The organism is Bacteroides intestinalis (genome assembly GCF_003464595.1).
In the GTDB taxonomy this organism is placed as follows: Bacteria; Bacteroidota; Bacteroidia; order Bacteroidales; family Bacteroidaceae; genus Bacteroides; species Bacteroides intestinalis_A.
Genome location: NZ_QRZF01000004.1, coordinates 57672 through 115342, shown reverse-complemented (window position 1 = coordinate 115342; position 57671 = coordinate 57672). Strand labels below are relative to the sequence as shown.

Annotated in this window: 40 protein-coding genes and 2 pseudogenes (1 of these 42 only partly in view); 14 read left to right on the top strand and 28 right to left on the bottom strand. The window is 43.7% G+C overall.

Annotation, left to right across the window (positions count from 1 at the left end; translation table 11 throughout):
* Positions 1-159: 159 nt before the first annotated feature.
* The 11 genes and pseudogenes from DWW10_RS26590 to DWW10_RS07195 all read right to left on the bottom strand — a co-directional run.
* Positions 160-387: pseudogene (locus tag DWW10_RS26590) on the bottom strand (serine O-acetyltransferase); the annotation flags it as partial.
* A gap of 58 nt (positions 388-445) precedes the next feature.
* Positions 446-796: an acyltransferase gene (locus tag DWW10_RS26585; RefSeq protein ID WP_303793463.1), complete on the bottom strand. Its 351-nt coding sequence runs from the start codon at positions 794-796 to the stop codon at positions 446-448.
* Between the two features lie 77 nt (positions 797-873).
* The gene (locus tag DWW10_RS07240; protein ID WP_022392951.1) at positions 874-1926 is read right to left on the bottom strand and encodes a glycosyltransferase family 4 protein; all 1053 of its coding nucleotides are present in this window, start codon (positions 1924-1926) and stop codon (positions 874-876) included.
* 282 nt (positions 1927-2208) lie between these two features.
* A complete protein-coding gene (locus tag DWW10_RS07230; protein WP_022392952.1) occupies positions 2209-3354 on the bottom strand; it encodes a glycosyltransferase family protein in 1146 nt (381 codons plus the stop codon).
* 5 nt (positions 3355-3359) lie between these two features.
* The gene (locus tag DWW10_RS07225; RefSeq protein ID WP_022392953.1) at positions 3360-4670 is read right to left on the bottom strand and encodes an O-antigen ligase family protein; all 1311 of its coding nucleotides are present in this window, start codon (positions 4668-4670) and stop codon (positions 3360-3362) included.
* 20 nt (positions 4671-4690) lie between these two features.
* A complete protein-coding gene (locus DWW10_RS07220) occupies positions 4691-5878 on the bottom strand; it encodes an acyltransferase family protein (protein WP_022392954.1) in 1188 nt (395 codons plus the stop codon).
* Between the two features lie 3 nt (positions 5879-5881).
* Positions 5882-6820, bottom strand: a complete 939-nt coding sequence (locus DWW10_RS07215; protein WP_022392955.1) for a glycosyltransferase family 8 protein — start codon at positions 6818-6820, stop codon at positions 5882-5884.
* Positions 6817-8238, bottom strand: a complete 1422-nt coding sequence (locus DWW10_RS07210; RefSeq protein ID WP_022392956.1) for a lipopolysaccharide biosynthesis protein — start codon at positions 8236-8238, stop codon at positions 6817-6819. The genes DWW10_RS07215 and DWW10_RS07210 overlap by 4 nt, the downstream gene beginning before the upstream one ends.
* A gap of 22 nt (positions 8239-8260) precedes the next feature.
* The gene (locus DWW10_RS07205) at positions 8261-9268 is read right to left on the bottom strand and encodes a glycosyltransferase family 2 protein (protein WP_022392957.1); all 1008 of its coding nucleotides are present in this window, start codon (positions 9266-9268) and stop codon (positions 8261-8263) included.
* Entirely contained in the window at positions 9265-10398 is a 1134-nt protein-coding gene (locus DWW10_RS07200) for a glycosyltransferase (RefSeq protein ID WP_022392958.1), read from the bottom strand. Before DWW10_RS07200 ends, DWW10_RS07205 begins: the two co-directional genes overlap by 4 nt.
* A 361-nt stretch (positions 10399-10759) precedes the next feature.
* Positions 10760-11188, bottom strand: coding sequence for a hypothetical protein (locus DWW10_RS07195; protein ID WP_022392960.1), 429 nt, complete (start codon positions 11186-11188; stop codon positions 10760-10762).
* 160 nt (positions 11189-11348) lie between these two features.
* On the opposite strand from DWW10_RS07195, the gene DWW10_RS07190 reads away from it, so the two are divergent.
* The 6 genes from DWW10_RS07190 to DWW10_RS07170 all read left to right on the top strand — a co-directional run bounded on the left by DWW10_RS07190 (position 11349) and on the right by DWW10_RS07170 (position 15555).
* Complete coding sequence (locus DWW10_RS07190; RefSeq protein WP_118421260.1) at positions 11349-11912, top strand: BT4734/BF3469 family protein; 564 nt, start codon at positions 11349-11351, stop codon at positions 11910-11912.
* Positions 11913-11928: 16 nt separating this feature from the next.
* The gene (locus DWW10_RS07185) at positions 11929-13788 is read left to right on the top strand and encodes a DUF3987 domain-containing protein (RefSeq protein ID WP_022392962.1); all 1860 of its coding nucleotides are present in this window, start codon (positions 11929-11931) and stop codon (positions 13786-13788) included.
* 219 nt (positions 13789-14007) lie between these two features.
* Positions 14008-14202 (top strand): DUF4248 domain-containing protein, encoded by a 195-nt coding sequence (locus DWW10_RS07180; RefSeq protein ID WP_118221343.1) that lies wholly within the window; start codon positions 14008-14010, stop codon positions 14200-14202.
* A 146-nt stretch (positions 14203-14348) separates the two neighbouring features.
* A complete protein-coding gene (locus DWW10_RS07175) occupies positions 14349-14852 on the top strand; it encodes an HU family DNA-binding protein (RefSeq protein ID WP_022392963.1) in 504 nt (167 codons plus the stop codon).
* Between the two features lie 59 nt (positions 14853-14911).
* Positions 14912-15040, top strand: a complete 129-nt coding sequence (locus tag DWW10_RS26660; RefSeq protein WP_022392964.1) for a smalltalk protein — start codon at positions 14912-14914, stop codon at positions 15038-15040.
* Positions 15037-15555, top strand: a complete 519-nt coding sequence (locus DWW10_RS07170; RefSeq protein WP_022392965.1) for an N-acetylmuramoyl-L-alanine amidase — start codon at positions 15037-15039, stop codon at positions 15553-15555. The genes DWW10_RS26660 and DWW10_RS07170 overlap by 4 nt, the downstream gene beginning before the upstream one ends.
* Here the strand turns inward: DWW10_RS07170 and DWW10_RS07165 are convergent.
* The 6 genes from DWW10_RS07165 to DWW10_RS07140 form a co-directional block, all read right to left on the bottom strand.
* Entirely contained in the window at positions 15470-16219 is a 750-nt protein-coding gene (locus DWW10_RS07165) for a tyrosine-protein phosphatase (protein ID WP_022392966.1), read from the bottom strand. The two genes, DWW10_RS07170 and DWW10_RS07165, sit on opposite strands and share 86 nt — an antisense overlap.
* Before the next feature lie 5 nt (positions 16220-16224).
* Positions 16225-18612 carry a GumC family protein gene (locus DWW10_RS07160; protein WP_022392967.1) on the bottom strand — a complete coding sequence of 796 codons (2388 nt, stop codon included), beginning with the start codon at positions 18610-18612 and terminating at the stop codon, positions 16225-16227.
* 12 nt (positions 18613-18624) lie between these two features.
* Positions 18625-19419: a polysaccharide biosynthesis/export family protein gene (locus DWW10_RS07155; RefSeq protein ID WP_022392968.1), complete on the bottom strand. Its 795-nt coding sequence runs from the start codon at positions 19417-19419 to the stop codon at positions 18625-18627.
* A 49-nt stretch (positions 19420-19468) separates the two neighbouring features.
* Positions 19469-20572 (bottom strand): MraY family glycosyltransferase, encoded by a 1104-nt coding sequence (locus DWW10_RS07150; RefSeq protein ID WP_022392969.1) that lies wholly within the window; start codon positions 20570-20572, stop codon positions 19469-19471.
* 45 nt (positions 20573-20617) lie between these two features.
* Positions 20618-21154 carry a UpxY family transcription antiterminator gene (locus DWW10_RS07145; RefSeq protein WP_022392970.1) on the bottom strand — a complete coding sequence of 179 codons (537 nt, stop codon included), beginning with the start codon at positions 21152-21154 and terminating at the stop codon, positions 20618-20620.
* Positions 21155-21657: 503 nt separating this feature from the next.
* Positions 21658-22884: a site-specific integrase gene (locus tag DWW10_RS07140; protein ID WP_022392648.1), complete on the bottom strand. Its 1227-nt coding sequence runs from the start codon at positions 22882-22884 to the stop codon at positions 21658-21660.
* Between the two features lie 199 nt (positions 22885-23083).
* Here DWW10_RS07140 and DWW10_RS07135 point away from each other — a divergent pair, with 199 nt between their 5' ends.
* From DWW10_RS07135 to DWW10_RS07115, 5 genes are all read left to right on the top strand, one after another.
* A complete protein-coding gene (locus DWW10_RS07135; protein WP_022392649.1) occupies positions 23084-26995 on the top strand; it encodes a hybrid sensor histidine kinase/response regulator transcription factor in 3912 nt (1303 codons plus the stop codon).
* A 129-nt stretch (positions 26996-27124) separates the two neighbouring features.
* Positions 27125-28066 carry an ROK family protein gene (locus DWW10_RS07130; protein WP_022392650.1) on the top strand — a complete coding sequence of 314 codons (942 nt, stop codon included), beginning with the start codon at positions 27125-27127 and terminating at the stop codon, positions 28064-28066.
* Between the two features lie 50 nt (positions 28067-28116).
* Positions 28117-28851 carry a 6-phosphogluconolactonase gene (locus DWW10_RS07125; RefSeq protein WP_022392651.1) on the top strand — a complete coding sequence of 245 codons (735 nt, stop codon included), beginning with the start codon at positions 28117-28119 and terminating at the stop codon, positions 28849-28851.
* Positions 28852-28871: 20 nt separating this feature from the next.
* A complete protein-coding gene (locus tag DWW10_RS07120; protein WP_118421288.1) occupies positions 28872-30131 on the top strand; it encodes an MFS transporter in 1260 nt (419 codons plus the stop codon).
* Between the two features lie 16 nt (positions 30132-30147).
* Complete coding sequence (locus tag DWW10_RS07115) at positions 30148-31878, top strand: glycosyl hydrolase family 18 protein (protein WP_118421262.1); 1731 nt, start codon at positions 30148-30150, stop codon at positions 31876-31878.
* Between the two features lie 450 nt (positions 31879-32328).
* Here DWW10_RS07115 and DWW10_RS07110 read toward each other — a convergent pair whose 3' ends face one another.
* From DWW10_RS07110 to DWW10_RS07070, 9 genes and pseudogenes are all read right to left on the bottom strand, one after another.
* Positions 32329-33333 (bottom strand): IPT/TIG domain-containing protein, encoded by a 1005-nt coding sequence (locus DWW10_RS07110; protein ID WP_022392655.1) that lies wholly within the window; start codon positions 33331-33333, stop codon positions 32329-32331.
* Positions 33334-33368: 35 nt separating this feature from the next.
* Positions 33369-35063, bottom strand: a complete 1695-nt coding sequence (locus tag DWW10_RS07105) for a RagB/SusD family nutrient uptake outer membrane protein (RefSeq protein ID WP_022392656.1) — start codon at positions 35061-35063, stop codon at positions 33369-33371.
* Positions 35064-35077: 14 nt separating this feature from the next.
* A complete protein-coding gene (locus tag DWW10_RS07100) occupies positions 35078-37855 on the bottom strand; it encodes a SusC/RagA family TonB-linked outer membrane protein (RefSeq protein ID WP_022392657.1) in 2778 nt (925 codons plus the stop codon).
* Between the two features lie 34 nt (positions 37856-37889).
* Positions 37890-39854 (bottom strand): RagB/SusD family nutrient uptake outer membrane protein, encoded by a 1965-nt coding sequence (locus tag DWW10_RS07095; protein ID WP_022392658.1) that lies wholly within the window; start codon positions 39852-39854, stop codon positions 37890-37892.
* 11 nt (positions 39855-39865) lie between these two features.
* Positions 39866-43006 carry a SusC/RagA family TonB-linked outer membrane protein gene (locus DWW10_RS07090; RefSeq protein WP_259320438.1) on the bottom strand — a complete coding sequence of 1047 codons (3141 nt, stop codon included), beginning with the start codon at positions 43004-43006 and terminating at the stop codon, positions 39866-39868.
* Between the two features lie 528 nt (positions 43007-43534).
* Positions 43535-45583 (bottom strand): hypothetical protein, encoded by a 2049-nt coding sequence (locus tag DWW10_RS07085; RefSeq protein WP_022392660.1) that lies wholly within the window; start codon positions 45581-45583, stop codon positions 43535-43537.
* Positions 45584-45659: 76 nt separating this feature from the next.
* Positions 45660-45941 (bottom strand): annotated as a pseudogene (locus DWW10_RS26380) (DUF5009 domain-containing protein); the annotation flags it as partial.
* Between the two features lie 22 nt (positions 45942-45963).
* Positions 45964-46776 (bottom strand): ThuA domain-containing protein, encoded by an 813-nt coding sequence (locus DWW10_RS07075; RefSeq protein ID WP_022392661.1) that lies wholly within the window; start codon positions 46774-46776, stop codon positions 45964-45966.
* 32 nt (positions 46777-46808) lie between these two features.
* The gene (locus tag DWW10_RS07070) at positions 46809-49277 is read right to left on the bottom strand and encodes a glycoside hydrolase family 9 protein (protein ID WP_118487015.1); all 2469 of its coding nucleotides are present in this window, start codon (positions 49275-49277) and stop codon (positions 46809-46811) included.
* 527 nt (positions 49278-49804) lie between these two features.
* Here DWW10_RS07070 and DWW10_RS07065 point away from each other — a divergent pair.
* The 3 genes from DWW10_RS07065 (at position 49805) to DWW10_RS07055 (ending at position 54801) form a co-directional block, all read left to right on the top strand.
* Entirely contained in the window at positions 49805-51916 is a 2112-nt protein-coding gene (locus DWW10_RS07065; protein WP_118221440.1) for a prolyl oligopeptidase family serine peptidase, read from the top strand.
* 172 nt (positions 51917-52088) lie between these two features.
* Positions 52089-53426, top strand: a complete 1338-nt coding sequence (gene gdhA, locus DWW10_RS07060) for an NADP-specific glutamate dehydrogenase (RefSeq protein WP_022392664.1) — start codon at positions 52089-52091, stop codon at positions 53424-53426.
* 214 nt (positions 53427-53640) lie between these two features.
* A complete protein-coding gene (locus tag DWW10_RS07055; RefSeq protein WP_022392665.1) occupies positions 53641-54801 on the top strand; it encodes a M24 family metallopeptidase in 1161 nt (386 codons plus the stop codon).
* Positions 54802-54872: 71 nt separating this feature from the next.
* On the opposite strand, the gene DWW10_RS07050 is transcribed toward DWW10_RS07055, so the two are convergent.
* Positions 54873-55874, bottom strand: a complete 1002-nt coding sequence (locus DWW10_RS07050) for a DUF3843 family protein (RefSeq protein WP_118421264.1) — start codon at positions 55872-55874, stop codon at positions 54873-54875.
* 69 nt (positions 55875-55943) lie between these two features.
* Positions 55944-57671 carry the final stretch of a T9SS outer membrane translocon Sov/SprA gene (gene sov, locus DWW10_RS07045; RefSeq protein ID WP_118421265.1) on the bottom strand. The gene runs 5727 nt beyond the window's last position, so 1728 of the gene's 7455 nt are visible here — the last part of the coding sequence; its start codon lies off the right edge, out of view — the gene reads right to left on this strand; the stop codon is at positions 55944-55946.

The following is a 57671-nucleotide window of genomic DNA, read 5'->3' as shown; positions in this document are numbered from 1 at the left end:
AAAGAAAGTACGAAGCAATGCGTTAAATTTGGGGTTCTTGCCAAAAAGACGGTCAGGAACGTGATTGCATTCTATAAAACTGTAATTTTGTGATTGAAGCCAATTCTCCACTGCTGCAATCATTTCGTCTGTTTTTTCTATTATTGACATATGACTATTAAATACGTTGTTGCCTATTTTAGGTACATTTTTATATGGAAATTTTCGTACTGTGGAGAATCGTAGTCCCAACCTGCAATTATCACTAATTTCCGTTCTTGGAATCAAGACAGTGCTTATTCCTTTACATACAAAATAAATTCTTTTGCCGATTTTAGTGTCGGTTGTAATTTGGGAATTGTAAAGTACAAAAATAAGACCTTGTATTATTTTCGGTAAAAATGGTATGTGGTGTAAATAATATCACCGGGAAATTCTGTAGAAAAATATGGGTTTAGTATAATTATTATCTTTTTTTGATAAAACGAGCAGGATTTCCAGCCCATACTTCATTGGCCGGTATATCTTTAGTAACAACAGAACCTGCGCCAATGATGGCATTCTCACCAATCGTAACTGGCTTAACCACCATTGTACACATGCCCAGATAAGCGCCTTTACAAATATGTACCTTTCCACGGTCGTAACTACCTGTAGTAGGGTTCATAAAATGTGTTACTATCTTAACTCCGACAGTCAACCGGACACCTTTTTCAATGATAATATCTTGTGGATAATTGGTGTCAAATAAGACTTCTTCACCGATAAAAGTATTTTTATAATCAATAATTTTCACCCCTCCCAGTTTGCAGACCATTGGCCTCCACCCTCTTGACTTCATTGGCAAATGCTGCAAATGAAGAAAAAACAGTTTCTTAATCCTTGAAAATTTCATTACTTTATATATTCCTTTAATGTATTTTCTATCTGCTTAGCAACACTTGATGCCATAAAGTGGTCTTTTGCATATTTAGCATTATAGAGTGATACTGTTTTAGCTAAATCTTTATTCTCCAGATATGGTACCATGGCATCAGCAAAATCTTTTGGTTCTAAAGACTCTGAAATAAAGCCCATTTTTTCGTTCTCGAAAAAGTCAACAAGGCCACCAACCTTGCGTGTAAATATTGGCAGTCCAAATGCCATCGCTTCAAGAACAACAGTAGGCATGCCCTCGCCATGTGTTATTAATAATAATAATAATGCATTTTTGTATTCTTTTCTCAGTGCTTCTCCGTCTAATCTTCCGGTGAAGTGGATATCGGATAATCCTTTTGTTTTAGTATATTCTTTTAGTGCCTCCGATTCAGAGCCAGAACCAACGAAGGTGAGAGTGAGATCTTTGAATTTTGGTTTTAATAAAGCAAAAGTATCTACGGCTTCATATACACCTTTTGCTTTTTCTATTCTAGATAAGAATAATATATTTTTATTTCTAAACTCTCTGTCCTGATTCGGATTATATCTTTCAAGTAAAGCGTCATCAACCTTTGTTGTCGTTAGGCGAATTGGAGTTTTAACGCCCCAACTTTGCATCGTTTTCCTGAATGATTCTGCAAGCAAAAGGATTAATGAAGCTTTATTAAAATTTTTGACTACCCATCCTTTGTTTATTTGTGCAGCATAGTCTAAGTCGAAACCATGGACAAAAATTGTAACTTTAAATCCTAAGCCTCTTGAAATTTTGGAAAATATAAAATCTCTTTTCAGGGCACTTGATCCAAGAGAACTATTTAAAAGTACCACATCGGGGCAGAACGTAAGTAATCTGAAAATGAATTTCACAATATCCCAAGGCAGCCAGTATTTTCCGTTTCCTCTTTTGCTACTACGTCGGCCTACGGTATTATATTTCACATCTTCCGTCCAGAATTGACGTAACCCTAAATAATGATTGGCCACTCCACCTAATAATTTTAAGGAGGGGGTATTTATTAGAATTTTCATAATCAACAAATTATTTATGTTAATATATTTCTCTACTGTTAAAAGGCATCGTTGGAGTTACAACTGAATAGTGATTGATTGCTCCTCCAACCTTGAATTGCGTGAAGGGGATATGCGCCACCTTTGCAGTATTGCTGTCAACATATTCATGCGGTTTAGAAGACAACTTATTTTTATATATTTGGAGAACAAAGCTGTTCATAGTTGTCACTCCAACGTAAGCTGCTATTACCGGACAAAAGGAGAAAGAATTGAATATCATCTGCTACTATTTGAAAAAAATCAAAAGCCTAAACAGTTCAAATATGAAATTCCAATGGCTTCTACGCCAAATGCGGATTTGCCGGATTTGATACTTTCGACTCTGTTCAATAGTTTTACAGTATCAATAATTGATACTGATATGTCACCTGCATTTTTCACGATACAACCATTGTTTGAGAATTGTATATAATCCGTTGCAACTTGTACCGTACCGTTATGTATCACATATAATCCCATAGAGGCAAATTCACTGAATTTTGATGGAGATGCTGATTGATTGATAAAATCATCTTCTCTCCATAATACAGCGATATCGGCTGCTGACAACATATCAGGCATTTCTGCAAAGGGAACGGTAGTAGTTATACAATCGGAAATACCATAATCGTTACGAGAAAGATTAATGACCTTAATGCCCAAGTTTAACAAGTGTTTGATTACGCGAAAATCTTGTTGCCAAAGTGAATTTCCTCCAGTAGCACATATAGCCAATACTTCATTTTTGGCTATACCGTATTTTGCCCGAATTGAAACACGTTTTAATTCATCGTAAACGAAGTGTTTTCCTGCGATATTTGGGTGAAAATATAGCTTATATCTACAATTTGGATAATGGTTCTGGATATATTCATTAATCTTATTTGAAACAGAAGATATACAGATAGGCATATTATCCTCAGAAAAAAGGAATTGATAGCATCGGCGTAGATAGTTTTTCTGAATCATAAACAACCATTTTCTCAAGCCCATACTTCGCCCCATCTTATATTTTATTTCCTCGAATACGACACCTCTTATGTCAATTAAAAGAGGAATATTAAGATTATATTTGCAAAGTAACTTCTTAAATAAGAATCCGTTATATTCACTGCGAATGTGTATCGTAGATTCTTTGTAGTTGGGTATTTTTATTAAACCATGGTAGAATTGAACAATCGCTTGGCATTGAAAGATTGGATAAACGGAATAAGATTTTACCCAATACACAGGAATGGAGTATTTCGATAACTTGTACTCAATACTGTTTCTTTGATTATCATTCATGTACCCTTGTAACAGAAATACTTTTACTCCTTTCTTCTGGTAGTAAGCCAACAATTCTAATACTTGTGACTCATAAACCGAAACATCACCGGAAGCTACATATATAATTTGTTGTGCCATAAATATTAAAAATAAGAATCTTTATACTCAACTAAAAAAAACACTGCCGTCAGTAGTTCAACACTCTCAGTAAGATCAGAACTCATCATTGACTTAATGAACACAGCGCATATTAATGGGAGTACATAAAAATTTGCATTTGACATCAGACTAACACGCCTTACATTTAGGATGAGAGGAAGAAAAACGATATATAGAATCATGATGGTTCCTACAAATCCAGTTTCGCATAGCAACTCTAAAAACAGATTGTGTGGATATGCCCTCTTTCCGTTAGTACTAAATCCGCCTAATCCTTTGCCTAAGGCAAAATCATTCTTAATAATTTTGTAAGCATCATCGTAGTCTCTATTTAGACTTTTGCTGAAAGTGGCAGCCTCCATAGAACTGTTTACAGCATCCGACTTGGTAAAACTGATGATAGAAATTGATACTATGATTGCAAATAGAATATAATTAATCTTTCTCTGCAACTGAATTGTCGAGTCGATAAGAACGCGTATGATTACAATAATCACACTCCCAAAAATGGCTTGCCTTGCTTGTGCAAGTAGCAAGACAATCAGCAACGATATAAATAGAGAGAGATTTTGTTTTGATACGACATCCTTTAAATCTTTTGTACTAAATAACAGGGCAACCCCCATCATTGCCGGAATGCCTATTGAATGATAGGAAAATGGCATTGCTGTCTCTTTCTTGAGAAGGACAAAAGAATTCCGGAAAAAATTAAAATCCAGCAAGTTAGATGGCTGAGGGAAATGAAAGAAATCGAATGCTATAGCCAAATAAAATAGGCCTATAACGCATAAGTATTTGCTCAATTTGATCCGCTCGATGTATGGAGACTGTATGAATGCCCTCCAGTAAACCAAAGAAATCAAACCGATAATGATAATATTTATGATTTTGGATATACTATAGGGGTGTTGTGGTCCTAATAAGAAAAAGGCTATAAATACAATGATAAGAAAAAGATATTTATTCAAAACGCCAATGTCATCTCGCGTAAAATAGAATTCTTGTCTTAAAAAATAGATACCCATAACCAAACATATAAAATAAGCAGTGATGGGAATATGTAACACATAAAAAAGCGTACCCAGTGCTGGTGCCGTAAAAGATAGCAAAGCAAAACCTCTCGTTACTTCATTCATATCATAAAGAGATAGAAATAAAAGAGGAATAACCAGTATCGTTCGCAAAAAGACAGGAACTGGTAAATATACAAAGATAATTAATACCCATATACCAACAGATACCCATTTTTCCACAAATAGATTAGTATTCGATGTTTTTATATCAGTTGTGCTCATTTATTTGAATACGAATGTAGTTAATCTCTTCCTCCTGTTAGATAATACAATGCTTTAGGAAAAAAACGATTGAGAAAACTAAAACAGAATAAGCATATCACAACACCGATGATTGGTGCTATTAGGTATGTTAAAATACCCTCCCCTCCCGAATTGCAAAGACTGTTAAATGTTTTAGTTAGCAAATTAGTACCAAACCCTAAAGGAGAAGTAATAATTATGGGTAGCGTATGAAGAGCGTATATAAAAAAACTACGGTTCGATTTTTTGAGGAAGAAGTTTCTAAGAGATTTTTTATTTGACATTTTATAAGCCAATGCGACAACAGCAATTATGCCAACAGTACAGTAGATATGATTAAATGCCATTTCAAATTTCGTTCCGTTCATAAATAGAAGCATCGGCAATAGAATAATAAGAGCTATTATACCTTCAGACCTATATTTCAAGAAAGTATCTAAAAGATCTTTTTTATTAATAGACAGATATGCTCCAAAGCTAAAAAAGAACAGACCTATTATATTTATGCCTGCCAACGTTTCAATATTTAGAATATACGCTATCCATAAGACTATTAGAAAGGCATACTTTCCGCGCTTGATGGCAAAATAAATTAAAGGTGTAAGCACGGATAAGACTATTAAATCACGTAAAAACCATAATGGCAAATCAGCAGGGGCTGTAAAACTGCCGCTCAAGCCTAAAAGGTCTATTCCATTTGTATTTGAAATAGTGAAATGATTCCACATATATGATACCCAATTAGGTAAAGAGTAAATATCTTCAAGACTCAACGAATGTTTCTCTGTCAATGCTACATTCAAAATCTGACTTTGCCATAAGCCATGTAAATAGCGGCATAGGACTGCTATGATATTCCATAGAATATATGGAATCAATAGAGTCTTGGCCCTTTTCTTTATTTTCCGGACATATATTTCTTTGCTAAACTCTGTGCGGTAAAAGAAATAGTATCCCGAAGAGAAAAAGAAAAATGGCACAGCCACTGCTGCAATATTATTTATCGTTACTCCTAATATTGAGTAAATATTGTCAAAATTTAACCTTGTCCAGTCAATGCCTGAAATGGGAGTAAAGATGGGATTTTGTTGTGGTGTAAGATGAATATAAACTACCAAAACTGCCATTGGGAATCTTAGCCAACTGACAACTATAGAAGTGCTTACTTCGGTTATGTCGGTCTTCATGATTTATCTGTAGTATTTGTAGAATTCACTCCTCAGCATGGCAGGAGGAACTGTTTTCCTGATTTTCAAACTCGCTAATACTCGTTTGAGCTTCAGCTTTAAATATCCTCCTAACGAGTATGCTTTCAAGTTATTCTTCCCCCATGTTGTTTTGGAATAATATGACTTCCATATCTCTTTATAAGGATGAATACAATCTCGATGCCACGGCTTTATCTTATTGGTATAGTGTATAATCACTGGATTTTCAGCTGCGTCATGCATCTCATTCCAGCGATGTTTGGCTATAAAAGGCGTTTTATATAGAAAAGAGAATTGCATATTATATTTCATTGGAAGAAATATTTTTGAATTTTGCAGTACTCCATTTAATGCATCTTGATCATGGAATAACAAATCGCCCGTATGGGTATCTATGTATTCAAGTATTTTTGGGGACAATTTTTCTTTCTTCCAGAGGTTTAGGTTAATCAATAATAAACCTGCATTAAAATATCCTTTATCCGAATCTAAACCAAGCCTATTATAATGCCGAATGTCATCACAAGACTGGTCTATGACAGCACCAATTGCCGCATTTCCTAAATCTGTATTATACAAATCTATAATTGGCCCGTTTACAATCATATCTGCATCCAAATAGAGACATTTATCCAGATCGGCAGGCAAAATATCAGAAGCCAATATTCTGTTATAACTCGCAATGGAAATGTGTGCTGCAGTGGGACAGCCCTTTAGAGTTTCTTGACTTACTATTACAATCGACAACTTCTGTTGATAACGATTGGCTAATTCTTTCAGTTTGTTGACATTGCAAGGCAGTAGTCCTTGGGTAAGAATATAGAAAGTAATATCTATTCCTTTGTTGTTTTCAAAGATAGATGTCATCAATACACCACATGGCATGACAAATTTGTCATCAATTCCACAAACAATATTCATGATTTTAAATGTTTGATTTCATAAATAATATTGCATTCTCTGCATTTATACAATCTGCATATAAGCCAATATGTAACGACTCCCAATATTCCGACAACGAGCTGAGTCCAACAATTACTTACCATACTATTAATAAGCAATATCTCAACACCGGAAATAACAGAAGCTATAAGGTATGGATATATTTGTTTGAATTCATCCCAATATCCCCAAGGCAATACCTTTTTTACAAAATAAATGGTGATGACAATATCTATTATGGAATACAATAAAATGCTGTAGCATATGTAAATAACTCCGAATTGGAGAGCGATAATTAACAAAAATATAGCAATGGATTTCTTTATTACTTCAGAGCTCAAAGATAAATCAGAACGTCCTTTTACATTTAATATATACCAATTAAATCGCTGTATGGGCTCAAACATATAAGCGATACAAAGTATTTGCATGTAGGGAACCATATCAAGCCATCTCTCTGTCAATACCACGGAAATAAGTGGTTTGGAAATGGATGCAAGAATAACCATAGCCGGGAAAACCACAAAACAGTTCAAACGCAGATATTTATAGAACTGTTTTTTCAGCTTTTCATCATCGTTCTGCAAATCACATAAAGCCGGATAAGAGACTTGTGTTATGATAGTCGTAAATTGCACCGAAGGCAGTTTCGACAATGAATTGGCTTTTGTGAAAAAGCCCACATCAGCCACGGCATAGAACTTACCGATTATCAGCGAATATAAATTCGTGTAAATTCTATGCATCATTCCGCTAATCAATAGCTTAGAACCAAATGAAAAAAGTTGCTTGAATGAATCCGTAGAGAAAACTAAATCCGGTTTCCACTTTACTTTAAACCATAAGCCCATTGTGCATAGCAATTGCATGGATATGTTCTGACACAGCAAGGCGTAAACCCCCATACCATGCCATGCCAACGTAATTCCTAAAAAACCGCTTATGCAGACTGCTATTAGATTAATTTGAGTAAACTCTTTAAAGCGAAGTGAAATCATCAATTTTGTACGTTGTACGATAGCCAATCCTTGGATAATAACAATTAATGCATAAATCCTTGTAACTTCTATTAATTGAGGTTCATTATAAAAATGAGAGATTGGTATAGCCGCAAAAAATAAAATTAAATACAGAGTTGCGGATACCGTAACATTAAAGTAGAAAACGGTAGAAAAATCAACGTTTGTTCTATCCGATTTTTGCACCAATGCGTTTTCAAATCCACTATCCAATAAAGCTTCGGCTATGGCGATAAAAACAGTCAGGATGGCAATTAGACCATAGTCTGAAGGCAAAAGTAACCTTGCTACAATTAAGCTGACAACAATGCTTAATGCCTGAGAAGATAATTTGCCTATTGTATTCCAAAGTATCGCTTTCTTCTGGGATTGAGACATATAGAGGGTTGTTTAAAAGATGTTATTTTCGATGTTTTATAAGGTAAATTGCTAATGTGGACAATTTAAACACATTAAATCCACCAATTACAAATAGTATGGATTTCAGGATAGAATATTGGGCTTTCTTATTCAATGCCTGATAGGATTGCTTAAACATCGCCTCAATTTTCTTTCGCTGTTTTTTATCGAAACTGGATTTTTCTTGTAAATATTTAATTCTACGGTGAAACAGTAAATCCAAGAAACGTTTATCCATGCTATTCCGTATCGTCTTATCCGAAAATGAATTATATACCAACGATTTAAAATCTATGTCGGATAACAATTTATCGTATGATTTTACAGAAAGAACATGAGTTACACTTTCCTCATTTTTATGATAGTAATAAATAGCAGTCGATAATGCTACTGTTCTACTGGTTATGAATTCATATAATGCAAATACTTCATCTCTGTAAACTCCATGTTGCTTCCTGTTTATCTCTTCAACAAAGAAATCTGGTTCAAAGCTTTCCTTATTTATAAGTAAACCATTGGTCATCGGTATTAAAGAGCCTAATCCATTCTTGAAAGTCAATAAAGCAGCTTCTTTCCCTGTCATTGAAACAGGAAGAGGCTTTTGGTTATTGGGCACTTTTCGCAAGATGCTCTTTCCACTTATGTAATACATCTGAGGGCATACTATATCCGCCTGAAATCGCAGAGCTGTTTTTAGCATCTTATCCAAATAGTTTTCCTCAATATAATCGTCAGCATCAATGATACATACCCATTGGGAAGATACCTTGCATATACCGGTCAAACGAGGCACATGGGCTGAGCCTGTATTGGCTATAGTTGTGTAATGAATACGTGAATCTATTTGAGCATAATCATTCAAGATATGTACAGTATTATCTGTCGAACCATCATTCACAATAAGTAATGACCAATTAGTATATGTCTGCTTCTGCACACTATTTATCGTTGAAGCGATAAACTTTTCTGCATTGTACACTGGTATTACAATAGTTACAGCCTCCATCATAACTTCAATCCATTAAATACTTTCATCCACAACTGATAAATTGCATCAACGGTAAACTGTTCGCTTTTTGTGCTTGCGGCATGGGCCATTTCTGATATTTTCGCTTCATTAGCCATCAAAGTCTTCAATTCATTGGCCATTTCAATAGCTCTAAATCCATCTTTACAATATGGCACAATAATACCATCTTTACCAGAATCTATTATATCATATACACTCGGGAAACTTCCGTAAACAACTGGTATGCAATAATTTGTCATAGCTTCAAGAAGGACTAATGGGAAGCCCTCGTATTCGGATGTCAATAATAACAGAGAAGCTCTTTTATAATAATCCAAAGGATTGCAAAATCCTGTAAAACAAACCCTCTTTAAATCTAATCTGTGAACCTCTTTTTTTAAATCATCTAAAGCTGATCCGTCACCAACAATAGAGAATTTCCATTCAGGAAATGCTTTTTCCAATAAAGCCCATACTTTAATTAATCGTTTTGCTCTTTTTTGTTGAGTATCAACCCTCCCGACATAAATCACTTCTTTTTCCTTTTTCAAAGGCATGGATGATGTAGCTATTGTTATAGGATTGGGTATTACTCTTAATTTTGACAGTTCTTTGCATTTCGTATATGAAGAAAAGCGATTAACAAATGATTTTGATAAGAGACAAAACAAATCGCTATGCTTATATATATAGCGCATTCCATATCTTGATTTGAGTTGCTGGATAAGAAATCTGACATGTCCGATTGAAAGACTTGATTTAGTCGATTTAGAGGAGGGTAAATTGGGCATATTATGATAGATAGATATCGTTTTAATGCTTAACCCCTCTTTAGCCATTTCCAACAACCGCATTACAGACATCAAATGACCACTTTGATTAATTACAATATCAATATGTTTCTCTAATAGTATATATCTCAACTCTTTAATTACTTCCTTGTTCGATGTTTCCTGTGAAAATATCAAGGTGACATCTTTTCTTAAAGATGGGAAAATTGTATCTCTTGAATGAGATAAACAAAAGATAGTGCAATTATGATATTCAGACTGGAATTTATTGGCCAAGACGTGCGTAACGGTCTCAACACCACCAATCTTATAATATTTCAGTAAAAACAAAATGTTCATATATCTATATATTGATTACGCTATTATACCAGCATTCTCCCACATTTTGCTTTTCTTGTCAATGAAGTCAGCGCATAAGATAAGAATAATGTAATAAGCGTTGTTACCCATAGCAATGCATACTGGGATATAACAATGGAAAACGAGGTGTGGTAAAATAATATTCTGAGAATAAACTCTTGTAAAAGATAAATGCCAAAGCTACAAGCAGAGATATCATACATAAACAGAGGTGGTTTTTTGTGCATTGTTACATTTTTGGCGGTAATGTAATGCCTGATAAAATGATAGCCGTCATAGTTTTTTTTAACTTTTTCAGAGCTTCATCATGGGTCAATTTCATACTTTAAACCGATTTCTTTTATTTTCCTCCCCTTCCTCTCCTCATCAGCATATTATTAATCTGTTGCCTCACATTATCCACCTTTGCACCCGACGTCAGCCGGGAGGCAAAAGGAAGAAGAACCTCGATGAAGGCGCCTTTCACCACCGTGTCCTTGCCCACGAGGGATTCGCTGAGCATGATGCTTACCACACCCGCCAGATCATGGGCGGTGGTACATTCGCCCAGAAGCCGGGTGTACTCATGCACTTTTTTCACGTCGGGCACGTAGGTGAAGAGATGGCACTCGTCATCATTCAGGCTTTCAATGTCCTCGGTTCCTTCGGGACGGATGGCGACCTCGGCAAACTGATCGCCGTAAAAGTGCTGAACGGCGGCAGTAGCCGCGGGGGCTATCATGTTCGTGCCGCCGAATATCTTTATCTCTATTTCCGGTTTGTCGTTCATATTTGTATTATTTATCTCCATTTTCTTTAAACATTTTCAATGTATTATCAACGAGTATTCAATGAATGTAAACAGTTTATAAATGCCTTTTGATGTAGTGGAATGGATGGGTTATTCACCGTATCTTTGTTGACATAAATGTAATAAATATAATCGTGTTATGAAAGAATCTATTATGTCTTTTTTCAATGCTCCCATCACCAATAAAGTGCCTGCCGGAGTATGCAGCATAGCGGGGCTTCATGCCTACATCTCTTCCGATCCCCATCTGAAGGAACTGACACAAATAGTAAGGTCCACTACGGAAAATGATAAGGATTTCCGTAAAAAAAAGCAAACGTTACTGCCTTACGTCACACCTGCAGGCGTCTTTTCGTACTGTCGGGAGCAGTGCATCGTGGTGCCATCCGGAGCCTTTGTGATAGACATTGACCATCTTGCTTCTATCGAAGAAGCCATGATGTGGCGCGACCGCCTTTTTGCCGACGAAGTGCTGCAACCGGATCTTGCCTTTGTAAGCCCCGGCGCCAAAGGGGTGAAACTCTTTGTGCCCTACCGCCTCACCTTCACTGATACGCTCGAAAACTCGTTTGACAATGCCCTGCACACTGCCTGGGACTATCTGGAATGGCGACACGGACTAAAGGCCGACGCTGCCAACGCCGATATGTCGAGAGCCTGTTTCTTGGCATACGATGCGGAATGCAAATTAAAAAATAATTAAAATCACAACTTTTATCGTGAACGAACTTGACATTATCGAGCAATTGACCATTGCCGTAGAACAGGGCGGAGCCAATATTGCCCCCACTTATCAGGAATACATGCCACTGGCTTTTGCTGTGGCCAACAGTTGCGGAGAGGAAGGACGTAGTTTCTTCCATCGCCTTTGTCGCCTCTCCGATAAGTACCGGCATGACGAGGCCGACAAACTCTACGACCACGCTCTGCAGAACGGACGGGGAGGCAATTCCCTGGGAACAGTGTTCCATCTGGCCCAACTGGCAGGCATACGTTTCGATAAGAAACTTGCAAACTTGCAAAACTTGCAGGCCCCCTTCACACCCACACACACGTGCGCACGAGGGAAAGGCGGAAACACAGAACAGAAACAACCGCAAAGCACCGAAGATACCGTGATAACAGTTCCCGCAGAAACGTCTGTCTCACTGCCCTGTTTCGTGGAATACAGGTGGCCGCTCTTTCTGCAACGAGTGATAGACTGCGGAGACTCACCCGCCCAAAGGGACATTCTGCTGCTGGGAGCGCTGACCGTATTCGGAGCTACCCTCAACAAGCTGCTGAGCTTTACTTACGGGCGAAAAAGCAAATATCCGTGTCTGCAAACTTTTGTCATTGCCCCGCCCGCTTCCGGAAAAGGCGCGCTGACGTGGGTGCGCCGGCTGGCGGAACCCCTGCACGACTCGCTTATGGCAGCGTACAGCGAAAAGATGAAAATCTACCGGCGCGAGAAAGCGCAATGGGACGTGCTGGGCAAGGAGAAGGTAAATATCCCCGAACCCGAACAGCCTTGCATGAAGATGTTCCTCATTGCGGGAGACAACTCAGGAGCCGGTATGCTGGAGAACCTGATGGACGCCGATGGAGCGGGACTGATATGCGAGACCGAAGCCGATACCGTGAGTACAGCCATCGGCACGGATTACGGGCACTGGAGCGACACGTTGCGCAAGAGTTTCGATCATGAGCGGCTGGCCTACAATCGCCGTACCAACCACGAATATCGGGAATGTAATAAATCATATCTCAGCGTATTGATCAGTGGAACGCCAGCCCAGGTGAAGCCGCTCATCCCCTCGGCAGAGAATGGCCTCTTTTCGCGCCAAGTGTTCTACTGTATGCCTCCCATTCATGAGTGGGTGGATCAGTTCGATCAGTCCGGAACCGACTATGACCGTATGTTCACCCTCTGGGGGGAGCGTTGGAAACGACTGCTCGATGCCCTGACGGCTGCGGTAAGCGGTATAAGCCTGAAGCTCACCGAAGAACAGAAAGACGAGTTCAACGCTCACCTCTCAAGCGTATTCGGCCGTGCAGGCGTGGTTCATGGCGACCACATGAAAAGCGCAGTGGCACGTATTGCCATCAACATCTGCCGTATCATCGGCATCGTAGCATTGATGCGCTCGCTCGACGCCTTGCTGATGGCAACGGACGGCATCGACCCGACTGCTGCTGAAAAGCCTACGGATGACATGATAAAAGTCTTGCTGGCTTGTCCGGGGCTATCGCCTTCGCCTCATGTTCCGCAAGAGAACGTGCAGGATGGAGTGGTTTCGCAGTTCGAACTCACCGTGGGCGGCGATGACTTTCATGCCGTGCTGTCGCTCGCGGAGCCTCTCTATCTGCATTCGTGTCATATCCTTTCACTTCTTCCGTCGACGGACTCTGTACAGCCACAGAAAGTGTCACAGGAGACGTTTCTGGATGGACTGCCTCTCTGCTTCACTCGCAGCCAGGCCCTTCAGGCAAGTACCCGGTTTGGGATATCTCCCGGTACGCTCGACTCACTGCTGAAACGTATGACCGATAAAGGTCAGCTGCTGAAAGCCGGTCGGGGAGAATACAGGTTCAAGTGAAGAATCCTTCGGAATGTGAATTCCATTTGCCTCACGCACGTATATGCGTGTGTGTGGGTGTGAGGGCCCCCTGCAAGATTTGCAAGATTGCAAGATTTTTTTTCCCAACTGGGAAAAAAATATTCCCCACTTGGATACTAATTCCCCTCTATTTTTCTCTCATCAATCCTTTAATTTTTTAATTCTTTCATTTTGAATAACTCCTTTCACCCCGTCTCCATGAAGAAGAGCGAACTGGCCCTTCTCTATTTTCCGGATTCAACTGTCGCAGTGGCTACCAACCGTCTGATGCGCTGGGTTCACGATTGTCCACCCCTGATGGAGGAGCTGGAAGCAGTCGGTTATCATCGTTCGCAGAAGTTGCTTACTTCCCGTCAAGTATCGCTAATCATCCGGCACTTGGGCGACCCGTAATGGTGAAACCCATCGGAATCCATCGAAACCCATAAGTCGGTTTCCGGTCAGCCATATCTTTGCCCGGAGTTTTTGAAATAGTTAAGTAGTAATTGCTTACTACTTAACTACATTGAGAATCATTATTAATTAAATTTATTGAGATTATGGGAATCAAAGTAAAAGCCCGTCAGACCAAATTGACGGTGGGCCCCTCAAAAGGGCAGTATCGCTTCATCATGCAGGCAGAAATCTACAGCACGTTGAAACAGGAAAAAGTCATATCCGAAGCTGCTATCCGCTCGGGAATCCCGAAGGGAAGCATCAATGCCGCTTGGGAGGCTATCGGTGATGTAATCAGGGCATGGGCCACAGAGGGTCATTCCGTAGCCGTACCCGGACTGGGTACCATGCGCTTCGGCCTCCAAGCCGCCTCGGTGTCTAAAGTAGAAGACGTAGGTACGGGACTCATCACCACCCGCAAAGTCATCTTCACCCCCAGTACCACCATCAAACAGGAGTTGAAGGATACCTCCATCAACATCACCTGTTACGATAAGGACGGAAACGTCATCAAGCAAGTCACCTCCTCCGATCCGGGCGACGTGGACGAAGGCGAGGGAGGCGGAAACGGAGGCGATGGCGGAATTGAAGATGATCCGCTGGGATAATTTCTAAGGCCTGAGGCCTTAGAAATTAAAGAATTAATAATTAAATCATAAATCTCATCATGTCTGAAACAAAGAATAAAATTACTTGGGTGTCTTTGCTAAAAGCTATCATCCAGGCAGCCATTGCGGCACTCACAGCACTGGGTGTCACCAGTTGTTCAACTGCCATCGAATGTCTGCTGCCATGATACAGGAAACATTTCCTATGACTGTAGGTGAGGAGGAGGTGCGCGATGAGCGCGAACTCCTCACTCGGGTAGAGGGCGGGCTGATGATGGACGCTGTCGATTCGGTACGCTACATTATTCTGCACTGTTCTGCTACTCGCTGCAACTGTGACTATACTGTGGAACAACTCTTGCGTGACCATCGTACCCGTGGGTTTCGTACTATCGGTTATCATTTTTATGTCCGTCGCGATGGTACGGTCAGTCAGCATCGTCGATTGCTCGAGGTGGGGGCACATTGCCGTCCCTTCAACCGGTGTTCTATCGGAGTATGCTACGAAGGCGGACTGGACGCGGAAGGGCATCCCGCTAATACGTTCACTCAGGAGCAGTTTGAACATTTGGAACAGCTTCTGACGAAGTTACTGAAACTCTTTCCGGAGGCGCAGCTCAGAGGCCATCGTGATATGCCGGGAAGTGTGCCCAAAGCATGTCCCTGTCTCGACTGTCAATCCGTGTTCCGAGCCATTCTTTGAAATGCTTCGAAGCGTGCATATCGGTTCCTGTCAGGTCGTACATCCCTGCTTTGAGCAGGGATGCGGCCTTTTTTTGTGCATGCAGGCCGTACATTCCCGTAATTGCCGGAAGGTTCAGCTGAAAGGCGATTCCCTCGTGCTTTAATGCGCGGTAATCGGGCATGTTCATATACAGGTAACGTTCGGGGTGTGCCAGCAAGGGCCGGTAACCTTTCGCTTGAATGCGTTTCAGGACAGATAGCAAGTTCATGGGCGGATTGAAACAGGACGTTTCCACCAGCAGATACTGCCTGTAGCCTTCGCAGAGTAAAAGTAGATCGTCGGTCTCCAGACGCTCCTCAAAAAGGTTGTCCATCATGTATTCGGCGGCCAGGTTCAGTTCCACCGTGCCGCAATAAGCATCTTCCGGCTTCCGGAATTTTTCTTTCAATTCTTGGAATCTTTCTTTCAGTCCGGCGGTGGTATTGGGTATATCCTCCATGATATGGGGAGTAAGCCACACCTTGCGGACGCCTTGGCGTTTTATCTCCGCAAGAATCTGAAGCGACTCGTCCATTGTCTTCACGCCGTCATCCACCCCGGGCAATATGTGAGAGTGGGAGTCGGTCATTTCGCAAAGGATGCCGCTTTCCGCAATGGACTGGGATTTAGAAAATGGCCACATGAATCTTATTTTTCTTTATCTCCATAATAGGAAGCATAACCGTAATGGTACCCGTAGCGATATCCGTAACGTCCTCCGGCCCCTTCCGTTCCGTTCAGTATCATGGAGAGGTTTTTAAATCGTTTTTCGGTATACATATTTTCCAGTTCGGGAAGCATGGATCGGTCCAGCAAGCCGGAACGGACTATAAAGATGGTGCGGTCCGCCCATTTTTCGATGATTTGCGCGTCGGCCACGATGTCGACAGGGGGACAGTCTATGAAGATATAATCATATTCCGGTCTCAATGCCGCTATCAGCGTAGCCAACTTGTTGTTTTCCAACAGTTCTGTTGGGTTGGGAGGTACTGTCCCGATGGGTAGGATGTGCAGGTTTGCGTATTCCTTGTAGGGAACTATGATTTCCTTCCAATTCTCAACCTGATTGTTCAGGTAATTGCTTAATCCCTTGTCTGGAGAATCGACATAAGAAGAGGCGGTTCTGTGCCGGAGGTCTCCGTCAATGACCAAAACTTTCTTCTTTTTGATGGCGAAGCTCATGGCTATGTTTATGGCCAGAAAACTTTTTCCACTGCCGGGATTGAATGAGGTCAGTACGAAGACATGTTGGTTGCTGTCCTTGTTTATCATGAAATCCATGTTGGAACGCAGCACGCGGAATGCCTCGTTGATGATGTTGCGGTTGCCTTCATTCACCACTACGGTTTTCAGGTCTTGCCGCCTCCGGTGCTTGAGCTCCCACCATTTTTTCTTTGTGCCGGAGTATTGGGGAATCTCGCCAATGAACGGTATGCTCAGATTTTGCAGGTCCTTGCGACCGCGCACTTTGGTATTCATATTCTCCTTCATGAAAATGATTACTGCCGGAACCAGTAGCCCCACGGCAAATGCCACCAACAGGATATTCATCTTGCGGGGAGCAGTAGGAAACATACTGCCGCGCGGAGCGGTAATCAGACGGGTGTTGTAGGCGGTAAATGCTTGTGAGAGTTCGTTTTCCTCACGTTTTTGGAGCAGGTAGAGATAAAGCTCCTCCTTAACCTTTTGCTGACGTTCCACAGACAGCAGATACTTTGCCTGGTTCGGGTTGGATGCCAGTCGGGTGGTGGTGGCGTCTTCTACCCGGCGGAGGCTACGGATTTGGGTATTCAGCGAGACGATCAGATTGTCGACCGACTGGATGATGGTACGCTGCATACTTTGCAGGGAACTCGCCATGTTCTTTACCAACGGATTTTTTTCGCTACTGTTGGCTATCAATCGGTTGCGATCCAGCACCAGATTGTTATATTCGCTGATCTGCGTTTCTATGTTGGCGCTGACGATGCCTGAATTGGTGGGTAACGTTTGGTTCAACTGTTTCGTATTCAGTTCTCTGCGTATATATTGGGCGGTGGAGAGCTGGTTGTTCAGTGCCGACAGCTCTTTGTTATTCTCAGCGGACTGCGCCATGTAGAGGCTGGATGCCGCCTGCACATCGGGCAGTAAATGCTCGCTCTTGTATCCGGCGATATTTTCGTCCACATGACCCAGTTCGTTCTCTATCACTCCCAGACGGTCGCTGATGAACTGCGAGGTGCTGACGGCAATCTGGTTTTTGTCTTGAATCCAGTTCTCGTTATAGACTTCGATCAGGGTATTCAGTAGGTCTTCCGCTTTCCGGATGGAGGCGTCGCTGATGCTGAGGTTGATGATGGTGGCGTCGTCACTGCCCAATTCGGCAACCAGCGTGTTGGCATAGGTGTCGGCGGCGGCACTTACGCTTCCCCGGACATACTGGATAGGTGTGTCTATGAAAGCGTTGGCGTTTTTTTGCGCAGGATGCAGAATCATAGTTCCGGCAGAAGTCCGTATGGAGTCGCCCATTTGCGCGGAGAAAGTTTCTCCGGTACTTTCATCCGACACTTTAAGATCGGAAATGGTAAACGTGTCTTTAGAGGAGAATTCGATCGTGAAACTCAAGGGGGCCTCCGGTTGGTCGCGGAATGTGACGGTGAACGGGGCCGCTTTGTACAAATCGACCTTCTTCAATCCCCTGCGGACGGTAAAGGTTTCGTTCAATCCCAGACGGCTGACTACCTCGGTCATCAGTGTGGGCGATTTTAATGTCAGCAACTCGTTGTTGATGTTGGTATTGGACTTGAAGATGCCCAAATCGGAAAAGTCGCTCATTGAGCTGGTCGAAGAACTACTTTTGGAGTTGTCCTTGACGAGAATGGCAGCGGTACGGGTGTAAATGGGTGGGGTACTCAGCAGGTACAACACCGCTATAGCCAGGGTAATGAACAGGCAGACGGCAAACCAATACCACTTGGGAACAAACATGCTCCACAGGTCCTGTATCCGTATAAAGTCATCGGCGGGTTTGCCGGCAGGCGTTTTCTTTTCAACCATAATAATAAGTAATTATTTAAACAGCAATACACCTAAGGAAGTGAGGAATGATCCAATGCTAATCCATAATCCTACGCTCTTCACGCTGTTTTCATTCAGTGTGGATTGTCCGGCACGTACTTTGTTGGGCTGCACATATACCACATCGTTCTGCTTCAGGTAATAAACGGGAGATTTGAATAAATCGCAGGAGCGGAGATCCACCCAGTGCGTCACCCGTTCGCCTTTTTCTTCACGAATCACGAAGATGGCATCCCGCTTGCCGTAGATGGTTAGGTCACCGGCCATGCTGATAGCTTCCAGTAAGGTTATATAATCTTTCGAGATACTGTATTTCCCGGGAGTCTTCACTTCACCCAGGACGGAAAAGCTGAGGTTCATAAACTCCACGGTGACCACCGGGTCGTTCACCAGGTTCTCTTCTTTCAGTTTTTGTTTTACCAATGCGGCAATCTGGCTCCGGGTCATACCCGCCACAGTGAGGCTTCCCAATACGGGAAAGTCGATGGCGCCTTTGTCATCAAGCGTATATCCGGAAATTTCTCCGTTGTTGTTATTGTTGTTCAATCCTGTGGAACCTACTCTCTGCTGTACGCGCGTCAGATTGAACAAAGCCGCCAGTTCGGGGTCCTTGCTCGACACTATGATGGATATCTGATCCTTGGGTTGAACGGTGATATCCTGAGGTGGGGCCACTGCTTGGGGGCTGTTTACCTCCACGTCCTGAAAGTAGATTATCTCTTTCGATGTGTTGCACGATGAGAGCAACGCCAACGAAAATAGCAAGTATAAAAGATGATTTTTCATGTTTTGATTTTAGTATAAAATAGAAATATGAAATATAAGGTATGAAGTATTAATTTCTTGGGTGTTTTTTTGTAATTTTTGCTGTGATGTAGAAGTGCATCGCTGTCCATACCGCTACGTCCAGCAGAAACAGTACGGTGACGGACAGGTAAGAGGCTAAAAGTGTATTGGCAATAATAAAAAGACAGGCGATGCTCAGGATGAAGCAGAGTGCCTGATGTTGCGACATACCCAAGGCTATGAATTTATGGTGGATATGATTTTTGTCGGGGAGAAACGGAGGCTGATGGTTGCGCAGGCGGTGGAGCACTACCCGGACTACGTCCAGCATCGGTACCAGCAGGAAGGAGAAAGCCGTCACGATAGCACCGGGAAAAAGTTCTTCCTTGGCGGGATCGGACATACTGAGATGAATGGCCATTACAGCCAGCAACAGGCCGATGGTCAATGAGCCGGTATCTCCCATGAACACTTTCCGTCCGCGACGGGGCTTCCCGAACATATTATAATAGAAAAATGGTATCAGTGCACCCAAAGCCGCAAAGGCGATGAAAGCATATAACCACCAGCTCAGACAGACGAACATGCAACCGAAAGCGAAGAAGGCTATCATGCTCAATCCGGAAGCCAGACCATCGATGCCGTCTATAAGATTAATTGCATTCATGATATAGACAATGATAAAGACAGTGAACGGTATCCCCACATAATGGGGCAACTCGTGAATTCCAAACAGTCCGTAGAGGTTGTCGAAACAAAAGCCGGAGGCTACCAGTAAAAGGCTGCAAAGTGTCTGGATGATAAACTTGGCGCGGTAGCGCATCCCTATCAGGTCGTCTCTCATCCCCATCAGATAGAGCATGAAGAGGCAACTGAATAGGGTGAGCAGGCAGGTGGATTGTTTCCAAGTGAGCAAATTGCTGTCCGTACAGAGATTGTGGCAGGCGATGACGAGCGAAATAGGCATAATGATACACGGAAAAAAAGCGATTCCCCCTAAGCGGGGAATGTGCGTCGTATGCAACTTTCGGTCGCTCAATGGATCAAAGAGCCGCCGCCTGTAGGCTATCAGCGATATTTTGGGAATTATCATTGCACTGAGCAGGCAGCTGACGGCGAATGCCGCCAAAGTTTCAAAATAGCAGGTTGTCATTTCTGAAGGATTTGATTGGGTGAGAGCTTGTTAAAATGTATTGATTTATATCTTCCTGAGAAAGCATTGGGGAATATAGGCAGTTGCCACCGCGCACACACCTTGTATTGCCACTATCAGGCGACGGTTTCCTTTGATACGGTGTATGCAGCCTTCTGCTCCCTTAAATGGACCGTCCGTGACAAGTACCCGTTCGCCGGTGCTGTACTCCATGGGGACGTCACCGAAATAGTCCAGCCCTTTTTCTCCGGAGGAAGTGACAAGCATGAAAATTTTCATTTCCCGTTCAGGAATAGCTATTGGCAGCTTTTGCCAATTGACAAGACGGGTATATAGGAGAACCCGGTCTGTCAGCTTCTGCTGTAACGCCAGTGCTTGTTTCTCTGTGGAATAGAAGAACAGAAGAGAGGAAATGATCGGTTTACGCACGTACTTTTTCACTTCGCCACGTTCCACAAGGATTGTTTCACAAGGAATATAGGTCTCGATTTTGTCTTTATTCAGCGAGTCTTCTATCTCAAATACCTTATTGTAAAAGACTTTGAATGCATACCAATGCATAATTGAAGATACCTCTTCCATATTTGTCGTATCTCACCTAAAAGATATTCCTTCCATTCCTGCGTATCTGAGTGTTTTTGATCTTTAAAGCAACTCTGATGCGCAGCAAGCAAGGTTAATCCAATTCTTCGTTTTGTCTGTCGATTTTTGGAATTCGGAACTTCTCCTGACCCAGGAGAAGGTATCCGTAACCCTGTAATTGTACCGTTTCTAAGTAAGAAACGGCACGACGTTTTAAGGCGTTGAATTCCTGTAGGATAAAAAATATCTTTTTATCCTATTTTTTAGGTTTTGTAGATTCGGTACGATGTCTGGATAATTTTTTTAGAATATATCTATCGAGTTCTATATTAGCATCTGTTTTAAATATCTATTCATTTCTTCTTTTTATAAGTAGTTATTTATTGTGTTAGAAATCAGTATTTTATACTTGTTTTGAGAGTAAAATATAAACAAATATTTATAGCATTATGTTGTTTTATTCTTTTATTTGTTATATCTTTGCGCCGTAATTTTAAGGTTTCTTACTTAGAAACGTTACGACATAACGCCTCTAAAATTTCTTCATTAGCCTTGTCTATCAGTGAATTTTCTACAGAATCTAAGTATATGAGCGTGGTCTTCTCGGAAGTGTGTCCCATACCTGCACTTATGACAGACAACGGTATGTTGTGTTTACGTGCAACCGTCGCCCAGCTATGCCTTGCGGTATAAGAAGAGAGATGTAGATTTTCTCCTGTCAACTTTCCCAGTTTCTTCAATTTCCGGTTGTGATAGCCCAGCGCCGTCTGATATTGTCGGAAAGCCTCTTCCGGATCATTGGACGTAATGATTGGAAAAAGGTAGGGACTGTTGTGGACAAATGGCTTGTAGCGCTCGATAATATCCTCAATAAGAGGTTCTATTCGAACAGTGAGACGTTGTCCCGTTTTATGGCGGACATAACTAAGTATTCCTCCACTTATATCCTCCTTTTTCAGATAGGCAATATCTACAAAAGCCATTCCACGGGTGCAATAACTGAAAATAAACATGTCGCGAGAAAAGGCAAGCGGAGCAGAATGTGTCAGGTCCAGTTTTTGTAAACGAACCATAATAGCTTCGGGTACGGCACGTTTGCGGGTACGCTCCACACCGGTATAAACATTCCGAAAAGGAAATGTTTGTTCCATTTGATTCCGGCTTATCACCTTATTATAAGCAGAGCGCAAAGTCCGCATATAAAAAGAACTGCTGTTTTTGCTCACTTTTCGTGTCCGGAGCCATTGTTCATACTCCATGACAAGTCTTTCATCTACCAGTTTGAGTGGTCTGTCTAAGCCTCCCAGAAAGGCGGAGAAGCTATTCAATGCCCGTTGGAGATTGCGGGCATTTCCCCACCGACCATCGTTTTTAAGCTCATCGATCAGGGTTGCCAAACAAGACAGCACTGTGTCTCCGTTTTCATTCAAAGTACGAAAGCGGTCAATGACATCCGCTAAAGTGTAGTCTTTTCCTTCTCCGTCCCATTCGCATAGAATCCGACGGATACACAGCAAGTCTTTTTCTATTTGCTTTTGGTAGCGGGCCGACAACCCATTGTTGTCCGCTTCAGCTATGAATGTTTCTTTTTCTGCATCCCACCAATGGGGAAGTACATGCATTCGGGTGTTTATCTGCCTGTTGCTTTGCCTGTGGCATAGCTGATAATAGATGGTGCCGGCTTTGCCTTCCACCGATGATTTTCTGAATTTTACTTTTACAGTCGCCATAGTTTTCTTATCAATTTATAGAAATATATGCTATGTATGACAAAAAAGAAGGATATCTGTTCAAACTATTTTCTTCCGACCTCTGATAAAAATCAAAGAGCTTTATGTAATTCGGATAGAAAACAAACCTATTTGGATAGTTTATCAACCAATCTTAATATATTTGTCTGTATTATTGCAGCTGCTAAAAGTGAGTATTATGAAAGACATCTTTATTATGATAAAGCGCACATTTATTTTATTACTATTTATTTCGTTATATACCAGCTTGTTTGCGGGTTCTTTCCTCCATCTGAATGTAAGGGAGGGGTTGAGTAGCCGACAGGTTTATCAGATATGCAAGGATTCAACGGGATTTGTCTGGGCTTATACCCATATGGGAGTGGACCGTTATGACGGGAACGAGATAAGGCACTATAAGCTAAATGAGACGATAGACTCCAAGGATCATATATTGTCGTTCACGGTGATGGAGATAGATAAGGAGGGAAATCTCTGGATTGCCCTGCGGAATGGCAGAATATACAGGTATGACAAATTGAAGGATTGCTTTGAACTACAGGTGGATTTGTCGCAGTCCATATCCTTTCCGGTCTTGAATGGCATAGAGTTTGAAGAGAATGGGGGATTGTGGCTGTCTACATCCACAGGAGTGTATTATTGGAACAGAACCGATAACGTTTTGTCTCCGGCAGGCCTGATAGGTGAATGGACCAATTGCATTATTAAATCAGCGGAGAACACCTTTTTCGTAGGAACCAATACGGAAGTCTATAAAATGGAGAGAGCGGGAACGACCTGCCAATTATCAAAAGAGAAGGTGGATATTCCTGTGGAGGCTCGTATAGAGGCTTTATTCCTCTACGGTACTAAATTATATGTGGGAACTTTTTCTAACAGTGCATTTGTTATTGATTTGGCCACGAAACAGGTAAAATCTCTCGATTCCTTTATTCCGGGTATACCTGTCCGGGTTTTTGCCCATGATGGAGACCACTCTATTCTGATAGGAGCAGACGGTGCAGGTGTCTTCAGGATCGATGCTGCTAATGAAACATTGACGGAGCATTATATAACGGATGAAGACGATGAAAGAAGCCTGAATGGTAATACCGTTTCGGACATCTGCGTAGATGAATATGGAGGTATCTGGGTAAGTACCTGTACGAATGGTATCAGCTATCTGGACCCTAATGTACCCGATGTCCGTTGGATCAGGCACGAACGGAATAATCCTTCTTCATTGGTATCCGATCATGTAAATGTAATGCTACAAGACTCAGAAGGTGATTATTGGTATGGCACCAATGACGGAATCAGTGTGTACCGGGTGAAATCAAAGCAATGGATGCATTTTCTGAATGGGAAAGGTTTTGCTTATTCGTCTGTAGTGTTGGCTCTTTGTGAAGATAATGAGGGAAATATATGGGCAGGTGGTTATGGAATCGGATTATATCGTATTCAAAAGAAATCCGGTGAAGTCCGGAAAATGCCGAGACGGAATAAACAGGCTGATAGTGGCATCTCTACCGACTATATTTATGCTATTTACTCAGAGGGTGATTATATCTGGTTCGGAGGTATTGAAGGTCATTTCACGCGGTATAACAGGCGTACCGATGTTTATACCTATTATCCGATTGATTGTGTAGGGGATATAAAGTATGGTGACAAGAATACATTGCTGGTAGCCGGCTGTGACGGTCTGGGTTTCTTCGACAAATCTACGGGGGAAATCAAGTGGCAGCAGAAGTTTGGTGATATTACTTTGCATTATCCTGTCCGTTGCCTGCTGCGTTCATCCTCCGGTGACATCTGGTTGCTTACGGACGGAGAAGGGTTGATTCGTTTTAATCCGGAGAATGACCGTTCCCGTATTTATACAACTGCGGATGGGCTTGTCTCCAACTCTATTAATAGTGTGGCCGAAGATAGTAACGGACATATTTGGTTCAGTACGGAGAAGGAGTTATATTGTCTGAATCTGGTTGAAGATATGGTTATCAATGGCAATGATCTTTTAAATATCGGCTGGGGGTATTATAATTCGAATGCTTCCTTGAAGACAAAAGACGGACATCTGGCATTTGGTACAGCGGAAGGAGCTCTTTTCTTTACACCCTCTTTTGACTTTTCCAAAAGTGCACCGGTCGAATTGATATTCACAGACTTTAAATTACCTTATGAGTCGGTAAAAGCAGGAGCAGCCGGTTCGCCATTGACGGCGGGTATCAATGATACCAAGTCTCTGAAACTGAAATACAATCAGAATTCTTTCTCTATCTCTTTTTCGGCTATCAATTTTGTTTCTCCACATAAAATCAGGTATGAATACAGGCTGAAAGACCATGAGCGGCAGTGGCATCACAGGGATGTGGCTCAAAGTGTGGGCTATATGGATCTTCCTCCCGGAAAATATACTTTTGAATTGCGTGCATTCGATAAATATACCCAGCAACAGGTTGGCGAACGTTCGGTAGAAATTTCTATCGATCATCCGCTTTGGGCATCCTGGTGGGCCATAGCGATCTATCTGATTTTGCTTGTGATATTAGGTTATTTCTTCTTCCAGTTCAGACGGCAAAGGGTGCGGGAGAATAAAATCAGGGAACGGATTCATTCGTTTATAGGGATTGCCCATGATATACGCACTCCCGTAACGTTGATAAAAGCTCCGTTGAGTGAACTTGAAGAACGGGGTGACTTGCCTGAGGAGAGTAAGAAGAAATTGGCAATTGCAGTGAAGAATGCAGAGAAGCTTTTTTCGATGATTACTCAGTTGCTGGAATTGCAAAAGGTGGAAGCACACCCGGAACATCTTGAAGTGGCATTATATAATGTAAAGGCGTACATGGAAGATAGATTGTCTGCTTTCCGTATGGCTGCAGTCCAAAAGGAGATAGAGCTTTATCTGGAGGTAGAACCGGAGATGTCTGAGGTATGGCTGGACAAGAGCAAGATGGATCATATAATGGATAATCTGCTTTCTAATGCTTTGAAGTATACAGAGAAAGGTTCCATAGGTATTGTAGTGAGACAGACTAAAAACAAATGGATTGTTGAAGTAAGGGATACAGGAGTCGGTATTCCTGCAGAAGAACAGAAGAATATCTTTAATGAGTATTATCGTGCCAAGAATGTGGTAGACTCTCAGGAACAGGGCATCGGCATTGGCCTGATGATTACTTCCCGCATTATCAAGCAACATCATGGTAAGATAGAATTCAGCAGTATAGAGAATAAAGGGACTACGTTCACTGTTACATTTCCCAAGAAACTGCGATCGGGTATGGTGGTTGTGGCGAAGGAGGATTTACCGGAAGTAACGTCTCCCGATGTTTCATCTCAGGAGGAGGATGACCAGACGGATAAAAATATTCTGTTGCTGGCCGAGGATGATAAAGATATGCGTGAGTATCTGACGGACAGTTTGTCTTCCGAATATAAGGTAATCAGTGTACCCGATGGAGGAAAGGCATTGGATATGGCGAGGGAAATCAATCCGGATATTATTATTTCGGATATCATAATGCCTGTAATCCAGGGGGATGAGCTGTGCCGGATCTTGAAATCTTCTGTTGAGACCAGTCATATTCCTGTCATTCTGTTGACCGCCCTTTGTGAGAGGGAGAATATCATATTAGGATTGGAATCCGGGGCGAATGATTATATCATTAAACCCTTTGACTTGTCCGTATTGAAAGTAAGGCTTCGTAATATACTTCAGAACAGACAGCATCTCAGGGATACCGTGCTCTCCTCGGATATACCTGTCAACGAAATAGATTACAGCAGCCAATTGGATAAAGAGTTCCTGGATAGTGCCATGGCAGCCATCGATGAGAATATGACCAATCCGGAATTCTCAATCAATGACTTCTGCCGTGCGTTAGGCATGAGTCGTACATCCGTTTATAATAAGATAAAAACTTTGACAGGGCAAGGCCCGAATGATTTTATCCGCATTGTCCGGTTGAATAAGTCGAAAGAGCTTTTGCTTTCGCAGAAATACTCAGTCGGAGAAGTGGCATGCATGGTTGGTTTCTCAGACCCTAAATATTTCAGTACGTGCTTTAAAAAGCAGTTTGGTACGAGTCCCAGCAAATTTTAGAGTATAAAAACTGTATTTAAACCTAAGTGGATAAGTAGCGAACCTTTTTTGTTAAAGAATCAACTTTCGTTTCCTTGATTGTGCGTAATATTGTGGTCAATAGTAACCTTCTAAAAATGCAGATAAAAAATGGAAACGTATTTAGGCCTGGATTTGGGCGGAACTAAATTACTGATTGGCGAAATTGATAGTCGCGGCAATATCTTGAGGTACAAAAAATATGACTCCGGATATTTTAACCAACAAGCAGCGCTGGATATTATCAAACTATCACTGGATGATTATATCAAAACCGTAGGATGGTATGATAAGAAACCTTTGGGCATGGGAGTGGGATTGATCGGACGGGTAGATCCTAATCAGGGTATCTGGTTGCAGATAGATCCCAGCAGAACGCAACCTATTGCTTTGGCTAAGGAATTAGCGGATATTTATGGCATTCCCTGCCATATAGACAATGATGTGAAAAGTGCCACACGTGCCGAACGTGTGTGGGGCTTCGGGCAAATATCCAAAAACTTCATCTATTTAAATATAGGAACGGGTATTGCGGTCGGCACGGTTGTGAACGGCAGGCAGATACGCGGTAGCCATTTCAATGCCGGTGAAGTGGGACATGTGCGGGTAGGAGTCAATGTAGGAATCAAATGTACTTGTGGAAGGGTGGATTGTGTGGAGGCTATAGCTTCCGGTATTGGTTTCGACCGTTGTGCAAGAATACTTCAGAAAGATTATACCACGGATTTACACATTCCTGCCGACAAAGGGGAACGGATACCTGTCAGTGAGATTTTTGCATTGAGTCGTAAAGGTGATCCTCTATGTGTGAAACTGGTGGAGAATGCTTCCGAAGCATTAGCGAATCTTGTAATGAACCTGGTGCGGGTAACAGATCCGGAGACAATCGTTTTAGGTGGCGGTGTAGTGGCAGACGGATATATTCATGCGAAGATAATGAAATTGCTGAATCCGACCACTATGCGTTTTGTGAGCAATGGTGTTGTTATCACAAAGTTGAATCCGGAATTCATAGGTTTACTGGGTGCAGGTGCTGTGGCCATGAATATGTAAATAGTGATTGGTGATTAGTGATTAATGATTAGTGATAAGAAAGTGGAGTCATGAAAATAACTATAGCAAAGAGCGAAAAAGAATTTGATTGCATCGCTGCATGGCAGATTATTGGTGAAATTCTAAATAAACCGGAAGCTGTTATCGGGCTTTCGACAGGACGTACGACCGGAAATCTGCACCGGATGGTTGGAGAAATATATTCCCGTTATCCTTTCAATACCTCTGCGGTCACGTTCTTCGGATTGGATGAAGTGGTGAACGTGCCGCGTGAATATGCCGGGGCATGTTATACGATGCTGAAAACGGAAATTATAGATGCATTGGGTATTATAGATGAGAACTTCCTGATGTTGCCAACGGTTTCAGATGATTTTGGGAAAGCTTGCAGGGCATTTCAAGAAGAAATAGCCAAGCGTGGAGGCATTGACTTACTGATTCTGGGTTTGGGAGAGAACGGACATTTAGGTTTCAATCAACCTCATTCCCCTTTGGGAGGAGATGCGTGGGTTACTAAGATGAATCCGGAATTGGAAGAACGCATTCGTAGAGAAACCCACACCCCGCCGGAGAAGGAACTGGGAGGGGTAACTCTGGGGATAAAAAATATCATGCAGGCACGCCGGATTGTACTGGTGGCCAAAGGCAGTAACAAAGCTGAGGTCGTGAAACAAATGCTAGAAGGACCTGTCACGTCTGATGTTCCAGCCTCTGTCCTTCAATTGCATCCGGATTGTGAGTTTCTGCTGGATGTTGCTTCTGCAGCTAAGTTATCTGAAAAATAATCATTTACTAATACTACATGATGACACACCAAGAAAAACAAATCAATTACATGGGACCGTTTCTTACAATGGTCTTCCTGTTCCTTATTGTGGGCTTCCTGACAACTGCCAATACTCAGTTTCAGGGGCCGTTGAAGGAAACGTTTCTTATGAAAGTAGGTAATCTGAAGAATACATTTGCAACTCTGATTACTTTCTCGTGGTTCCTTGCTTACCCTATTTGTGGGAGTATAGGTTCATCCTGGATTAGCAAGTATGGCTATAAAGGAACCTTGATCCGTGGACTTTGGGTAATGATTATCGGTCTGGGACTCTTTTTTGCTTCATCTTATTTTACCGTTCAATTTCCTGATGCTGATATCAGAATGGGAGAGAGTATTATTCCCATAGGATTCTTTATATTTCTATTAGGATCATTTGTTGTGGGTGCTTCGGCCACGATTTTGCAGGTCGTTATTAATCCTTATCTTACCGCTTGCCGTGTGAAAGGGACACAAGCCATCCAGCGTTTGGCTATTGGGGGGACGGCAAACTCTGTGGGTACTACGATTGCCCCTTATTTCGTGACCGGTATTGTGTTTGGTGGCCTGGCTATGGAAGATATTCAAATCAGTCAGTTGATGATGCCTTTCTTTGCATTGATGGTAACTATAGCTGTGGTTGTTTTCTTATTGATGAGGCTATCTTTGCCGGATATACAGGGTACACGGGTAGAGAAAGGGGAGAAGTTGGAGAAAAGTGTATGGTCATTCCGTCACTTGACATTGGGAGTTTGCGCTATCTTTTGTTATGTGGGTGTTGAGGTTTGCATTGGTGCGAATATCAATTTATATGCCATTGAGCGGAATTGTCCTTCACCTGCCTTGTTGGCCACACTCTATTGGGGTGGTATGCTGATCGGACGACTGGTAGGAAGTTCGTTGAGCAAAGTTTCCCCTCGTGTGCAACTGACCGTAACTACCATATCGGCAGGTGTGTTGGCTTTGCTGGCTATCATCTTTAATAATCCCTGGTTACTGACAGCAGTCGGACTTTTCCATTCCATCATGTGGGGAGCTATCTTCACATTGTCTGTGGCCCATTTGGGTAAATATACTTCGGTGGCTTCCGGGGTATTCATGATAGGGGTAGTGGGAGGTGCCATCCTGCCTTTGTTGCAAGGTGTCTTCGCTGACTTGCTGGAAAGTTGGAGATGGTCTTGGTTTATTGTAATTTTGGGAGAAGTATTTATGCTGTATTATGCATTGATAGGTTCTCGTGTTCGTCAAACAGCTGATTAACTATTATAATAATATTATGAAAAGAATGAGATTAATGATTCTGACTGCATTGGCGGTATTGTTGTCGTGTAGTAGTAAAGCAGGAGAGTTGCGTATGGCTTCTTCGGATACAAAAGTTATTGTAGCTTATGTGACTTCCTGGAGTAGTATCATGCCGGACCCGCAATATATGACGCATATTAACTATGCATTCGGGCATGTCAGTGAAACCTTCAATGGGGTTGGTATTGCAAATGAGAACCGTCTTCGTGAGATTGTTGCACTGAAGGCGCAGAAACCAGAACTGAAAATAATGCTTTCTATCGGTGGATGGGGAAGCGGCCGGTTCAGTGAAATGGCTGCCAATGATAAGTATCGCTTGGCTTTTGCAAAGGATTGCAAGCGTGTAGTGAAGGAGTTCGGTCTCGATGGCATTGATATTGACTGGGAATACCCTACCAGTGCAGCAGCCAATATTTCTGCTTCACCGGATGATACAAAGAACTTCACATTACTGATGAGGGATATACGGAAAGAGATAGGAAAGAAGAAGTTGCTGACTCTTGCTACGGTAGCTTCTGCAGAGTATATAGATTTTAAAGCGATTCTTCCCTATATTGATTTTGTCAATATCATGTCCTATGATATGGGGAATGCTCCCAAACATCATGCAGCTTTGTATCGTTCGGAGAACAGTGGCTGGATGACCGCTGATGCCGCCGTTGAGGCTCACCTCAAAGCCGGTGTGCCTGCTTCTAAGTTAGTGATGGGCATGCCTTTCTATGGCCGTGGTGGCGATGGATATCCTAACTTTCAGGATTTCAACAAGGTAGGCCATACCAAAGAGTATCGTGAATGCTGGGATGAGGTAGCCAAGGTTCCCTATTTGGCCAATAAAGCAGGAAAGCTTGTCTTCGGTTATGAAAATCCCCGTTCGTTGGCCATAAAATGCCAGTATATCCTGAAGCAGAAACTACTGGGCGGCATGTATTGGGACTATGACGGTGACAACGAGCAAGGCGATTTGCGTCGTACGGTCTACGAAGGATTGATAGAACAGAAACCTTTCTATGACAGAACTTACCGTGTACTGGTACTTACCGAAAGCCAAGGCCAGCATAAACCTTTCTCGGATGCGGCAGTGAAGTGGCTGGTGGATGAGAGCAAGGTACAGAATCTGCAGATACAGATATTGAACAACACCCGTCTCCTGGCTCAGAAGGAAGTGCTGGAGGGTACGGATTTAGTCATTCAGTTGGACTTCCCGCCTTATACCTGGCCGAAGGAAGCAGAGCAGAATTTCATCAACTACATTAACGAAGGTCGTGGTGGTTGGATTGGTTTCCATCATGCTACTTTGCTGGGAGACTTTGACGGTTATCCTCTGTGGCAATGGTTCTCCGATTTCATGGGCGGCATTCGTTTCCAGAACTATATCGCTCCGCTTGCCGATGGTACAGTGATTGTGGAAGACAAGGAACATCCGATAATGAAAGGCGTCGACGCTTCTTTTGTGGTTCAGGATGACGAGTGGTATACGTACGACAAGTCTCCCCGTCCCAATGTTCGCGTCTTGGCACATGTGGACGAGTCCACTTATACACCCGCTTCCGCTGTCAAGATGGGCGACCATCCGGTAGTGTGGGTGAACGAAGGCAAGGCTGCCCGGAATGTTTATTTCCAGATGGGGCATAGTCCGAAGCTCTTCCAGTCGGACGACTTCACGATGATGCTTAGCAATGCTATCCGCTGGACTTTGAAGAAATAAATTCTACCTGTAGTTTATGCATGTTTTTGCATATACTCATACATTCATACTCTATATCTCCCTGTTCATAGGCATTATAGCTGTGGTGAAAGCAATTAAAAAAGGGTGTAGGCAAAAATTGCCTACACCCTTTTTTAATGGGACATTCATTTGATTGTCTTACTGTTAATGCCGAATATCTACATAAACCTACCCTCTCAAAACCTGCTTATTTTCCCGCTTCTTCTCTTTATTTTGATACGAAATGTATCGAATTGCACCTGTTTTGCTTGTAGTACTCCTCTTCGCCTGCAGTCTCCGTAGACTATACTACTGTTTGTTGCTCCAAAGCCTTCAGGCGAAGAAACAGCAAAACACAAGTAAATGCCAAAAAGTCTGCCGAAGAACTTTAGCTCTCCGGCAGACTTGAAATGTTTACAGATATCAGGCTATAACTTCTTTGTATAGAGTTTAATCTGTCTTAATCTGAATCTTGGTGATTGTTATGTCACCGCCAATGATGAGAGCGGTTTCAGTACCATTCATTGTTGCCGCCATACCTTCCGAGATTTTGAATTCCAGGAAGTCCTCACCAGCGGCAAGAACGATGTTGTTACCGCTTTCACCGCCATCGCGGATGAAAGGAGCACCCCACCAACCATCGCACAGACAGAAAGTCTGAGGAGCATCATGGTGAGTGAATGTGAACTTAATAGTTTGGCCGGCTTCTGGCGTTATTGCCGAGAGGTCAAGCTCAGATGCTGGGAGATACCACCACCAGCCAGTAGTGTATTCGCCTTCCCAGATTGAAGCATATCCTTCACCTCCTTCGCTGCCACCTGCAACCTCGTCAGACAGCGTTACCTCTGGCAAAGTATATTTCTTGCCGCTGCAGTCTTCGAGGCTAACTTGGGCAGGTCCGGCTTTTATACCCATTGGCGAATAGATGTAGAGAGAACCGGTAGCTTTGCGCTTAAAGTTGCTTGCATCTACAACAATGTCCTTGCCGTCTTCACCGGGGAAATAAGCCTTGGTGATAAATTCGAGGTCGTTGCCGTACACCTCCACACATTCGTTGATTTTTATTTCCTTGTCAAGAGGAGCCACGCGCAAAGGCTCGGGCTTGCCGACAGTCAGCGTCATGACTGACTCTGCCGATTCGCCGTTGGCTTCTATTGTTACTGTTCCCCCCTCTGCAGAAACGCCGGCAGGAGTTATTACAGAGATATAACCGTTGCCTATTTTGGTAATGTTGTTCACAGAGACATTGCCAGGGAACACAACGGAAATGGTCTTCTCAAGACCCGTACCAGTGATGGTGACAACCTGTCCTTCCATAACTTTTGTAGGCAGGACAGCATTCACCATTAGCACATCGTTGGCATTCGCCACATCACCATCGCTGCACGAGGTCAGTGTCATGTTCGACAGCAAAGCGAATCCTAAGATCAGAAGATATATAATATGTTTTTTCATAAATCTTATTCGTTTGAAATTTCATTGAATCAGTTTTACCAATTGGGGTTCTGCTTCAGATTGCCGTTCTTCTGAATTTCAGACTGCGGAATCGGATACAGGTTGTACTTCTCGTCCCACTGGCGAGTCTTAGTAACTCGATTGAGAATCAAGTTGCCGTTTCCATTTAGTTTGAAGTCTGCCACATCAACATTCTTGAAGAACTCGGCCCCCTTCTTCCAGCGACGTACATCCCAGAAGCGCTGACCTTCGAAAGCAAGCTCTACCATACGCTCACGCATGTAGCGCTCTTCGAAACCATTGTTTCCTTGGAATTCAGGCATCATGATGTCAGGACGGTTACGAAGCACATTGATAGCCTCGTTGGCTGACATGCCAAAATCGCCCTGTTCGTCAGCATTGCCGTAGTAGTTGTACATAGCCTCTGCATAGTTGAGGTAAACCTCGGCCAGACGCATCACAATCCAGTTGTGGCGTGTTGTAGTCTGGTTGTTGGCTGTGGTGACACAGTTGCCGTCCACAAACTTCTTTAAGTAGTAGCCCGTGGGAGTTGCGCCGTACTTAGGAGCACCGTTGAAGCCGCTCTGATACGTCTCAATGGCAATCTGCTGAGTTGTGTTAGATGGCCAGAGATCGCCGTTCTTCACTACAGTGAGTTCGAAACGTGGGTCAAGACCATCGTATGGATTCTCAGTAGTCACATCAACATCTCCAGGATGTTTCTCCTTGAATGTCTTGCCATCGGCCTGATATTCGTATGCGTCCACCAGTGCCTGTGTAGGGCAGTTGCCGGAGTTTCCGTTCTCCACACCCACAGGATAATTGTACTGCTCGAAGGTGTTGCTTGCCTGGGTGCCAAGAACGAAGATAAATTCAGAATTGGTGAATGTATCGTGCCCCCATAGTTTGGCATACTCGCTGAGTTTGTAGCCCCAGCGCTGTGCATTATCGATGATGACCTTGCTGGCAGCAGCGGCCTCTTTCCAAAGCTCCTTGTTGTTCTCTGTATTAAACAAGGGTGAAGCCTGATAAAGAAGTACGCGTGCCTTCAGTGCAAGAGCAGCACCACGGGTGGCACGACCAATTTCCTGACCAGGAATGTCATTATACGACACGGGCAGATATTCAGCCACGGCATCCAATTCGTTGATGATGAACTTGAACACATCCTTGGCTGGAGTGCGTTCCACGCTGTTGGCCTGCTCATTGGTGAGGGTTGTGGTCACCAAAGGCACATCGCCGTAGGCACGTACCAACTCGAAGTAGAAATAGGTACGGAGGAAACGCAACTCGTAAGGGAATATCTCAAACTGCTGCACCATGGTCTGGTAGTCGGGATCATATTTATAATCTGACAAGTCTATCTTGTGGATGCGCTCAAGGTACATGTGTACCTGAGTGATGGCACGGTATGACCTATCCCATGTGGTGGAAAAAGGATTCGAAGGAGTCCAACCACCGTTGAAATACTTGTGGATGGGTGAGAAGGAAAGTGCAAACTCAGACTCGTCTGTAGCACTGGCTATCAGGGCGCCATTACCGTAGGAATCGTCCTTGAATTCGCTCGGCATTTGTGCGTAGACATCGTATACAAGAGCCTTGACACCATTGAGGGGGCTGTTGTAGGTCCAGTCCTCGTCACGATTCGAAGCTTCGTTGTAATCTAGGTCGGCACAGCCTACAAAGACTACTGCCGCCATACCTAAAAGAGCATATGTTATCTTGTTCATAAATGTATCTTTTATTAGAAAGTTAATGTGACACCTATGTTAACACCCTTGAACATGGGATATGCTGTCGAAAGTACCTCAGCATCCATAGCGTCGATGTTGTCGAAGGAAAGAAGGTTCTCACCCTGAATAAACACCTTGGCTGCGGTAAGAGAGAGTTTCGAGAGCACCGTTGCAGGCACTTTATAGTAAACCTCGATGTTGCGCATCTTCAAGAAGTGAACAGGCTTGTACCATACGTTGCTTTTCTGGCTGTTGTTGCTGTTGTTTAGAGTGGTCAGACGCGGGTAGAGGGCGTTGCTGCCAGCCACATCCCAGCAATTATTGTAGTAGTCCACTGAAAGGTTGCCGTTGTCGGCCATGCCACCCCATATTGCTGACGGAAGATACTTCATGTAGTTGCCAGTGCCCTGGAACCATGCGTTTAGACCGAAACCTTTATATTCTACACCGACATTGAAGGCGTAGTTGAGCTCAGGGATGTCAGTAGCACCATTGAGACTGGTAACATCGAACTCGTTGATTATCTGGTCACCGTTGAGGTCTTGGTATTTGATGTCACCAGGGCTTACGGTAGAGTATTCCTGACGGTAGCTGGAGTTGATGTCGGCCTGATCCTTGAAAAAGCCTGCCGACTTGAGTCCCCATGCCTCGTTTACACGGTGGCCTACAGGGTCGCTCAGCGGATAGGTCGGTATGCCGATATACTTGCTCACCTCATTGCGTGCCCACGACAAGTTGGCACCCAAGTTGAGATTGAGGTCGGAAGTGATTTTCTTCACATACTTGGCACTTACCTCAAAACCGTAACTCTTAACTTCGCCAACATCGTTGTATGACGACTGTATACCAGCCACCGATGAATTCTCGGAGCTTGCAGAGAGCATGATATGGCTGCGAAGCTGGTAGAAAGCATCAACTGAGATATCAAGAGCATTTGCCAGACGAAGGTCAGTACCAAGGTTGAAGCTCGTAGATGTCTCCTGCGAGAAATCGGTAGTTGGGAAGGAGCCAAGCGATGCGCCCCATTTAGCATCGTAGTTGTTGCCAATAATCACATAACCGTGCGAAACATCCCATGTGGGAAGCCACATGCCATAGGTAGGCATATAGTCGGTATGCTGGATACCAGCCGATGCACGCAGTTTACCGTAGTTGAGCAGATCATCGTTGTTGTCAGCGTAAATCCAGCCGAGCGACAGTGTGGGTGAGAATGCCCACTTAGAAGGATAGGTACGGCTGGCTCCGTTACCTGCAAGCACAAGGTCGGCAACGTAGCGGTTCTGAAAATCGTAGTGGAAGACTCCCATGATGTTCTGACGATAGAAGGTGTTTCCACGTCCATCAGTGCTAACACCACTATTGTCGTAAACAACGGTAGCATTGAAGTGGTCGTTGTCGAAGAACGAACGTTTGTAATTGATACCTACACTGGCCTTTGCTTTCCACCACTGACCGGCATTCCAGTTGTTGAAGGTGAGGTTGGTCTCTTTGTTACCGAATGTGTTCAGAGCTACGTTGTTCTTGTCGCCAATGGTGCCGGTGTAGCGCTCGTAGCCATACTGGTGTGCCTTGTGTGAATTTTCCGCGTAAATCGACGAATTGGCATAGCCGGCACTGACAAATACGTTCAGACCATTGAGCAAGAAATCGAGTTTTTGAGACAGCTTGGCATCTACCCATAGCTGACGTTGATGGGTCTTGTAGAAACCAGACTCCTGAATCTTGGCAATGGGGTTGGCATCACCGTATGCCTCGTTACCTCCCCAGATACCTGTTGAGGTCTTGTAGGGGAAAGCACTTGCCGGCAGGTTGTAGATAGCAGCTGTAGCATCATCAGCGCCGATGTCGGAGGGGCGCTTGGTCTCTTGGAACATACCGAAGAGGTTCACCGACATGAGAGTTGTGTTGGTGATGTTGAAGTCGAGGTTGGCACGGATATTGGCCTTCGACTGGCGCAACTGCGTATTGTAGTCTGGCTGCTTGGTGTCCTTGAAAGCACCGCGTACATCGGTATAATCAATATGGGTGTAGTATTTCACCTTGTTCGTACCTCCGTACACCGAAACGTATGCATGGTCTTCCTCGGCACTGTTCTTGAAAGTAAGGTCGCGCCAGTTCACGTTAGGGTAGAAGTACGGATCAGAACCGTCTTTGAAGAGGTTAAGCTCCTGCTCGGTGTATGCGGCAGAGAGTCCGTCGTTGTGACGAGCACGGTTGAAAGCATTGGCATATCCGTAACCATCTACCATGTCTGCGAATTCAGGGTCGAACTGGAACTTATGGCTGTAGTTCACCTTGACGTGTGTCTTGCCTTCAACGCCACGTTTTGTCTTCACAAGTATAGCACCATTGATACCCTCATGACCAAGAAGTGCCGTAGCAGCAGCATCCTTGAGGATAGTAACGCTCTCCACTTCCTCTACACTGAGGCGGTCGATGGGACGCTCGTAGCCATCGACGAGGATGAGAATGCTTTTATCGTTAAGTGTGTGATAGCCACGAATATTAAACGAGGCACCCTTATTTTCGTCGCCCGAGAAGCCGCCTTGCGATAGAGCCGTGAGGCCTGGTAGACGTCCATAGAGGGCTTGGGCAAGGTTCGTTGCCGAAGTCTGCTGCAATTCTTCACCTGTGATTGTGGTTGCGGAAGCAGTGCTGAGGAAATTGCTTATTTCCACGCCGTAACCCAAATCATAGGCATTTGCATTCTTATCGCTGAGTTTTACCTGCGCATTTGCCGTAAGAGAGACAACGGTAGTCGCAAGCATCAACATTCTATTTATATTCATATTTTATAAGTCTTATTGATTTTTAAAATCTGGATTACCAACCGGGGTTCTGGTTCAGACCATAGCCCTTGTTGATCTCATCACGTGAAATAGGCGCGAGATACCATTTGTCGGTCCACTTGCTCGTCTGGTTTTCAGTATTCCACCATACGCGGGTATTGTTGGTACAAGGTATCTTCTCATAGATACAGTTCGGCCAGGGTTCACCGGGTTCGAGACTCGTGTCGTCATTGTAGTCGGCAGGATTCATCTTGTTGCCGTTGGCATCCTTGCGCCATACACGCAACTGGTGTACCTGTTTCTTGAATATGTCGGATCTCTTGTAGCGGATGAGGTCATACCAGCGGGAGTCTTCATAACCGAATTCACAGGCACGTTCCTTAAGGAGTTGCTCAATGAAGTTGTCCTTGTTGCTGGTTAGGTTGAGCCCCGGGTTCATTACCTCTATCTTGCCAAGACCTACGCGTGCGCGCACCTTATTCATTTCATCGCAGGCTTTCGGCAGATTGCCTGTCTGTGCGAGTGCCTCAGCATAGCAAAGGTGAATGTCAGCCATACGCAGATAAGCAAAGTTGGTCGGATGGTATGCTGCATAGCCGTTATCGCGGAGATACTTGAACAGTTTCATACGGGTAGACCATGGATTGTCGGTAACAGCAGGATTGAAGGTCTGGTCTACATTGCCACCTTGCCACAGCTCGGTACTCGAAAGCCCCTGATATTGCTCGACAAGATTGTTGCGATTCACCACCATTGTCTCGTAGAGACGTGGATCGCGATTGACAAAGATGTCTACGTTGTTGGGGTTATCGGTATTGAACACATTGTCGTAAGGGAAGTTACGACCGTCTGCCATACCAAACATTTCCATATATTCGAGGGTGAAGAGAGCCATACCGAACTCATCCATACCTTCTACATTCCAGTCACCATTCCAAGCGTTTGTACCTAGACCGGCATGAACTTCAATCACCTTCTCGCTGTTGCCACGGAACCAGTAGGCGGTACGGAAAGCGTTGCAATAGTCTTGCTCACTGTTACCGGTGGGCTGTACAAGGGCGAAATAGTTGCCGTTGGCGCTATTGGCTTGGAAGAAATCCTCACAAGCCTTCAGCGCTTTCTGCCAAAGTTCGGGCTTGTAACCGCCAACCCATACCTGGTTGAGGTCCTGATTCTCCTCGTTGCGAGTGAATTCAAGATAAGGTTTGTCACTGTTAAACAGAGGTGAAGCCACGAAGTTCCACAGCCTTACACGCAGACCATAGGCTGAGCCTTTGGTCAGACGTCCAGAGTTGGTGGCCTGATCCTGCACAAAGAAAGGAAGACCCGGTTCGTTGATGGCGCCCTGAATAAGTCCGTCGATGAACTCTGCTGTCTCGATTACGCTCATGCGCTTGCCATCTACAACATCAGTAGCCATGAATGAGCGGTCAACTTTTGGAAGACCTCCGAAGTTGCGGAAAGCATCGAGATAGCGCGATGCCATGATGACATATACCTCACCACGGAGCTGGCTCTTCTCTGATTCGCTCAAGTCGGGAACTCGATCGATGTTCTCGATGAAAATCCAACCCTCACGGATGGTACGCCAGATGCCTGCACGACCATTGCCGTCACCGTTGGCGATGAAGGGGAACTTGACGAGACCGCCGTTATCCTGATCGGTCTCGGTAAGGTCACCACCGTAGTACTTTCCGAGATTGTGCCATCCGCAGTACGACTGGCAAATATCGGTAAGGGCATCGGGGTGGGAATACCATACTGCACCTGTATAGGTGAAAGGGTTGTGCATGGCACCGTACATGTGCCAGAGGAAACGTTTTGCATTCTCTCCCTTGACAAAGATGGAGTCTACGGTCACATCGACACCTGGCTGCTTGTCGAGGAAGCCATTTCCGATGTTGATATCATCGACACAAGAGCTCAGCGATCCCATCCCTATCATGGCACCGGCTACACATATAATAGTAGCAGTTTTTATTTTTTCTATAAGATTCATAGTCTTGAATGTTAGAAGTTTAAGTTGATACCGAAGTTGTAAACACGAGTCATAGGATAACGTGTGCTACCATAGCCTGCTTGTGCCTCTGGGTCATTGGCCTTGAAGCTTGTGAAAGTAAGGAGGTTATAACCATTGGCATAAACACGGATGTTGTTGATGGGCACACCGGGTATACGGAACGAATAACCAATCTCAAGGTTCTTCAGACGGATATACGATGCATCGACCATCCATGGGTCTGAAAGTGAACCGTTATGCTCGCGTGCCGATTTCTCAAGAGAGATACGTGGCAGGCTGGCACCGGAGTTATTCTCGGTCCAAGAATTGTCATAGACCCATTTGTTGAGCATTGACTGGTTACCAGTACCGAAGGCTGGAGTATAGAAAGAACTGAGCTGACGGTTAACGTGGGTGGCACCTACCCAAGTCATGGAGAAGTCGAGACCTTTCCAGTTGAGCGTTGCGTTTATGCTACCAGTATACTCAGGAATATCGCTGTAGCCGATAGCATGTACATCGTTAGCATCCACCTTACCATCACCTGTGAGGTCAACGAATACGCTGTCACCAGGACGCAATGTAATCTGCTGGTCTGGCATGTCAACACCGTAAACTTCCTTGTAGCGCTGTTCGGTTTCACCAGGAACATAGAACTCAAAGAAGTCGTAGCCGAAAGGCTGACCTACAGGATGACCGGTGTGGTACATGTGTGGGAATTCTTTCTTCACTTCTGCCATTTCCACAACCTTGTTGCGTGCGAAAGCGAATGTAGGAGCTATCGAGTAGTTTACTTTACCTATCTGGTCGGCCCAGCGTAGGGTAATTTCATAACCATGGTTCTTGACACGGCCGAAGTTGATGGAGTTGGGTTTGAGAGCGGAAATACCTGCGATGGTTGTTTCGTTGGAAATGAGGATGTTCTTGCGATCTTCCCAGAAGAAGTCGACACCGAGACTCAAGCGAGATCCAAAGAAGTGTACATCGGCACCATAGTTCTGCTTGGTGGCTGTTTCCCAAGTAACATCGGGGTTACCGTTGCTGGATTCGCGTGCGCCAGGCATGAACACACCGTTGTTGGTACCGAAGTTACCTGTACGGTCGTTGGTCCACCATGCACCACCTTTACCATTGTCGTTGGTGTAAAACTGCCATGTGCCAGGCAGATAGAGGAAACGCCCGACACCCTGGTCATTACCTACCTTACCGATAGAACCGCGAAGTTTGAAATAGGAAACAACATTACGGATAGGCTCCCAGAATTTTTCAGAAGAGATTATCCAGCCGAGAGAAGCAGAAGGGAAAAAGCCAAAGCGCTTACCTTTTGCGAAATTCTCTGAGCCGTTATAGCCCATGTTGAGGTCTACCATATACTTAGTCTGGTAGTCGTAGGTGATACGGCCTACCATACCTACATAACCACGGGGGATAGAATTGTAGACGCCACCAGGATAGTAGTTTTTAGATTCATTATAAAGAACGAGCGCACCGAAATTGTGGTCACCGAACTTGCGGGTATAGTTGAGGCTCGCCTCTGCATACCAGTTTCTACCGCCCCATTTGGACTCCTCATAGCCAAGAGGCCATGAGTCACCCTGACGGACATAAACAATCTTTGGAGAACCGTCTTCCTCGTATTCACCCTTAGCGATGGTGGCCTTGTAGCTGATACCACCGCCGGTAGTACGCGCTTTCTGCTGTGTATAGTCAGAGTTGTAAGAACCCTTGATACGGAAATCAAGCCCCTTGGTGATAAAGTCGAGCTTGAGCTTGTACTGAAGATCGAGGTTTACAACACTCTGACGCTGAGTAGTATAGCCCTGCTCGTAGATAAGGCCGAGACCATCGGAGCCAACTGCGCCAACGAGATTAGGATCGGAAATAATACGACGTCCCTCACTATCAAGCCCGTAGCCTGACATTGGTGTACCATTGTTGAGAAGGCCCTCAACACCAAAAACACCTGACTGACCGTTATACTCACCATTACCGATAGAGTTTCGTCTGCCAATGCGTCCACCGATGCCGATAGAAAGCGTACTCAGCTTAGAGAAATCTACATCGAGGTTGGCACGGAAGTTGTAACGGCGGTATTTGAAGTTTGCGTCATCACCTTGGTCGAAGGTTTTGAAAAGACCGTCCTGATTGAGCATGCCGACAGAAACGAAATAGCGGGCACGTTCAGTACCACCCGATACATTAATATTATATTGTTCCTGCCATGCATGGTCGTCCATCAAGTACTTGAACCAGTTGGTGCTTGGATAAACGGTGGGCATATCCATGTCCTTCCAGTGCTGTATAGCTTCCTTCGAGAACTTCCATCCGTCCTCGGCTACTCCTTCCACTTCCTGAGCATGATTGTAAGCCGTTGCATACTCGTAGGAGTTTGCCGGCTCAAGGAATTTAGAAATCTGCTGAAGACCTACTGAAGCTGTCAGTGTGATGGTGGGCTTGCCTATCTCGCCGCGACGAGTTGTAACGAGAATAACGCCGTTGGCACCACGTACACCAAAGACGGCCGTAGCGGAAGCATCCTTAAGAATAGAAATGTCCTGCACCTCGTTCGGGTCTATTTGGCTGAACTCACGCTCGACACCATCGACAAGCACAAGAGGTTCGGCGCTGTTGAACGAACCGACACCACGGATGCGGATGACAGGGTCATCGGCACCAGGAACACCGGTGTACTGCACCGACTGGAGACCTGGGAGTTTACCCGAAAGGGTGTTACCAAGCGATGCGGCTGGCGATTTGAGAAGTTCCTTACCACCCACGTTGGAGACAGAACCCGTCAGCGTCACCTTACGTTGCTGGCCATAGCCGATGACAACCACTTCATCGAGCATCTCATCATCCGATTCCAAAACAACATTAAGAGAAGTCGATGTTGCCTTTGCTTCTTTTGACTTGTAGCCGACATACGAAAACACCAAGGTTGAACCCTTGGGAACTCCCGACAAAACATAGTTGCCACTGCTATCTGTTATCGTGCCTTTCGACTTGTCTATAGTCTGCACGGTAGCCCCGATAAGTGGCTCGTTCTGCTCGTCAGTAACACAACCTTGCACTTTAAAAAGATTTTGTGCGAAGGACACTCCCGGTAGCAACAAAGCCAACAAAAGGAGATGTAATCTGCATAACTTTCCCATAGCATTAAAATTAAATAAAATCATTAAGTGTTAAAATCATTAGTGTTAGAATTTTCACAAATGTATGTAGATTTCTTTCCAATGGTGGGTGAAAAAATGACATTTGAGGTTTAAAAAAACGCTTATATTTGCATTTTAATGTCGCATAGGTTTAAAAGCTATCAAGGAAAGTACAAAATACATCATTCCCCCAAAAACATACCGCCTAACCTATATAATTCATAGTCACACCTCTTCTATTTCAAGGAGTTAGAACCGACTTGTAGGCTGATAACTCCCGATAACTCCTTCTAATTTCCGACTATGAATGATGCAGGCTAAACAAACTTTATAGGCAATAGAAGAGGATTTTACAAAAAAAAGAGACTATCTAACTTTTTAGTTGTTAGACAGCCTCATTTTTCACCTGAAAACATCATTCCTTTTAAAGCATCTACTGATATGTATATATAGTTGTCAGTTAGATTTGACAAAAAGTTTATTGGCTATGACAACAATGCGAGTGAGAGAGGAATCTTTGCTGTTCTGTTATCGTTTTCCTATGAATTCATCTATATATGCCCTGTAATCGTGGTGCGTCTTATAGGTACTTTTTCCTATGCCATTCAATATATAGTTGAAACCTTTGGCGCCTCCTCCCGAAAGGGTGTTGTTGCACATGTGATACATTCTTATACCGGTTTTATCGGGTACTTCTATTGAATTCTCAATCATTATTTCGTTATGTAGTACATCATAAATGCCGAAGGCAAAAGCTTCGTGAGTATTCACGTTATCAGCTACTTTATATGCGGCATATCCGGCGCGTGTGCCGTTTTCGCTCATATAGTATTCCTGTGAGGGAGCATCATAGGGCGTTTCGCATTGATAAAAGTAAGTTCGTCCATGTTCTCCTGTCCAGTAAGTCTGATATTCCTGGAAGTGCTCGTTGAATAAGCCGTAAATGGTGACATGGTCGCCGTTTACTACCAGACCGTTTCGGGTGGTATTGATTTCCCAGCCTACACTGCCACGAACACCATGATCTGCCCTCCATATCCAGAAATGGTCGCCAATCACGTCATTGCTGTTTAGTTCTACTGCACGGTCTACGTGTACCTTTGCCGGACGGAATCCGCCTATCCGGAAAAACAGGTCGGTGAGCAGAATAGGATTTTGTATATGTCTTTGAGCTGTTTTCTCCGTACCAACCTGAATCAGGGTATTGGAAGTGTAATGCGCATCAAACATCAGAGAGGCAATCGTTACCCCGTCTACATCTTCTACCAGAATTGCCGTATCGGAATTCTTTTCTCCCGGAATCAGAGTCGCCCATCCGATTCCCAATATAATGGTGTTGGGGCGGGTGACATGGAGTGGTTCTGAAAGCTCGTACATGCCGGGAGTTATAAGCAGATGTTTGCCCGCTGCGAGTTGTTTATTCATGTATTCGGCCGAGGTACCCGGTTTCACTACATAAAATTCATTCAGTAAATCCAGACTTTCACCTTCGCCCATGTCAGTGCGGCTGTAGGAGACTCCTTTGTGTTCGTGTTTCAGTGCCGGACGGAATACTTTGTATCTTCCGTCGTCGCCGATAAACAAGAATGGCTTTTCGCGTATGATTGGGGTGGTGGGGATAAAAGTTACATTACCTCCCTTGTCCCAATTGTTCTGATAGGTATTTGTATCTACTTCCGAACCCAGTTCAACGCCCTGGAAACAGTAGTTGTATTTGATTTCTTCGAACTCCCCACGTCCTTTATTCAGGAAGGAATTGCGGGTGTACCATTGTTGTTGGTTTTTAGAACCTGCGGCAGCTTCAAAATAGCAGTCTGCGGTGAATCCGCCGCTTACCCATCCGTTTTCCCACTGATTACGCACAACGCGCTGCGAGTAGATGCGGCGAATAGGTGCTGCCTGCGATACGGCCCATTTGAAAGTTTCCTCTTCGTCATAGGTTGCTGGTCCTATAACGGACAAGTTTTCTGTAGAACGCCAGAAGGTACATGTACCGTTTCCATTACTAAGATGGGGAGGGGTGTGTATATTGGAAACTTCCACATCAAACGGTGTTTTTCCTAATCCTGCCAGATGTACATAGAACGGAACTTTCAGTAATCCCGCTTCCTTATAATCACCGGCTTTGAATAAGAGGGCATAGCGGTTGGGACTGAACTCCTTGCCGAACATTTGTTCATGAATGGCATTAATCTCATTCCCTACGTCCACTTTACGGTCCGTATCACTATATATGTATACATAGTCGCCGAATACTTCGGTATCCATAGCCATTGAGGCCAGGAGTTTACCTTCCCTGTCTGTTATCTGATAATAATAATCATGGGGATTCCCTTTGACTTTTTTATCAGTAAATGTTGTTGAAGACGTGCTACCAATCGTCTGGTATTCGCTGAATTTTCCGGTAGATCGTTTTATGGTATATTTTCCGGCAGAAGTTTGCGATGCGATTTTTGTACTGAAGTCCAGGATGATGTTTCCGTTTTGAACTTCTATATCCTTCGCATTTGCTTGCATACCAGCAAGCAGAGTACAGCATGCAAGGAGTATAATTCCGGGGAGTTTGTTTCTTTTCATATTCTGTAATTGTTCGGATTATATTTTCAGTTTTATTTTAACCTTAGCCAGTAGTCCGGCAATTATAACAATGATGAGAGAGTATATTTTTGCAAAGACTCTCCCGGGTAAACAGATAAATGACAGCACATACGGCATAGGTCCAGCGGATCAGTCCTAAGATGTCCCACCAACCTTGTTGAAATGGAGAGCCATGTACATCTTTATATATAACGAGGAATGCTAATAGAATAATGCCAAGGACTTTCATCCCTCTGAACACATATTTCCCAGCACCTTCGGTATGAGGGTATACATTCCATATAAGGAAAAAGCCAATGACCATCAGTATGGAGAACCATTGATAAGATATACTGCCAGTATCGGGTATTTGCAGATTGTTATTTCTTGAACGGGTCTCCCTTCTTATCAGTGCTGACTACCCAACGGAAGGCGTTTACAAACAAAAGGTTTTGTGTGGCATCAATGAATTCTTCGTCGCCATGACCCATGTTCAGATAGATCATTCTGTACTTGGTGTTGGTCCATACAATGGGGAAATCACCGAAGTTAACCACGTCCTTTATGCCCAACGGATAGTTTTTAGGGGAAATGGAAAGAAGTACTTCTACGTTTTTGTTGGTTCTTGGACTGGGGTTCCATTGATACCACTCACTTGACGGAGCCACAAAAGAAGTGGGTAAATTTCTGGTGACGGGGTGTTCTTCATTGTCAACTTCAACCAGTACAGGTTGAGGGGGCCAGTTATTGCAATAGAAAACCCCGCCACCCAGAAAATCTACAAACCAAGGCCAATTTGTGTGCTTGTCGTTATAGGCGGCTACATGGAAGCCTACCCAGCCGCCTCCGTTTTCCATGTATTTTTCAAAAGCATCGCGTTCGGCTTTTGTATTGGGATAGCCATCGAGCATAACCACTACGCTATATTCTTTCAGCTGTTCGTAACTATATTGAGACAGATCCATGGTGATATCCAGTACAAAACCGTCACCGTAATTCAGTTTTTTGAAGAACTCTACCGCCTGCAAGGAGAATTGATAGTGTGCCTCTTCTGCATGTTGAGTATAGTAAACCAGTGCCTTGAAGCGGGGACCATTGGCATAATTAGCCGGATACCCTTGGGGAGCCTGAGCGTTTACCGCAAATGTACAGATAGCAAACAATAGAATAAGATAGAATCTAATACTTCTCATAGCATTCATAATTTATATAGTTAATAACTTTTTTATTCGTATTCAGCAATCAGTGATAGCCATTTTCCTGCCGATGTTACCCATACTTCTTTATAACATGCGTTGTTGGTCTGCGGCCAGTAAGGAATATCATCATTGCCCAATGTACGGATGCCGACAGGCATTTCGCCGGTCATCTCTCCGGAGGAGAAACTGTTCATCTGCGGATAGTTGTATCCTTCGCCATATATCAGGGATTGACCGAATGGATTCTTCCCGACTGTCCAGTAGAGCTGTTCCCGACCGATACCGAGCAATTCTTCATCTTTAAGGAAATTGCCGCAAATGGCAGCGGACTTTCCGGTAGAGAGGTGTATAGCTGTATTGCCGTTGAAAATGCTGAACCATACCGGGAAACGTTTCAGGTAATGCTCCTTGTCGAGCTTGACTCCCCGTTTCACTTGCTCTGTGTACAGATCTTGTGCATTGGATGGCGGAAAGAGGTGAAGGGCGTAAAAGCTCGTAGAATCTTTATACTCTTCTGCATGATATACTCCACTCGGGATCATTCCGTAAGGCTGGGTATATTTCATTAAACTTTTCAGATAATTGCCATAGAGTTGTATGGAATTTACCCATTTCTGATAATCAGGATGCTGTTGTTGTGTTTCGCAAAGCAACGTCATGGCCTGCATGTAAATCTGTTCACGCGATTGATGGATATAGTGCACAATGGATTTCCGTGATGGATTCCGATAGAAAAAACCACGGGTCTTATCTTTATCTTTTAAAGGTTCCATACGCTGGCAGTCGAGCACATACCGGATGGCTTCTGCAGCCGTTTCTGCATAACAAGACTTTCCCGTCAGCTTGTAGAGCATGCTGGCAGACCAAGATATAGTTGCCATATATTGGCTCTCGGAGGTATTGTAACTATGTTCATACATCTGCTTGAATGAGTCGAAACCATCTTTCCGGAATTTTTCTATGGCAAAAGAAAAGTCTTCTTCCGCTATTTTCCACAAATGTTCTTGCAGCATCGGGTCCCGGTCTATGGTCATTGCGGCATATGCTTCGTATCCTGCATACAGGAAGTTGTCGAATGCCATATTCTGAACACGTACAGAATGGATGTCATCCTTTGTATTCAGTATACCGTCCTGCCAGATGAGTAATCCCATACTGCTGGCACGATATCCGTCCCCATAGCGATTTTTCAGAATAAATTCAATTCCCCATTCCGCTTCTTCCAGCAAGCGGGCAGCCAATGGAGTATTTTGGGTTTTGAGCCGATTGTATGCTTCCAGCAGGGCAAAGGTCACGTCTCCGGTTTGTAACGTCTGTTGTGATAAGTCGCCTGCATCATGCCATCCCCCTGAATAAGAAATACTTTTTCCATCATGTTTGGAGAATAAATCCGTGTGGCAAGCCGCGTGTTTGCCGGGAACGGGATGCCCGCAGCGTTGGCAGAATAAGAAATTCAATACTCTCCAAAGGGAATTATCCCATAGCTTTTCGTTTATCCGGAATGTTGGAGTCAGGATTTTACCTACTTTCAGTTGGTAATCTCCCGGTTGATTGAAGGCAGTGAAGTCAATAACTCCGAATTCTCCGATGGTGGTTTGTTTTCGTTGCAATGCACCTTCATATGCCACCTCTTTAGTGGCAGAGTTTATCAGTAGGAATGCGGTCTGCTGATTACACCATAAACTATGAACGAGAGCGGTTTTCTGACTGTTGGTTGTATATCCTGTTGTAGAATAGATGATGGCATCTTCTGCCGGAGTCCATCCGCTTACTTTTCCGGGGGCTTTGATTTGCTGTAATTGGATATTGTCAATGTAATAAATGGCAGAATCACCTGTGGTCCGGTCTTTCCCTTTTAGAGCTGTGTCGAAACGAATAGACATTACTTTATCCCGTTGATATTCGTCTATATCAAGAAAACAGTGATTCCATGTTTTATTAACCAGATTGATGAGGTGGGAGCCACTGGGGTGATTGTATCCTTCCTTGGCTGTAGAATTATCGTTTGTGAAGGTCAGATTCATGTTGACTACACGTGCACCATCACAATCCGGATAGATGGAAAAAACGATTCTGTTATATTTCTCCCAATTTTGCCCATTGACATGATAGATGATACCGCTATTTCCATAAGTTGCATAGTCTGGGTCGGAAGGAGAACCGACTGTTCTTCTTCCTGTATCGGTTGGAAAAGTCAGACGAATACTACCTTTGCCGGATACGGATTTCTCATTAGAGAAAGCCATACTGCCTGCTCCGGAATGGGTCCATCCGTTTGTACTGTCTGTTTCTGTAAGCGGTTGACTGGATAACACCTCTTTTTTCAACGCATTTTCTTCGAAAGAACGGGAAGTGTCCAAAGGTAGCGGGGCATGAATGAATCCAGTTTCATAAATTTGCTTTTCCAGTAAGGCGTCTCCAGTCAGAACATTTTGACTGAATAGGGAAACATGACTTATGAGTAATAGGAATAATATGAATGATTTCTTTCTCATGATTTAGTTAACCTTTGGTTTCTGATGCAAGATTAGCGATTATTTGGCAAAAGGAGGTTTGATAATAGCCATAAAACCTTTAAAAGCCATCAAAATGCAAAGAAATGATAGAATATCTACTTTGGTTGATGATATTTAAACTCCTTTGGAAAGTAAAAAGACAAACTTTCCTTTGGGAATTGCGACCAGCACTTCTACGTATGTACTACCAGGCTTAGACTGACCTGATACCTACCTTCTCCTTGTCCTATAATTAGGAGTAGGTAAGGAGTAGGTAGGGAGTAGGTAAGGAGTAAGTAAGGAGTAGGTATTGTGAAAATCATGAATAGAAGTTCTCATTTGTAAAGACAAACAAACAATTAAAAAAAAAATGAAGCTGACAGGAAATGCTATTTGAAGTATAATAATGGGAAAAATCCTTGTTTGCTATTGGTTGTTTTTGTAATTTTAACGCCTAAACTTAATGAAATATTTTTTGCAATCATTTTAAGAAAGAGAGAACAATCATACTCTTATATATGTATAATATGAAAAAAGTAACTTTATTCGCAACCGGTATCATCATGATGTCATGTGCACAACAACAACAGAAGCTTACGTATCCTGAAACCGCGAAGGTGGATACTGTAGATGTTTATTTTGGAACGGAAGTTCCCGACCCGTATCGTTGGCTGGAGAATGACACTTCCGCTGCAACTGCTGCATGGGTGGAAGCTCAGAACAAAGTAACGAACGACTATTTGTCTAAGATACCTTTCCGCGATGCTTTGCTGAAGCGACTGACGGATGTGGCTAATTATGAAAAGATTGGTACACCATTCAAGAAACACGGCAAGTATTACTTCTATAAGAATGACGGTTTGCAGAACCAAAGCGTACTGTATGTACAAGATAGCTTGGATGGTGAACCACGTGTATTCCTCGATCCTAACAAACTCTCGGACGATGGTACAGTAGCCTTATCGGGTATTTCTTTCTCGAATAATGGAAAATATACAGCATATACCATATCACGCAGTGGATCGGATTGGCGTGAAATCTATGTGATGGATACGGAAACCGGTAAACTGCTGGATGATCATATCGAATGGGCGAAGTTTACGGGAGCTACCTGGCAAGGAGATGGCTTCTATTACAGTGCTTATGATGCTCCGGTGAAAGGGAAGGAATTTTCTAACGTAAATGAGAATCATAAAATTTATTATCATAAGATGGGTACGCCGCAGTCACAGGATCAACTGATCTATCAGAATCCTGCATACCCCAAGCGTTTCTATACTGCCAGTGTAAATGAGGATGAAACTGTCCTGTTTCTGTATGAGAGCGGTGACGGGCGCGGAAATGCTTTGTATATGAAAGACCTGCGTAAACCTAATGCTCCGTTTGTGACAATGGCTACGGATATGGATTATAGCTATGCTCCGATGGAAGTGATAGGAGATAAGATTTATATGTTTACAAACTACGATGCACCCAAGTACCGTCTGATGATAGCAGATATCAATAAGCCTGCCTTGAAAGACTGGACGGAACTGGTTCCGGAGAGTGAAAATGTACTTTCGGATGCAGGTGTGATAGGTGGAAAACTGTTCCTGACGTATGATAAAGATGCAGCCAACCATGCCTATGTATATGGACTGGACGGTAAGGAAATACTGGAAATAGAATTGCCTTCACTTGGCTCTGTAGGTTTCACTGGAGACAAGGATGATAAGGAATGTTTCTTCGGATTTACTTCATTTACCATACCCGGTGCTACTTATAAATATGATATGGATGCGAATACCTACGAGATTTTCCGTGCTCCGAAGGTTGACTTTAATTCTGACGAGTTTGTGACAGAACAAGTATTCTATCCCAGCAAAGACGGAACGAAGATACCGATGTTCCTGACTTATAAGAAGGATCTCAAGAAGGATGGCAAGAATCCCGTGTTCCTTTATGGTTACGGTGGTTTCAATATCAGCCTTAATCCGGGCTTCTCTACATCCCGTATTCCGTTCCTAGAAAATGGAGGTATCTATGCACAGGTTAACCTGCGTGGGGGTGGCGAGTATGGTGAAGACTGGCACATAGCAGGTACTAAGATGCAGAAGCAAAATGTATTTGATGATTTTATTTCGGCTGCTGAATATCTTATAGGTAATAAATATACTAATAAAGATAAAATTGCCATAGTAGGCGGTTCCAATGGTGGTTTGCTGGTAGGAGCCTGTATGACACAACGTCCTGATCTGTTCCGTGTAGCTATTCCGCAGGTAGGTGTAATGGATATGTTGCGTTATCATAAGTTCACTATCGGATGGAACTGGGCAAGCGATTACGGTACAAGCGAGGACAGCAAGGAAATGTTCGAGTACCTGAAAGGCTACTCTCCACTGCACAACCTGAAACCCGGTACCCAATATCCTGCAACGATGGTTATTACTGCCGATCATGATGACCGTGTAGTTCCTGCCCACTCATTTAAATTCGCTGCTACCCTGCAGGAATGTAATGACGGAACGAATCCTACGCTTATCCGTATTGAAAGCAAAGCCGGACATGGTGCAGGTAAGCCAATGAGTAAGGTGCTTGAAGAACAGGCTGACACCTACGCCTTTATCATGTATAATATGGGAATGAAGTTTGATAAGTAGTGATTAGTGATTAATCACTACTTATTTGACATTTTATCATTCTTTAATCAAAATAATGCTGAAAAGTATAGGTGAATCCAAAAGAATTCCTATATTTGCAGTGTTATTCGTTGACACTTTGTTCGAATAACCTTGAAATCACGAAAGGATAAACCTTTTAAAACGTAATATTATGAATATCGAACGAATTATGTCCTCTTTAGAGGCAAAGCATCCCGGCGAGTCTGAATATCTTCAAGCCGTAAAGGAAGTACTTCTTTCCATCGAAGATATCTATAACCAGCATCCAGAGTTCGAGAAAGCTAAAATCATAGAACGCTTGGTTGAACCCGACCGTATCTTTACGTTCCGTGTTACTTGGGTGGACGACAAAGGTGATGTACAAACCAACCTTGGCTATCGTGTGCAATTCAACAATGCCATTGGCCCGTACAAAGGCGGCATTCGTTTCCATGCTTCTGTAAATCTTTCTATCCTGAAATTCTTAGGATTTGAACAGACGTTTAAAAATGCACTGACTACTTTGCCTATGGGTGGTGGTAAAGGTGGTTCCGACTTCTCTCCACGCGGTAAGAGCGATGGTGAAATTATGAGATTCTGCCAGGCTTTCATGCTGGAATTGTGGCGTCATCTTGGTCCGGATATGGATGTACCAGCCGGTGATATCGGTGTCGGTGGTCGTGAAGTGGGCTATATGTTCGGTATGTATAAGAAGCTAACGCGTGAATTTACCGGTACATTTACCGGAAAAGGTTTGGAATTTGGCGGTTCTCTGATTCGTCCTGAAGCTACAGGTTTCGGCGGATTGTACTTCGTGAACCAGATGTTAGAGACTAAAGGCATTGATATAAAGGGTAAGACCGTTGCTGTTTCCGGTTTCGGAAATGTGGCTTGGGGTGCTGCTACCAAAGCAACCGAATTGGGCGCAAAAGTAGTTACTATCTCCGGACCGGACGGATATATTTATGATCCGAATGGTATCAGTGGCGAAAAGATAGATTATATGCTTGAACTCCGTTCATCGGGCAACGACATCGTGGCTCCGTATGCAGACGAATTCCCCGGTTCTACATTTGTTGCCGGCAAACGTCCTTGGGAAGTGAAAGCTGATATTGCACTGCCTTGTGCTACGCAAAATGAACTGAATGGTGATGATGCCCGTCAGTTGATTGAAAATAAAGTGATGTGTGTAGGAGAAATCTCAAATATGGGCTGTACGCCGGAAGCAATCGATTTGTTCATTGAACATAAGATTATGTATGCTCCGGGTAAAGCTGTCAATGCCGGTGGTGTTGCTACTTCCGGATTGGAAATGTCACAGAACGCCATGCATCTCAGTTGGAGTGCTGCCGAAGTGGACGAGAAACTGCACGCAATTATGCACGGCATTCATGCACAATGCGTAAAATATGGGACAGAACCTGACGGTTACATCAACTACGTGAAGGGAGCTAATATTGCAGGCTTCATGAAGGTGGCTCACGCTATGATGGGTCAGGGAATTATTTAAAGGAAAACTTTGTTTAGTTGTATTTGTATTTGTGGTTTGTGCTGCCCCTGCCTGTGAAGGCGTAGGGCAGTACTTTTTTTATAGTGATTGGTGGTGAGTGATTAGTGATTAATGCTGTGCAGGGTATGGGCGCTATGTATTAATCACTAATCACTCACCACTAATCACTGTTTTTTTCTTACCTTTGCATCTCGAAATTATAAATAACAAAGAGATGTTACAACCTGAATTGAAACTGAGACGCGATAAAATACGCGCCTTGATGGCTCAACAAGAGATTGATGCCGCTCTTATCACTTGCAATGTAAATTTAATCTATACGTATGGACGTGTTGTCAGCGGTTATCTCTATCTGCCTCTGAATGCTCCGGCACGTTTATTTATCAAGCGTCCTAATAATATTGAAGGGGAACATATTCATCCTATCCGTAAGCCGGAACAGTTACCTGAATTACTGAAGGAGTGCGGACTACCCCTGCCTGTGAAGTTAATGTTGGAGGGAGATGAACTGTCGTATACTGAATATACCCGTCTGGCAGCTTGCTTTCCGGAAGCGACGGTTGTGAATGGTACACCTATTATTCGTAAGGCACGCAGTATCAAGACGAATATTGAGATTGAGATGTTCCGTCGGTCGGGTGCTGCCCATACAAAAGCTTATGAGCAAATTCCTTCGGTGTATCAACCGGGAATGACAGACCGCCAGTTGTCTATTGAGATAGAACGTCTGATGCGCCTGGAAGGTTGTCTGGGGATTTTCCGGACTTTTGGTCAGAGTATGGAGATATTTATGGGAAGTCTGTTGGCTGGTGATAATGCTACTGCTCCTGCACCTTATGATTTTGCTTTAGGGGGTGAAGGACTTGATCCGTCTATACCTATTGGTGCGAATGGTGCAATGTTGCAACCCGGACAGAGTCTCATGGTGGATATGGGTGGAAACTTCAATGGATATATGGGTGATATGAGCCGTGTGTTCTCTATTGGTAAGTTGCCGGAGAGAGCTTATGCTGCCCATCAAACTTGCTTGGAAATACAGGAAGCTGTAACAGAAAAAGCAAAACCAGGGACTGTGTGCGAAGATCTTTATAATACAGCCATCGATATGGTTACTAAAGCCGGGTTTGCTGATTACTTTATGGGAGCCGGACAGAAAGCGAAGTTTATAGGTCATGGCATTGGTTTGGAAATCAATGAAGCTCCTGTACTTGCTCCACGTATGAAGCAGGAGTTGGAACCGGGCATGGTATTTGCGCTCGAACCGAAAATTGTATTACCAGGTATCGGTCCATTGGGTATCGAGAATTCCTGGGTAGTAACAGCGGACGGGGTAGAGAAATTGACGCTGTGCAAGGAAGAGATTATAGAAATGTAGGATAATTATGAATTATGAATTATGAATTATGATTGCGCAGCCCATTCATAATTCATAACTCGTAATTACTCTCATTCTCCTTCGTAATATTCACACAAGAAGTACCGCGCAATGAAATCCCAGTTATCATGCAATACTTCTTTTCCACCGGGGAAAGGGAGTTGCAGATCAGGGAACAATCCTTTAGCCATACCATATTTTACAAGATCGAAGGGACAAGCTCCCGGATAAGTGAATAATTTGAATCCTCTATCAGCAGCATTTGCTGCATTGTATGTTGGATTATGCGGATCGCAGAAACAATAGGAAACATTCGGGGCAATCAGCATACCTTTGGCGTTGGCATAGATTACGAAGTTTCTTTCATTTTTTAATTCGGGTAGCAGGCTTTCATTTTTATTTTCCCACTTCAGTTCTTCTATAAAGAATTTACATAGCTCGTCATATGCAGAGAAATACAATAGTGGTTCTCCTTTACTGTATGCCAGACAATTTTCTACATCTTTCTTGAGTTGCATTCCCGGTTTAATTTCGGGTAATGGCACTTGAGGCATTTCTAGTAAATCCAATCCCATCACCCAAATAGGAGAAGAAGGTTCGTCGCAAATAGGTGCTTCTTCGAATGAAGCATCCATTAGATCATATGCTTCCTGGCTGAGTGCCAATAAATCGGGGTTATGAGGGTTTTGGACGATAACTTCGTCTTCCTCAAAAATGGCATACCGGGAAAAGAGTGTCCATTGTACAAATGACAAGTCCTCTACGTTGATCTCATCAGGAGTATATGCATCCGTCAGCGTATAGAAGGGCAGATAAGATTTATACAGTCCATAGTATGCATCTGAAAACTCTTTCCACCCACCTGATTGGGCTATGCAGTCTTGGAAGTAGAGAGTTAATGAAATGGCAGCATCTACTCTTTCCGTTTCAGATTTTTTACAGTATAATGGAGATTGATCGATCAAAAGAAGTAGTTGACTGGCGAAGTGCAAATACCAGGTGTCGGTCGGAACTTGTTTACTGCGTTCGTTAGCTGCTAACCAACGCTTCATGTAAATTCTTGATTGTTTCATGTTGTTTTACTTTATATTGGACAAAGATAGGGCTTTCCCTCGAACTTGTGCCCCTACCGTCGGATATATTTACCGAGTCAGTGAGAATTTCATACTGAAACCGAAGTCGGCACTGACAACCGGGTACGAACTGGAAGATATCAATGGGGTATTTTGCTGGCGATCGTAGTAGAGGCGTAAAGTTAGGAGGCGACTTAGGGTGTAGTCTGCAGAACAGGATATTTTAAGGGCTTTGTTTCCATTGGTAGCCTGGGCAAATCCTTGTTGGATATCACGGCAAAGGGCCGACTGGTTACGGAATGATATGTCGGTGCGAAGAGCAAGATCATGGCTGACACGATTTTTACTGTCCTTTACATTGCGGCGGCTGAATAAGTTGAAGTTTACAATCTTGTATCCCAAACCGATTACAAAGTCACGTGAGGCTGTTTCTACCAGTTGGCAGGCACTCATACTAAGATTCAGAATACGGCTGGTTTTATATTCTACCTTGGCGGTAAGTCCATTTTTAAGAGTGGCGTCCATACCAATGAGGGGAGAGAATTGCTCATTGATGGATACCATGCTGATATCGAAACGGGATGAAGGAATGGGATTTCCCGTTTGTACATCTTCTACAAAACCAAGATCGCCCATATAGCTCATGAAACTTTGGAAAGTATTGTAGCTGCCGACACTATATGTGCTCCGGTAGGCGTGATTCAGATTGACGCTGCGGAAATTCTTTTTGAACCAGGCTATCTTGGTGAGTCCGGTATAGGTAATGCGCCAGTTCGGCATCATGGAGAATAGGCTGGGGAAGAAGTCGAGGGCTGAGTTCCGGGCGTTCCTTCCGGTATAGGCGGCAAGGAAAGCAGGTATCATTACGTCCGGTGAATGTTTGCTGATAGTACCGTTGGCTGGATCGAATGTCTTACCGGCAAAGGTGCTGCCTTGTGGGTATTGTGCGCCAATGAACTGAGTTTCCACACGATCCCGGATAACATCGAGGTTGCGACGGAAGCGTTCGAAAGTACCGGAACGGTAGCCATCTCCGGCACTGTGTCGTTCGAAAGAACTTCCGATAGAAATGATGCTCATAGAGAAATTGCCACTGCGGGTATCCGGCATGCCTGCGAACATATATTGCATTTCGCGACTGCGGTTACGGGTACGATTTGCAGTGAGGTCTATTTTGAGATCACGTATCGGTTCCAGGGAAATACGTAGTTGCAAGTCTTCCAGAGCATTGCTGCTGGCCGGACTGACAATGGAGTCATTACAAACAAGCCAATCGTTTTGTAGGGCACGGTCAATGTAGCCATCTCCGGTAAGACCAAAAGCAAAATCTATTCCCGGAGCAAGGAAGCCACCATGTTTTTTTTGTCCGAACATGTCACCGACTTCAGGACGGAAGCCGGGAAGGGTCATGGCATATGTATTCTTGTACGTAAAGCTGAAATTGCGCACGCTCATAGCGAAGCGGGCGGTATGTTGCCCGAATTTATACCACCAGCCATCTTCCGGATTGGGCCCGGGAATGATCGTAAGTTTAATGCGTGCCGTATCTTTTGTATCGATACGGAGGGAATTGGCACTTAGGACTTTATAATTTACAAGATAACGACGCCCGTCGACTGTAAGTGCACTGACTTTGGGACGACGGGAGTTCATATTGTGCTGTATCGTGAGGGTGGTATCTGCACGTAGTTGTATTTCTTTATCGTAGCGACGTGGCTTCTGTTCTTTGGGGGATGTCGGTTTGCGATACGAGGCAGAGAAACGACGGTTCACTTGCTTCAGATAGGGGATCTTGTT

Coding starts and splice junctions, on each gene's coding strand:
- DWW10_RS07050 (WP_118421264.1), bottom strand. CDS start 55,874: ATGAAACAATCAAGAATTTACATGAAGCGTTGGTTAGCAGCTAACGAA.
- DWW10_RS07065 (WP_118221440.1), top strand. CDS start 49,805: ATGAAAAAAGTAACTTTATTCGCAACCGGTATCATCATGATGTCATGT.
- DWW10_RS07180 (WP_118221343.1), top strand. CDS start 14,008: ATGAAGAAGAGCGAACTGGCCCTTCTCTATTTTCCGGATTCAACTGTC.
- DWW10_RS07120 (WP_118421288.1), top strand. CDS start 28,872: ATGACACACCAAGAAAAACAAATCAATTACATGGGACCGTTTCTTACA.
- DWW10_RS07210 (WP_022392956.1), bottom strand. CDS start 8,238: ATGTCTCAATCCCAGAAGAAAGCGATACTTTGGAATACAATAGGCAAA.
- DWW10_RS07055 (WP_022392665.1), top strand. CDS start 53,641: ATGTTACAACCTGAATTGAAACTGAGACGCGATAAAATACGCGCCTTG.
- DWW10_RS07165 (WP_022392966.1), bottom strand. CDS start 16,219: ATGTGGCCATTTTCTAAATCCCAGTCCATTGCGGAAAGCGGCATCCTT.
- DWW10_RS07170 (WP_022392965.1), top strand. CDS start 15,037: ATGATACAGGAAACATTTCCTATGACTGTAGGTGAGGAGGAGGTGCGC.
- DWW10_RS07230 (WP_022392952.1), bottom strand. CDS start 3,354: ATGGCACAACAAATTATATATGTAGCTTCCGGTGATGTTTCGGTTTAT.
- gdhA (WP_022392664.1), top strand. CDS start 52,089: ATGAATATCGAACGAATTATGTCCTCTTTAGAGGCAAAGCATCCCGGC.
- DWW10_RS07140 (WP_022392648.1), bottom strand. CDS start 22,884: ATGGCGACTGTAAAAGTAAAATTCAGAAAATCATCGGTGGAAGGCAAA.
- DWW10_RS07090 (WP_259320438.1), bottom strand. CDS start 43,006: ATGGGAAAGTTATGCAGATTACATCTCCTTTTGTTGGCTTTGTTGCTA.
- DWW10_RS07150 (WP_022392969.1), bottom strand. CDS start 20,572: ATGACAACCTGCTATTTTGAAACTTTGGCGGCATTCGCCGTCAGCTGC.
- DWW10_RS07220 (WP_022392954.1), bottom strand. CDS start 5,878: ATGAAGACCGACATAACCGAAGTAAGCACTTCTATAGTTGTCAGTTGG.
- DWW10_RS07115 (WP_118421262.1), top strand. CDS start 30,148: ATGAAAAGAATGAGATTAATGATTCTGACTGCATTGGCGGTATTGTTG.
- DWW10_RS07215 (WP_022392955.1), bottom strand. CDS start 6,820: ATGAATATTGTTTGTGGAATTGATGACAAATTTGTCATGCCATGTGGT.
- DWW10_RS07225 (WP_022392953.1), bottom strand. CDS start 4,670: ATGAGCACAACTGATATAAAAACATCGAATACTAATCTATTTGTGGAA.
- DWW10_RS07160 (WP_022392967.1), bottom strand. CDS start 18,612: ATGGTTGAAAAGAAAACGCCTGCCGGCAAACCCGCCGATGACTTTATA.
- DWW10_RS07085 (WP_022392660.1), bottom strand. CDS start 45,583: ATGAAAAGAAACAAACTCCCCGGAATTATACTCCTTGCATGCTGTACT.
- DWW10_RS07175 (WP_022392963.1), top strand. CDS start 14,349: ATGGGAATCAAAGTAAAAGCCCGTCAGACCAAATTGACGGTGGGCCCC.
- DWW10_RS07095 (WP_022392658.1), bottom strand. CDS start 39,854: ATGAATCTTATAGAAAAAATAAAAACTGCTACTATTATATGTGTAGCC.
- DWW10_RS07125 (WP_022392651.1), top strand. CDS start 28,117: ATGAAAATAACTATAGCAAAGAGCGAAAAAGAATTTGATTGCATCGCT.
- DWW10_RS07105 (WP_022392656.1), bottom strand. CDS start 35,063: ATGAACAAGATAACATATGCTCTTTTAGGTATGGCGGCAGTAGTCTTT.
- DWW10_RS07190 (WP_118421260.1), top strand. CDS start 11,349: ATGAAAGAATCTATTATGTCTTTTTTCAATGCTCCCATCACCAATAAA.
- DWW10_RS07100 (WP_022392657.1), bottom strand. CDS start 37,855: ATGAATATAAATAGAATGTTGATGCTTGCGACTACCGTTGTCTCTCTT.
- DWW10_RS07205 (WP_022392957.1), bottom strand. CDS start 9,268: ATGATGGAGGCTGTAACTATTGTAATACCAGTGTACAATGCAGAAAAG.
- DWW10_RS07110 (WP_022392655.1), bottom strand. CDS start 33,333: ATGAAAAAACATATTATATATCTTCTGATCTTAGGATTCGCTTTGCTG.
- DWW10_RS07145 (WP_022392970.1), bottom strand. CDS start 21,154: ATGGAAGAGGTATCTTCAATTATGCATTGGTATGCATTCAAAGTCTTT.
- DWW10_RS07135 (WP_022392649.1), top strand. CDS start 23,084: ATGAAAGACATCTTTATTATGATAAAGCGCACATTTATTTTATTACTA.
- DWW10_RS07155 (WP_022392968.1), bottom strand. CDS start 19,419: ATGAAAAATCATCTTTTATACTTGCTATTTTCGTTGGCGTTGCTCTCA.
- DWW10_RS07070 (WP_118487015.1), bottom strand. CDS start 49,277: ATGAGAAAGAAATCATTCATATTATTCCTATTACTCATAAGTCATGTT.
- DWW10_RS07240 (WP_022392951.1), bottom strand. CDS start 1,926: ATGAAAATTCTAATAAATACCCCCTCCTTAAAATTATTAGGTGGAGTG.
- DWW10_RS07195 (WP_022392960.1), bottom strand. CDS start 11,188: ATGAACGACAAACCGGAAATAGAGATAAAGATATTCGGCGGCACGAAC.
- DWW10_RS26585 (WP_303793463.1), bottom strand. CDS start 796: ATGGTCTGCAAACTGGGAGGGGTGAAAATTATTGATTATAAAAATACT.
- DWW10_RS07200 (WP_022392958.1), bottom strand. CDS start 10,398: ATGAACATTTTGTTTTTACTGAAATATTATAAGATTGGTGGTGTTGAG.
- DWW10_RS26660 (WP_022392964.1), top strand. CDS start 14,912: ATGTCTGAAACAAAGAATAAAATTACTTGGGTGTCTTTGCTAAAAGCT.
- DWW10_RS07075 (WP_022392661.1), bottom strand. CDS start 46,776: ATGAGAAGTATTAGATTCTATCTTATTCTATTGTTTGCTATCTGTACA.
- DWW10_RS07130 (WP_022392650.1), top strand. CDS start 27,125: ATGGAAACGTATTTAGGCCTGGATTTGGGCGGAACTAAATTACTGATT.